This window comes from Bacteroides sp. AM54-2NS (assembly GCF_003602935.1).
Classification (GTDB): Bacteria; Bacteroidota; Bacteroidia; order Bacteroidales; family Bacteroidaceae; genus Bacteroides; species Bacteroides xylanisolvens.
The window spans coordinates 57,672-115,342 of sequence record NZ_QTMZ01000002.1 but is presented as its reverse complement, the minus strand read 5'-3'; the positions used below and the strand labels follow the sequence as shown (position 1 = coordinate 115,342).

43 protein-coding genes, 2 tRNA genes and 5 pseudogenes (2 of these 50 cut by a window edge) are annotated in these 57,671 nt (G+C 43.3%); 25 read left to right on the top strand and 25 right to left on the bottom strand.

Annotation, left to right across the window (positions count from 1 at the left end; translation table 11 throughout):
- The 4 genes from DXA05_RS01475 to DXA05_RS01460 form a co-directional block, all read left to right on the top strand.
- A protein-coding gene (locus DXA05_RS01475) for a hypothetical protein (RefSeq protein WP_128858678.1) crosses the window boundary here: on the top strand, positions 1–301 show its 3' portion. It extends 356 nt beyond the left edge of the window; the window shows 301 of its 657 coding nt (coding positions 357–657); the start codon falls outside the window, past its left edge; its stop codon occupies positions 299–301.
- Between the two features lie 144 nt (positions 302–445).
- Entirely contained in the window at positions 446–1,024 is a 579-nt protein-coding gene (locus DXA05_RS01470; protein WP_117512277.1) for a hypothetical protein, read from the top strand.
- A gap of 3 nt (positions 1,025–1,027) precedes the next feature.
- Positions 1,028–1,834: a hypothetical protein gene (locus DXA05_RS01465; protein ID WP_117512276.1), complete on the top strand. Its 807-nt coding sequence runs from the start codon at positions 1,028–1,030 to the stop codon at positions 1,832–1,834.
- 64 nt (positions 1,835–1,898) lie between these two features.
- Entirely contained in the window at positions 1,899–2,243 is a 345-nt protein-coding gene (locus DXA05_RS01460) for a hypothetical protein (RefSeq protein WP_117512275.1), read from the top strand.
- Here the strand turns inward: DXA05_RS01460 and DXA05_RS01455 are convergent.
- The gene (locus DXA05_RS01455; protein WP_117512274.1) at positions 2,240–2,422 is read right to left on the bottom strand and encodes a hypothetical protein; all 183 of its coding nucleotides are present in this window, start codon (positions 2,420–2,422) and stop codon (positions 2,240–2,242) included. The two genes, DXA05_RS01460 and DXA05_RS01455, sit on opposite strands and share 4 nt — an antisense overlap.
- A gap of 314 nt (positions 2,423–2,736) precedes the next feature.
- On the opposite strand from DXA05_RS01455, the gene DXA05_RS01450 reads away from it, so the two are divergent.
- Positions 2,737–2,949, top strand: a complete 213-nt coding sequence (locus DXA05_RS01450; protein ID WP_004314093.1) for a hypothetical protein — start codon at positions 2,737–2,739, stop codon at positions 2,947–2,949.
- A 35-nt stretch (positions 2,950–2,984) separates the two neighbouring features.
- On the opposite strand, the gene DXA05_RS01445 is transcribed toward DXA05_RS01450, so the two are convergent.
- From DXA05_RS01445 to gnd, 4 genes are all read right to left on the bottom strand, one after another.
- Entirely contained in the window at positions 2,985–3,935 is a 951-nt protein-coding gene (locus DXA05_RS01445) for a Dyp-type peroxidase (protein ID WP_087318372.1), read from the bottom strand.
- A 44-nt stretch (positions 3,936–3,979) separates the two neighbouring features.
- Positions 3,980–4,705, bottom strand: coding sequence for a 6-phosphogluconolactonase (pgl, locus tag DXA05_RS01440; protein ID WP_162613611.1), 726 nt, complete (start codon positions 4,703–4,705; stop codon positions 3,980–3,982).
- On the bottom strand, positions 4,702–6,198 hold the full coding sequence (gene zwf, locus DXA05_RS01435; protein ID WP_004314090.1) for a glucose-6-phosphate dehydrogenase: 1,497 nt from the start codon (positions 6,196–6,198) through the stop codon (positions 4,702–4,704). The genes pgl and zwf overlap by 4 nt, the downstream gene beginning before the upstream one ends.
- Positions 6,199–6,549: 351 nt before the next feature.
- Positions 6,550–8,025 (bottom strand): decarboxylating NADP(+)-dependent phosphogluconate dehydrogenase, encoded by a 1,476-nt coding sequence (gnd, locus tag DXA05_RS01430; protein ID WP_008022076.1) that lies wholly within the window; start codon positions 8,023–8,025, stop codon positions 6,550–6,552.
- A gap of 43 nt (positions 8,026–8,068) precedes the next feature.
- Here gnd and DXA05_RS01425 point away from each other — a divergent pair.
- From DXA05_RS01425 to DXA05_RS01405, 5 genes and pseudogenes are all read left to right on the top strand, one after another.
- Positions 8,069–9,241 (top strand): annotated as a pseudogene (locus DXA05_RS01425) (cation:dicarboxylase symporter family transporter).
- A gap of 155 nt (positions 9,242–9,396) precedes the next feature.
- Positions 9,397–10,467 carry a GDP-mannose 4,6-dehydratase gene (gene gmd / locus DXA05_RS01420; protein ID WP_128858677.1) on the top strand — a complete coding sequence of 357 codons (1,071 nt, stop codon included), beginning with the start codon at positions 9,397–9,399 and terminating at the stop codon, positions 10,465–10,467.
- A 101-nt stretch (positions 10,468–10,568) separates the two neighbouring features.
- Positions 10,569–11,638: pseudogene (locus tag DXA05_RS01415) on the top strand (GDP-L-fucose synthase).
- A 423-nt stretch (positions 11,639–12,061) separates the two neighbouring features.
- Entirely contained in the window at positions 12,062–13,720 is a 1,659-nt protein-coding gene (locus DXA05_RS01410; RefSeq protein WP_008022073.1) for an AMP-binding protein, read from the top strand.
- 54 nt (positions 13,721–13,774) lie between these two features.
- Positions 13,775–14,923 carry a hypothetical protein gene (locus tag DXA05_RS01405; protein ID WP_008022072.1) on the top strand — a complete coding sequence of 383 codons (1,149 nt, stop codon included), beginning with the start codon at positions 13,775–13,777 and terminating at the stop codon, positions 14,921–14,923.
- A gap of 200 nt (positions 14,924–15,123) precedes the next feature.
- On the opposite strand, the gene DXA05_RS01400 is transcribed toward DXA05_RS01405, so the two are convergent.
- The 3 genes from DXA05_RS01400 to DXA05_RS01390 all read right to left on the bottom strand — a co-directional run bounded on the left by DXA05_RS01400 (position 15,124) and on the right by DXA05_RS01390 (position 19,666).
- Positions 15,124–17,118, bottom strand: a complete 1,995-nt coding sequence (locus DXA05_RS01400; protein ID WP_008775961.1) for a fructose-bisphosphatase class III — start codon at positions 17,116–17,118, stop codon at positions 15,124–15,126.
- 65 nt (positions 17,119–17,183) lie between these two features.
- A complete protein-coding gene (locus DXA05_RS01395) occupies positions 17,184–18,848 on the bottom strand; it encodes a putative transporter (protein WP_008019318.1) in 1,665 nt (554 codons plus the stop codon).
- Positions 18,849–19,219: 371 nt separating this feature from the next.
- Positions 19,220–19,666, bottom strand: a complete 447-nt coding sequence (locus DXA05_RS01390) for a hypothetical protein (protein ID WP_008644218.1) — start codon at positions 19,664–19,666, stop codon at positions 19,220–19,222.
- Between the two features lie 213 nt (positions 19,667–19,879).
- On the opposite strand from DXA05_RS01390, the gene DXA05_RS01385 reads away from it, so the two are divergent.
- The 4 genes from DXA05_RS01385 to DXA05_RS01370 all read left to right on the top strand — a co-directional run bounded on the left by DXA05_RS01385 (position 19,880) and on the right by DXA05_RS01370 (position 23,510).
- Positions 19,880–21,454 carry an AAA family ATPase gene (locus DXA05_RS01385; RefSeq protein WP_128858676.1) on the top strand — a complete coding sequence of 525 codons (1,575 nt, stop codon included), beginning with the start codon at positions 19,880–19,882 and terminating at the stop codon, positions 21,452–21,454.
- Positions 21,429–22,856: a hypothetical protein gene (locus tag DXA05_RS01380; RefSeq protein WP_178285719.1), complete on the top strand. Its 1,428-nt coding sequence runs from the start codon at positions 21,429–21,431 to the stop codon at positions 22,854–22,856. Before DXA05_RS01385 ends, DXA05_RS01380 begins: the two co-directional genes overlap by 26 nt.
- A 428-nt stretch (positions 22,857–23,284) precedes the next feature.
- Positions 23,285–23,371, top strand: a tRNA-Ser gene (locus DXA05_RS01375).
- Positions 23,372–23,438: 67 nt separating this feature from the next.
- A tRNA-Glu gene (locus DXA05_RS01370) sits at positions 23,439–23,510 on the top strand.
- A 27-nt stretch (positions 23,511–23,537) separates the two neighbouring features.
- Here DXA05_RS01370 and DXA05_RS01365 read toward each other — a convergent pair.
- On the bottom strand, positions 23,538–24,359 hold the full coding sequence (locus DXA05_RS01365) for a DUF3845 domain-containing protein (protein WP_120068294.1): 822 nt from the start codon (positions 24,357–24,359) through the stop codon (positions 23,538–23,540).
- Between the two features lie 15 nt (positions 24,360–24,374).
- Between DXA05_RS01365 and DXA05_RS01360 the strand changes: the two genes are divergently transcribed.
- Positions 24,375–24,959: a Crp/Fnr family transcriptional regulator gene (locus DXA05_RS01360; RefSeq protein WP_004316331.1), complete on the top strand. Its 585-nt coding sequence runs from the start codon at positions 24,375–24,377 to the stop codon at positions 24,957–24,959.
- Positions 24,960–24,961: 2 nt separating this feature from the next.
- Here the strand turns inward: DXA05_RS01360 and DXA05_RS01355 are convergent, their stop codons facing one another.
- The 3 genes from DXA05_RS01355 to DXA05_RS01345 form a co-directional block, all read right to left on the bottom strand.
- Positions 24,962–25,864 (bottom strand): helix-turn-helix domain-containing protein, encoded by a 903-nt coding sequence (locus DXA05_RS01355; protein ID WP_015531278.1) that lies wholly within the window; start codon positions 25,862–25,864, stop codon positions 24,962–24,964.
- A 95-nt stretch (positions 25,865–25,959) separates the two neighbouring features.
- Positions 25,960–27,702, bottom strand: coding sequence for a bifunctional metallophosphatase/5'-nucleotidase (locus tag DXA05_RS01350; RefSeq protein WP_120068290.1), 1,743 nt, complete (start codon positions 27,700–27,702; stop codon positions 25,960–25,962).
- Positions 27,699–29,633 (bottom strand): HAMP domain-containing sensor histidine kinase, encoded by a 1,935-nt coding sequence (locus DXA05_RS01345; protein WP_128858675.1) that lies wholly within the window; start codon positions 29,631–29,633, stop codon positions 27,699–27,701. Before DXA05_RS01345 ends, DXA05_RS01350 begins: the two co-directional genes overlap by 4 nt.
- A gap of 118 nt (positions 29,634–29,751) precedes the next feature.
- Here DXA05_RS01345 and DXA05_RS01340 point away from each other — a divergent pair, with 118 nt between their 5' ends.
- The gene (locus DXA05_RS01340) at positions 29,752–31,884 is read left to right on the top strand and encodes a Tex family protein (RefSeq protein ID WP_128858674.1); all 2,133 of its coding nucleotides are present in this window, start codon (positions 29,752–29,754) and stop codon (positions 31,882–31,884) included.
- On the opposite strand, the pseudogene DXA05_RS01335 reads toward DXA05_RS01340, so the two are convergent.
- A pseudogene (locus DXA05_RS01335) lies at positions 31,856–32,751 on the bottom strand (type II CAAX endopeptidase family protein). The gene DXA05_RS01340 and the pseudogene DXA05_RS01335 overlap by 29 nt on opposite strands.
- 103 nt (positions 32,752–32,854) lie before the next feature.
- Here DXA05_RS01335 and DXA05_RS01330 point away from each other — a divergent pair.
- Positions 32,855–33,904, top strand: coding sequence for a leucine-rich repeat domain-containing protein (locus DXA05_RS01330; protein WP_008770942.1), 1,050 nt, complete (start codon positions 32,855–32,857; stop codon positions 33,902–33,904).
- 98 nt (positions 33,905–34,002) lie between these two features.
- Here the strand turns inward: DXA05_RS01330 and DXA05_RS01325 are convergent, their stop codons facing one another.
- From DXA05_RS01325 to DXA05_RS01285, 9 genes and pseudogenes are all read right to left on the bottom strand, one after another.
- On the bottom strand, positions 34,003–34,428 hold the full coding sequence (locus DXA05_RS01325) for a hypothetical protein (RefSeq protein ID WP_284515349.1): 426 nt from the start codon (positions 34,426–34,428) through the stop codon (positions 34,003–34,005).
- A gap of 557 nt (positions 34,429–34,985) precedes the next feature.
- A complete protein-coding gene (locus tag DXA05_RS01315; protein WP_074708186.1) occupies positions 34,986–35,333 on the bottom strand; it encodes a hypothetical protein in 348 nt (115 codons plus the stop codon).
- Positions 35,334–35,663: 330 nt separating this feature from the next.
- Positions 35,664–36,398, bottom strand: coding sequence for a hypothetical protein (locus DXA05_RS01310; RefSeq protein WP_074708184.1), 735 nt, complete (start codon positions 36,396–36,398; stop codon positions 35,664–35,666).
- Positions 36,395–36,583 (bottom strand): hypothetical protein, encoded by a 189-nt coding sequence (locus tag DXA05_RS01305; RefSeq protein ID WP_128858673.1) that lies wholly within the window; start codon positions 36,581–36,583, stop codon positions 36,395–36,397. Before DXA05_RS01305 ends, DXA05_RS01310 begins: the two co-directional genes overlap by 4 nt.
- Positions 36,584–36,609: 26 nt before the next feature.
- Positions 36,610–39,696, bottom strand: a complete 3,087-nt coding sequence (locus DXA05_RS01300; protein WP_128858672.1) for an RHS repeat-associated core domain-containing protein — start codon at positions 39,694–39,696, stop codon at positions 36,610–36,612.
- 13 nt (positions 39,697–39,709) lie between these two features.
- Positions 39,710–42,691, bottom strand: a complete 2,982-nt coding sequence (locus DXA05_RS01295; protein WP_128858671.1) for a hypothetical protein — start codon at positions 42,689–42,691, stop codon at positions 39,710–39,712.
- A gap of 127 nt (positions 42,692–42,818) precedes the next feature.
- Positions 42,819–42,920 carry a smalltalk protein gene (locus DXA05_RS26345; RefSeq protein ID WP_151935915.1) on the bottom strand — a complete coding sequence of 34 codons (102 nt, stop codon included), beginning with the start codon at positions 42,918–42,920 and terminating at the stop codon, positions 42,819–42,821.
- 109 nt (positions 42,921–43,029) lie between these two features.
- Positions 43,030–43,497: an N-acetylmuramoyl-L-alanine amidase gene (locus DXA05_RS01290; RefSeq protein ID WP_117610722.1), complete on the bottom strand. Its 468-nt coding sequence runs from the start codon at positions 43,495–43,497 to the stop codon at positions 43,030–43,032.
- Between the two features lie 50 nt (positions 43,498–43,547).
- A pseudogene (locus tag DXA05_RS01285) lies at positions 43,548–44,059 on the bottom strand (HU family DNA-binding protein).
- Positions 44,060–44,354: 295 nt separating this feature from the next.
- Here DXA05_RS01285 and DXA05_RS01280 point away from each other — a divergent pair.
- From DXA05_RS01280 to DXA05_RS01260, 5 genes are all read left to right on the top strand, one after another.
- Positions 44,355–44,600 (top strand): DUF4248 domain-containing protein, encoded by a 246-nt coding sequence (locus DXA05_RS01280; protein WP_004297879.1) that lies wholly within the window; start codon positions 44,355–44,357, stop codon positions 44,598–44,600.
- A gap of 629 nt (positions 44,601–45,229) precedes the next feature.
- On the top strand, positions 45,230–45,466 hold the full coding sequence (locus DXA05_RS26340; protein WP_165861459.1) for a hypothetical protein: 237 nt from the start codon (positions 45,230–45,232) through the stop codon (positions 45,464–45,466).
- A 127-nt stretch (positions 45,467–45,593) separates the two neighbouring features.
- Entirely contained in the window at positions 45,594–45,899 is a 306-nt protein-coding gene (locus DXA05_RS26830; RefSeq protein WP_284515348.1) for a hypothetical protein, read from the top strand.
- Positions 45,809–47,785, top strand: a complete 1,977-nt coding sequence (locus DXA05_RS01265) for a VapE domain-containing protein (RefSeq protein ID WP_347812578.1) — start codon at positions 45,809–45,811, stop codon at positions 47,783–47,785. Before DXA05_RS26830 ends, DXA05_RS01265 begins: the two co-directional genes overlap by 91 nt.
- A 189-nt stretch (positions 47,786–47,974) precedes the next feature.
- The gene (locus DXA05_RS01260) at positions 47,975–49,726 is read left to right on the top strand and encodes an ATP-binding protein (protein ID WP_128858668.1); all 1,752 of its coding nucleotides are present in this window, start codon (positions 47,975–47,977) and stop codon (positions 49,724–49,726) included.
- 222 nt (positions 49,727–49,948) lie between these two features.
- Here DXA05_RS01260 and DXA05_RS01255 read toward each other — a convergent pair whose 3' ends face one another.
- Positions 49,949–51,568 carry an ATP-binding cassette domain-containing protein gene (locus DXA05_RS01255; RefSeq protein WP_004315798.1) on the bottom strand — a complete coding sequence of 540 codons (1,620 nt, stop codon included), beginning with the start codon at positions 51,566–51,568 and terminating at the stop codon, positions 49,949–49,951.
- Positions 51,569–51,875: 307 nt separating this feature from the next.
- Between DXA05_RS01255 and DXA05_RS01250 the strand changes: the two genes are divergently transcribed.
- The 3 genes from DXA05_RS01250 (at position 51,876) to DXA05_RS01240 (ending at position 55,216) form a co-directional block, all read left to right on the top strand.
- Entirely contained in the window at positions 51,876–52,457 is a 582-nt protein-coding gene (locus DXA05_RS01250) for a nucleotide exchange factor GrpE (protein WP_004315797.1), read from the top strand.
- 115 nt (positions 52,458–52,572) lie between these two features.
- A complete protein-coding gene (dnaJ, locus tag DXA05_RS01245; protein WP_004315796.1) occupies positions 52,573–53,760 on the top strand; it encodes a molecular chaperone DnaJ in 1,188 nt (395 codons plus the stop codon).
- A gap of 316 nt (positions 53,761–54,076) precedes the next feature.
- The gene (locus DXA05_RS01240) at positions 54,077–55,216 is read left to right on the top strand and encodes a DNA alkylation repair protein (RefSeq protein WP_128858667.1); all 1,140 of its coding nucleotides are present in this window, start codon (positions 54,077–54,079) and stop codon (positions 55,214–55,216) included.
- A gap of 9 nt (positions 55,217–55,225) precedes the next feature.
- Here the strand turns inward: DXA05_RS01240 and DXA05_RS01235 are convergent.
- Both DXA05_RS01235 and DXA05_RS01230 read right to left on the bottom strand, forming a co-directional pair.
- A pseudogene (locus tag DXA05_RS01235) lies at positions 55,226–56,925 on the bottom strand (RagB/SusD family nutrient uptake outer membrane protein).
- Positions 56,925–57,671: the 3' end of a SusC/RagA family TonB-linked outer membrane protein gene (locus DXA05_RS01230; RefSeq protein ID WP_008022044.1), read on the bottom strand. It continues 1,998 nt past the right edge of the window; 747 of the gene's 2,745 nt are visible here — the last part of the coding sequence; its start codon lies off the right edge, out of view; it ends in the stop codon at positions 56,925–56,927. The pseudogene DXA05_RS01235 and the gene DXA05_RS01230 overlap by 1 nt, the downstream one beginning before the upstream one ends.

Genomic DNA, 57,671 nt, shown 5'->3' with positions numbered 1-57,671 from the left:
AGCCAAAGCATGTACTAATATGGTTACATTACATTCAGACAGTATAAAAGACAGAGCTAACTTTATAAAAAAAGAATTTTGTGGTTGGAAAGCAACACATAAATTTAGATGTAAAACTAAAGGAGGTAGCCCAGACATAGGAAATTATGAATATATATTTGATAAGGATTTCAAGGAAATTATTAATAAAGAAGATTTAGATGATAAAGATTACACTAAAATCAAAGAACTTATTAATGAAGTACTAGAAAGCAAAAAAGAAAGTGATGAAACTGATTCTAAAAACAATAATGAAATATAAGCTTAGAACTGTTGCAGGAGAAAAGAAATATTGGATATGCCATGAAAAGAATATATCATATTATAGTATTCAGAACAACATTTTAAGTATGCACCAAATTGAAACAGTAGAGCCTATTAGCTAACACTATAACTTAATTCAAATATGGCAAAAATAAAACAAGATAGAGAGCTTTTAAAAATTATAGACGACTATAAAACTTTCATTAATGCAGAAAAGAGAATTAATGCGCCAATCATTGTTTCTGAACCTAAAGGAAATCATGGCACATCTCTTTATACTAAAAAGCATCTTCATTCAGAGTTTCACTTTGGAAATACATTTATGACTTGTGAAGTACGAAATGGAGATAAAACAGATTGTTCTTTCCAGATAGTTTCGGATAAATTCAAAAAAGGAGTCGTTATCCGCTACGATAGTGGTGGAGGTACTCATAAAAACGAAGTTCCGTTTATACCTTTAGCCAAGCAAAGTGTTACAACTCCCCATTTTCACAAATATGATGATAATGGATATTTTTTAGCCTATAAAACAGACTTATTGAATAATCCCAAACAAGCTGAACATTTATTTGACATTGACTTTGGTTTTCCTTACTTTTGCCAAGAAAGTGTAATCTACACTAATGATGAGCATGAATTACCTGAAATACAAGTATTTCGAGAAGGCTATCTTCCTTTCGAAAGAGAAGACAAAGACCCACTTGAAGGAATAAATTTTTAAGAGATGGAAAAACTTATTGAATATATCATCAAATCCTACAATTCTTTATGGAAAATAAAGAAACATGGAAATACTTTTGAGATCATAACACCGATAGCAACAACAAGTAATATTTTTGTTTCCGTCTTTTTAACTCGAAGAGGAGATGATTTTATTGTTACTGATGGTGGTTGGATAGACAGTGGTATGTATGAATGTGATGCTCATTCTGATGATATATACTATTTCAAACTATTTCAGTACTATTTAGAAGATTATGAAATAGATATTTTAGAACATGCTGGCTATCATTACTATTACAAAAAAATAGAGAAAGCAGAGCTAGTACCAAATATAGTATACGACTTGTCCAGTTTCATTAACGCCGTAGTTAGTGCATCTTTTATCTCTTTTGAAGAGAAAAAGGAAAAAGAACAGATTGGTAGATTTAAAAGGAATGCCACAAATTTCATACATAACCTTGTAGATAAGGAACACTTAAAAACCAATTATTCTATACATGAAGGACTAGCAATTAAATTCAATGCTGTTGTTCTTCGAAATAATAGAATGACGCTTATTAATTACGTTACAGGTTCTAATGATACAAATTTCATATTAAGTTTAGGACGTTCTAATTTGAATTATGATGCAGTAGATGCACATGCCATCAATAGCCGCATCAATCATAAAATAACTCTAATAGATGATACTACAAAATCTATTCAATCTCCTAAAATTGCTCCTTACTTAAAGTCTATTGAAACCAAATCAGGACGTACGTATTTAAAATGGCATGAAAAATCCCATTTAAAAGAATTAGTGGAATAAATTACGCTTTATAAATAAAATATGATTCTTAAACAATGATACAAACTAGAAGTAAACACTATATATGGAACTTAAAGAATTCATAAAAGATACAGTTACTCAAATAGCAGATGCAGTAACAGAGTTAAATGGAGGAACATCAAAATTTAACCTCGTAGTAAACCCGATAGTCTCCATTGGAGGTATAAACAAAGGTACATTACATATTGGAAGGCAAGAATGTGTACTTACCAATATAGAATTTAATCTATCACTCACAACATCTGAAAACAAAGGAAGTGATGCTAAAGTTGGTGTATTTGCAAGCGTAATAGGAGTAGGAGCATCCTCTAATGAAAATGCACAAAACGAGATTGTGAGTAAAATAAAATTCTCGCTTCCAATATTGTTACCTACAAAAGAAGTTTAACTAATCGAACCGTCTTTAATGTATCTATATATTGCATCAGCAAGGTAAGCATTTGCAGGCTTAGAACCTTTTACAACATAATCGACACAACGTTCCCTGAGATCTTGGTCTTTTTGAAGTTCTCTACGAACCTTACGCTCTCTCATCCATTTTTGGATGCTTCTAAAAAACATTTTCATAAACGCACTATTTTAGTTTGACAATGCGCAAATATAACATTTAAAATAATATAAAACATGAAACTCAAAAATCTTGATAGTACATAAAACATCAAATGGTCGAATTATGGTCGAACCATAAAAAAAAGCAGGACTATATAATTGATATACAGAATATACAACTAGATTTCCAAAAATGTGTCTAGTTTAGTTTTTGTGTTGATAGCTCCCTCGTCGGCGGACGAACTAGGGAGCTATTTTTATATATTACAGGAATATTATTGCACAAAATATACATATTTTCCATAACTTTGCAGCGATAAAGTCTCACACAAATGGAATATAGCGTAGAAGAACTAAAAAATGCATTAATTGAGAGATGCGAAAAAGAGGGTATTCTATATGCAACGGTGGCAATGGATAGACGTACCAAAGAGATGATTCTTCCTGATACTTTAGAAGGAGCCCTGAAACATCCGGAATACTTTGTATGTACCTGCAGGAGAGTGAAAGATCAATATATAGTGGAGGAGATTACCAAAGTGTAATCCTCCCCCAATCTTTTATTCTTATTTTTCTTTTTTTATTCGCCCAATTCTCCCAGCAAATCGTAGGAAGGAGCAAAGAAAAGCGTTCCTGTTACAGCTGTGCTGAAGTCAAGCAAACGATCGGTATTCCCTACCGGATTGCCGATGAACATACTTTCCAACATCTGCCGGGTCGTACTGAACGTACTTGCATAACCGATGAAGTATGTGCCATATTCTCCCTTAGACGTATTGGCAAACGGCATGTTGGCACGTACAATTTTCAGGTCATCACCAATATTAGTGACGGCATTATGCGCATTTTGAGGTTTCTCCTCGTCAGACAGCTCGACATCGTTAAACTTACGACGACCGATCACTTTCTCCTGTTCTTCCACAGGCAGAGCGTTCCATGCAACCATATCGTGAATGTACTTCTGTACAAAAACATAACTTCCTCCTGCAAAATCAGCATCCTCCTCTCCTACCACCGCAAAATGATAAGGATTCTCATCAACTGCCGGGTTCTCTGTTCCGTCTACAAAGCCGATAATAGCCTTGCCGTCCATATATCTGAAACCGTGAGTTTCATCGACAGGTTCAACTACGCCCTGGAGCTTCTCGTCAATGATGGAAGCAAACTCAAAACACAACCCCATCTGTTTTGCACGGATATGAAACAAGATGTCGCCCGGAGTAGAGACTGCCGTGTGCTTTCCGCCTTTGATCTCTTCAAAAGTGTTCAGTTCTTTCGGCTTTCCCTTTTCCGGGAAAAGACGGCTCCAAGCATCGGCGCCAAAGCCCATCGTACAACTGAACATCAGTTCGGGGAAACGATTACGCATGCTGCGAATCATGGCCGAGAAATTAGCACATACATCTTTTACTTTATCAAGAGTTTCGGGAGTATCTTTTAGAGTATAAACAATAAAAATGACATTTTCACCTTGTTTCCCGGCTACGTCCTGCGGGATATTACCTCCAAATGAATTTTGATAAGGATTCATATTTTTCTTTTTTCTGTTAGTTTCGTCAACGAAACAATTCTAATTCATTTTTTATTACTATCGTCAATATATGCGGCAGCCGCTTTATCCACAAATAGCTCTACATTCTGCGCGTGATGAGCTATATAGGCTGCGGGACCAGTGTCTCCCGAATTACAGATTTCTTCTACTACGTCGACTTTATTTTTTCCGGTAATCAGGAAAATGACATAGCGGGCATTCTGAATGGGGTATCCCGTCATTGCGATGCGCTTCTGCCCGTTACGGGGATGGGCGCTGACTACATAAATAGAGTTTGAAGTCAGCAAATCTTCTTGTCCGGGAAAGATGGAAGACGTGTGTCCGTCGTCTCCGGCCCCCAACAGTACAATATCAAATTCGGGCCAGCCACGCTTTTGCGGCACTTGCTGCCGGACTAACTCCGAATAGCGAACCGCTTCTTTCGCAGGCTTCGCCTCTCCACGAATACGGAATACATTTTCATACAAAATAGGAGTCAAACCCAAAAGAAGGTTGCGCATCATTCCGTAATTACTGTCCGAATCATCGGGAGGCACACAACGTTCATCCACCCAATAAATCCGCATACGATCCCACGGGGTAATATCCATGTATTCATTCGCCCATAAATCGAACATCAGAGCAGGTGTGTTGCCACCGCTGACTGCGATATTGAACACTCTGTCCGGCTCTTCATTCATGATTTCCACCAAGCGGAGTATCAATGCTCGTGAAGTTTCAATAGATGAAGGAAAAACTGATAGTTTCATAATTCACAATATTGATCTGTATTCGTCAAATTCTTACAAGGATTCGTCCAGTCGGCCCCATGTTCGTGCATCATCGCTTCGCTTTCCAAAGGTCCCCACGTACCTGCGGGATAACCGTAAAGAGGTGCGTCGGGGTTGTCTTTCCAATAACGGAGTACCGGATCGAAAAATTTCCATGAGGCTTCTACTGCGTCACTTCGAGTAAATAAAGTCGGATCACCCTGGATGCAGTCGTCTATCAGACGGGCATAAGCGTCGCCACTGGGTACGCCGCCCAACTGCGCATAACTGAAATCCATCGTCACCTGACGCACTTCAAAACCTGCGCCGGGGACTTTCATTCCGATTTTGAGCACTATTCCTTCATTCGGTTGCAAACGAAGAATCAATTTATTAGCCCGCGGACAGTTGCCACCGGCACAATGAAACATCTGATGAGGTGTCTCACGGAAATGAACGACGATTTCCGTTACTTTCGTCGGCATTTGTTTACCTGTACGAATGTAGAACGGAACGCCACTCCAGCGCCAGTTGCTAATGCCCAGTTTCATGGCAATATAAGTATCCGTGCGCGAATCGGGAGCCACTCCTTTTTCTTCACGGTATCCTTTTTTATTGCCGGAGGCTGTATATTGTCCACGAACGATATGTTCGTTCAAATCCACTTCATTCAACGGGGTGAGAGATTCGTAGACCTTCACCACTTCGTTACGGAAATTGTCGGCATTGAAAACAGCGGGCGGTTCCATAGCCGTAAGGGCTACGAGCTGAATCAGGTGATTTTGCACCATATCCCGCAGTGCACCTGCCGTTTCATAGAATCCGCCACGTTGTTCGATACCCAGATTTTCTACGGCTGTGATTTCTACGTAGTCGATATAGTTACGGTTCCAGAGAGGTTCGAAGATACCGTTGGCAAAACGGAAAGCCAGTACATTCTGGGCTGTTTCCTTACCGAGAAAATGGTCGATACGGTAAATTTGATGCTCATTGAAAACAGAAGCATACGTTTTATTCAGTTCACGTGCCGATTCGAGATCATAACCGAAAGGTTTCTCGACGATGATACGTGAATGGGGGGTGTTGAGTCCCGCAGCTTTCAGGTACAAGGGCACTACTCCGTACAATGACGGCGGAGTGGCTAGGTAGAACAGCAGGTTGTCCGGGTCTACCTCACCGGTCAAGTCGACCAGACGTTGGCGGAGTTGCGGGTAACCTTCTTCTTTTGCCGGGTCCATCGGTAAATAGTAGAGATGGGAGACAAACGAAGCCATCAGAGCTGTGTCCTGTTCTTCGGACTTTACGAACTGTTGCAGTTCTTCTAAGATATAGGAACGGTAGTTATCGTCAGAGTAGACCGTACGCCCGATACCCAATATAGAATACTCTCCGGTCAACCGCTTTTCACGGTAGAGGGAGTAAAGGGCGGGCATCAGCTTACGCTTGGTCAGATCACCCGACGCACCGAAAATTATCATTGCAAATTTATCCATTTTTCAAGAGTTGTTTTAATTTCTGTTTTGAGATGGTAAATGATAATTTTGCGGAGTGCCCTGAAAGGGCTTAATTATATAGCGTAGGGCAACGCCCTACGTAAAAACGACAATCTGAATTTGCGCCCTGAAAGGGCATAATTGTATACAGTTCCGCCCTTTCAGGGCTTGTGGCTGGTGTGTTTTTTTTCGTAGGGCGTTGCCCTACGCTATGTAATTAAGCCCTTTCAGGGCACCCCAATAAATATATAATTGTAAGGCTTTCAGCCTAACTGCAAAATTCCCATTTAACCGCTAAATTCCCATTTATCATTTCAAATTCCCATTTATCATTTCAAAACTGTTTTCTATTTAAACATTATATGTACCCGATTTCGTATCTCCTCCGTGACCTGTCCAGTTCTCGTGGAAGAACTGTCCACGCAACTCGTCTTTGCGCTCGAAAGTGTGCGCACCGAAATAATCGCGTTGTGCCTGCACAAGATTGGCGGGCAGATCGGCAGATGTGAGCGAATAGAAATAGTTCAGCGCAGAAGAGAAAGCAGGAACAGGAAGTTCTTCTTTCATGGCTTCCGCCACCAAGTTCTTCCATCCGGGAAGCAATGTTTTCATTTCTTCTTTAAAATAAGGAGCCAACAACAAGTGTTTAGGCTTGTCGGTGGCTTCGAAGGCGGCAGCAATGTCGTTCAGGAATATACTGCGGATGATGCATCCTCCACGCCACATACGGGCAATGGAAGCCAGGTCGAGATGCCAGTCGAAAGCGTCGGAAGCACGTTGCAATACGGCGAATCCCTGGGCATAAGAGACGAGTTTGGAAGCATAAAGAGCAGAAAATATATTCTTTACGAGTTCCACCTTATTATATATAGGTTGTGTATGTTGACACTGATATTGTCTGGAAGCCTGATGACGCAAGTCTTTCTGCGCAGAAAGGCTTCGTTCGAATACCGCCGTGGCGATCAATCCCAACGGCATGCCGAGTTCCATAGCGTTGATAACCGACCATTTGCCGGTTCCTTTCTGTCCGGCCGCATCCAAGATTTTATCAATCAGATACCCTCCGGATTTGTCTTTATGCCGCAGGATGTTGGCGGTGATTTCGATCAGGTAGCTGCGTAGTTTGCCTTCGTTCCAACGGGCAAAGACATCAGCCATTTCCTCATTGGTCAGATCCAGCAACTTTTTCATCACCCAATAGGCTTCGGCGATCAGCTGCATATCACCGTATTCGATACCGTTATGAATCATCTTCACAAAATGACCCGATCCGGCAGGGCCTACCCATTGGCAACAGGGAGTGCCGTCCGGTGCTTTTGCCGCAATGCTTTGAAGAATCGGTTTCACTTCCGGCCATGCTTGCTCCGAACCGCCGGGCATGATAGAAGCTCCATTCAAGGCTCCTTCTTCACCGCCGGACACTCCGCTACCAACAAAGAGAAATCCTTTCGACTCCGCCAGTTTGACGCGGCGGTTGGTATCTTCGTAATTGGAGTTACCACCATCAATAAGAATGTCTCCCGGTGAAAGCAACGGGAAAAGCTGGTCCATCAGTTCGTCAACCGGACTTCCGGCACGAACCATCATCATTATCTTACGGGGAATAGCTATCGAATCTACAAATGCTTTTATATCTGTGAATCCTTCGATGTTTTTACCTTTTGCACGACCATTCATAAAGCGATCTACCACTCCTTCCTCTACTCCGGGAACTGTACGGTTATATACCGATACATGCCACCCCTTACTCTCCATGTTTAAAGCAAGATTCTCGCCCATCACAGCCAAGCCGATAAGTCCGATATCTGTTTTATTCTGATTTGCCATAACTTATATATTTTGAATATTCTTTATCTTAGTAACAGTTGAAATGCACATTTGTTCGCAATATTTTAGATTAAAATATTATTTTTGTGGTCTACAAATAAAATCAAGGATGAAGAAGATCAAAATCGGTTTGTTGGCACGCATCGTAATCGCCATTATTTTGGGTATTGCCATCGGCACTTTTTTCCCGGCTCCGCTAGTGCGAATATTCGTTACTTTCAACGGCATTTTCAGCGAGTTTCTCAATTTCTCTATCCCGCTGATTATCGTCGGACTGGTAACGGTGGCTATTGCCGACATCGGAAAAGGTGCAGGAAAAATGCTGCTCGTGACGGCTCTGATTGCTTATTTCGCCACCCTGTTTTCGGGATTCCTCTCCTACTTCACAGGAGTCACCGTGTTTCCGTCACTCATCGAACCGGGAGCGCCGCTTGAAGAAGTGAGCGAAGCACAAGGAATCCTCCCCTACTTCTCCGTCTCCATCCCACCGTTGATGAACGTCATGACGGCCTTGGTATTAGCCTTCACCTTGGGCTTGGGACTGGCGTCACTGAACAGCGACGCATTGAAAAACGTGGCACGTGATTTTCAGGAAATTATCGTACGAATGATTAGCGCAGTCATTCTGCCTTTGCTGCCGCTTTATATCTTTGGCATATTCCTCAACATGACACATTCGGGACAAGTATATTCCATCCTGATGGTGTTTATTAAAATTATCGGAGTCATCTTTGCTCTTCATATCTTCCTGTTAGTTTTTCAGTATTCCATCGCGGCACTGTTTGTACATAAAAACCCGTTTAAATTACTTAGCAAAATGTTGCCGGCTTACTTCACGGCATTGGGCACACAGTCTTCGGCAGCCACCATCCTGTAACGCTGGAACAGACCAAAAAGAACGGTGTATCTGCCGAAGTGGCCGGTTTCGTGATTCCGCTCTGCGCCACCATTCATCTGTCGGGCAGCACACTGAAAATCGTAGCCTGCGCACTGGCATTGATGATGATGCAGGGAATACCGTTCGACTTCCCCTTGTTTGCCGGATTTATCTTCATGCTGGGCATCACAATGATAGCCGCTCCGGGGGTTCCGGGCGGAGCTATCATGGCCTCTCTGGGAATTCTGCAATCCATGCTCGGCTTCGACGAATCGGCACAGGCTTTGATGATCGCGCTTTACATCGCAATGGACAGTTTCGGCACAGCCTGCAACGTGACGGGCGACGGAGCTATCGCTTTGATTATCGACAAAATAATGGGGAAAAACCGTGCTGAATGACTGTGCTGAAAAATAATTGGGTAGTAGCTTGGCTGGCTCACAAAAAATGCCGACATTTGCACCCACATTTTCAATTATATTAAATAATAGCGTATGAAAAAAGCCCTAATTTCAGGCATCACCGGGCAGGATGGTTCTTATCTTGCCGAATTTCTATTGCAAAAAGGTTACGAAGTACACGGTATACTCCGTCGTTCTTCTTCGTTCAATACAGGACGTATTGAACATTTGTATTTTGACGAGTGGGTGCGCGACATGAAACAGAAACGTACGATCAATCTGCATTATGGGGATATGACAGATTCTAGTTCGTTAATTCGTATTATTCAACAGGTGCAACCGGATGAAATCTACAATCTCGCTGCTCAAAGCCACGTGAAGGTTTCATTCGACGTTCCGGAATACACGGCCGAAGCGGATGCTATCGGTACGTTGCGTATGCTCGAAGCGGTACGCATCCTGGGACTGGAAAAGAAAACCCGCATCTATCAGGCTTCTACTTCCGAATTGTTCGGTAAGGTGCAGGAAGTTCCACAAAAAGAGACAACTCCATTCTATCCCCGTTCTCCGTATGGGGTAGCCAAACAATATGGTTTCTGGATTACTAAAAACTACCGCGAAAGCTATGATATGTTTGCCGTAAACGGAATCTTGTTCAATCACGAGAGTGAACGCCGTGGCGAGACATTCGTTACCCGTAAAATTTCGCTTGCTGCCGCACGTATCGCACAGGGCGAACAGGACAAACTGTATCTGGGTAATCTGGACGCACGTCGCGACTGGGGATATGCCAAGGATTACATCGAATGTATGTGGCTGATCCTGCAACATGACGTTCCCGAAGATTTCGTAATTGCTACCGGAGAAATGCACACAGTGCGCGAATTCGCAACGCTGGCATTCAAGGAAGCAGGCATCGAACTTCGTTGGGAAGGTGAAGGCGTGAATGAGAAAGGTATCGACGTAGCTACCGGAAAGTCGTTGGTAGAGGTTGATCCTAAATATTTCCGTCCGTCAGAGGTGGAACAACTGCTGGGTGACCCGACTAAAGCAAAAACATTGTTAGGATGGGATCCATGCAAAACATCATTCGAAGAACTGGTAAGTATCATGGTTCGCCACGATATGGAAAAAGTGAAGCGGATGATTGCTACCAAACATTAAATGAATTTCATTTCACCACAGAGGACGCAGAGGACACAGAGGATTTTATTTTTTCCTCTGTGCCCTCCGTGTCCTCTGTGGTGAAAATAATAAAAGATAGAATGGAAAAGAATGCAAAGATATATATAGCAGGACACCGCGGACTTGTGGGATCTGCTATCTGGAAGAATTTGCAGGATAAAGGATACACCAATCTGATAGGCCGCACGCACAAAGAGCTTGACCTGCTGGATGGAATGGCTGTCCGTAAATTCTTCGATGAAGAACAACCGGAATATGTATTCCTTGCCGCTGCCTTTGTGGGTGGTATCATGGCGAACAGCATCTACCGTGCCGACTTTATATACAAGAATCTGCAGATTCAACAGAACATTATCGGAGAGAGTTTCCGTCACAACGTGAAAAAGTTGCTCTTCCTCGGTAGTACGTGTATTTATCCACGCGATGCCGAACAGCCGATGAAAGAAGATGTATTGCTTACTTCACCGTTGGAATATACCAACGAGCCGTATGCAATCGCTAAAATTGCCGGACTGAAAATGTGCGAGAGCTTCAACCTGCAATATGGAACGAACTACATCGCCGTGATGCCGACAAACCTTTACGGCCCGAATGATAATTTCGATTTGGAACGCAGCCATGTATTGCCTGCCATGATTCGCAAGATTCATTTGGCACACTGTCTGAAAGAAGGAAACTGGGAAGCTGTACGCAAGGATATGAACCAGCGTCCGGTGGAAGGTGTCAATGGCGACAGCTCGAAAGAGGACATTCTGGCTATTCTGAAAAAATACGGAATCAGCGAAACAGAGGTCACTCTCTGGGGTACGGGTACTCCTCTCCGCGAATTCCTCTGGAGCGAAGAAATGGCGGATGCCAGTGTCTTCGTTATGGAGCATGTGGACTTTAAAGATACCTATAAAGAAGGTAGCAAAGATATCCGCAACTGCCATATCAACATCGGAACCGGTAAGGAAATCACCATCCGCCAACTGGCTGAACGGATCGTTGAAACAGTAGGTTATCAAGGTAAACTGACCTTCGACAGCAGCAAACCGGACGGCACAATGCGCAAGCTAACCGATCCTTCAAAACTGCATGCACTGGCTGGCACCACAAAATTGAAATCGAGGAAGGCGTACAAAGAATGTACGAATGGTACTTGAAATAAGAAATGAAGTTACTGTAAATATGCTATTAGCTGAATGTTTTTTTGCTAATAGCATATTTTTTTTAGCTATAATGATAATTAAATTAGCTATAATGATAATCAGTTTTGCTATAATGATAATCCAATTAGCTATAAGCATAATCTGTTGAGCTATGAGCATAATCTTTTTTATACTACGAGTCAATCTATTTTATTATAAGTTAATCCCTTTTGTGATAAGCCTTCATCCAACTAAGCATCATTTATTCAACCATAAGCACCATTCATTCAATTATAAGCCTCATCCATTGTATTTATAACGTATCGCCACACAAATTCCCCCACTACTCTCTCCTCCATTTCCAAAAAATCTTCACTCTTAATTCTTCATTCTTAATATAATTGCTATATTTGCACAATTTAATACCAAATGTGCAAAAAACAATGGAACAAAGTTTTATAGCCTATATTGAGAATAGTATCAAGAATAATTGGGACCTGGATGCCCTGACCGATTATAAAGGTGCAACTTTACAGTATAAAGACGTAGCTCGTAAAATCGAGAAACTCCATATCATCTTTGAAGAAAGCGGAATCCGCAAAGGAGACAAGATTGCCGTTTGTGGAAGAAACAGCTCTCACTGGGGAGTTACTTTCCTTGCCACACTGACGTATGGAGCCGTTATTGTACCTATTCTCCATGAATTTAAAGCAGATAACGTGCATAATATCGTCAACCACTCCGAAGCTAAATTACTGCTTGTAGGAGATATGGTATGGGAAAACCTGAACGAGTCGGCAATGCCGCTATTGGAAGGTATCCTGATGATGAATGACTTCACCCTATTAGTGTCACGCAGCGAACGGCTCACGTATGCACGCGAACATCTGAACGAAATGTTCGGCAAAAAATATCCGAAGAATTTCCGTAAAGAGCATGTCGCTTATCACAAAGACGAACCGGAAGAACTGGCAGTGATCAATTATACTTCGGGAACAACGAGTTATTCCAAAGGAGTAATGCTCCCCTACCGCAGTCTGTGGTCGAATACCAAATTTGCTTTTGAAGTGTTGGAACTGGAAGCCGGAGATAAAATCGTTTCCATGCTTCCTATGGCACACATGTACGGATTGGCTTTTGAATTCCTTTATGAGTTCTCCGTAGGTTGCCACATCTACTTCCTCACCCGTATGCCAAGCCCTAAGATTATCTTCCAGGCTTTTGAAGAAGTGAAACCCAGTCTGATTGTTGCCGTACCACTCATCATCGAAAAGATAATCAAGAAAAGCGTACTTCCGAAGTTGGAAACTCCGGCGATGAAGATATTGCTGAAAGTGCCTATTATCAATGACAAGATAAAGGCAACAGTGCGCGAAGAGATGATTAAGGCATTTGGCGGAAACTTCAAGGCAGTCATCGTAGGAGGTGCAGCGTTCAATCAGGAAGTGGAACAATTCTTGAAAATGATTGATTTCCCTTATACGGTTGGATATGGAATGACGGAATGTGGCCCGATTATCTGCTACGAAGATTGGAGAAAGTTCAAACCGGGGTCTTGCGGAAAGGCTGTGCCACGGATGGATGTACGGGTATTGTCATCTGATCCCGAAAATATCGTTGGTGAAATTGTATGTAAGGGCCCGAATGTGATGCTGGGCTATTACAAAAACGAAGAAGCCACTCAAGAAGTCATCGACAAGGACGGTTGGTTGCATACCGGCGACTTGGCTTTGATGGATGAAGAAGGTAATGTTACAATCAAAGGACGCAGCAAGAACCTGTTATTGAGCTCCAGCGGACAGAATATCTATCCGGAAGAAATTGAAGATAAGTTGAACAACCTGCCATACGTGGCTGAAAGCATTATCGTTCAGCAAAACGAGAAACTTGTCGGACTTGTTTATCCCGACTTTGACGATGCGTTCGCCCACGGCCTGAAGACTGAAGACATCGAACAAGTAATGGAAGAAAACCGCGTGACACTGAACACTATGTTACCGGCATACAGCCAGATATCCAAGATGAAAATCTATCCGGAAGAATTTGAAAAGACACCGAAGAAGAGCATCAAGCGTTATTTGTATCAGGAGGCAAAAGGCTGATAGATTGTCAGCTGCATAGAGAAAGATATAACTTAAACCGAAAAAGAGAAAGGAATGAAGATAAAGAAAACAATACTTACGGCAGCTATACTAATGGCTGCCGTTTCTTTACCGGCACAGAACAAGAGTGCAGGGATCAATATATCCATCTGGAAAGATATATGCACGCAACCGCATGACAGTACACAGACGACATACATAAACATCGGCCTCCTGTCTACCATGAACCGTCTGAACGGTGTGGGTATCAACGCATTGGGAAGCGTGGTTCATGGTGACATGAACGGAGTACAAATCACCGGATTAGCCAACTTGGCAGGGGGTACTATGCGAGGCGTTCAGCTGGCTGGTATCAGTAATATCAGCGGCGATAACACCGTAGGGCTTTCTGCTGCCGGATTGGTAAATATCACCGGCGACAGAGCACAGGGAGTAGTCATATCCGGGCTAACGAGCATCGGCGGAGACAACAACTCGGGGTTAATGATTAGTGGTTTCATGAATGTGACGGGCAATATGGCTTCGGGCTTACACTTTTCCGGAGTAGCAAATATCACCGGACAGAGCTTCGGTGGTCTGATGGCTTCGGGACTTTTAAATGTAGTAGGCGAACACATGAACGGTTTGCAGATAGCAGGAATTGCCAATATAACCGCATCAAAGCTGAATGGAGTGCAAGTAGCATTATGCAACTACGCAACGAAAACGCGCGGACTTCAAATTGGTCTTGTCAATTACTACAAAGAAGATATGAAAGGTTTCCAACTTGGTTTGGTAAATGCAAATCCTGATACAAAAGTGCAAATGATGGTATACGGTGGAAACGCAACGCCTGCCAATATCGGGGTACGGTTCAAGAACCAGTTGTTTTATACCATATTGGGAGTGGGTTCCATGTATCAGGGATTGAATGATAAGTTTTCGGCCAGCGCATCCTATCGTGCCGGTCTGTCTTTCCCCCTTTACAAGGGGTTATCCATCAGCGGAGACCTCGGATACCAGCATATCGAGGCTTTTGACAACAAAGATGAGGTCATCCCGAAACGCCTGTACGCACTGCAGGCACGTGCAAATCTGGAATATCAATTTACCAAGAAGTTCGGCATCTTTGCAACAGGTGGATATGGGGTAACCAGATTCTATAATAAATCGAGCAATTACGATAAGGGAGCTATTATCGAAGCGGGTATTGTTCTTTTCTAAACTTATTCACCACAGAGGACGCAGAGGACACAGAGGTTTACTATTTTTTATTCACTATAGAGTAACACAGAGTCTCATGTATTTAGAATCGTATTTATCGCTCTGTTTTACTTGTAGAAAGAAAAAAACCTCTGTGTCCTCTGCGTCCTCTGTGGTGAATAAATTCAGAAACGTGCAACTTTGAGCATACTGATTACTAATTATACCTTTTCTTTTATCAGACCGGTACGATAAGCAACGAGCAATTTCTTCAAATCCTGTATTTGAGTCACCAGTTCTTTTCCTTTATCGGTATCTTTCACCATCATCCGTTGCGAATTGAATTCCAGGACAAAGTTGGTAGATTTGATATCAAGTCCCTCTTCTATGGCTTTCTGACGAGACTGGAACGGCTCGTGCTGCACAAGCTGCATACCGTGAGAATGATAAACAAGCGTATATCCCGCAATTCCCGTTTCCGGCTGATAAGCTTTTGAGAATCCGCCATCAATAACGAAAAGCTTGCCATTGGCTTTCATTGGCTGTTCTCCCTGAATCGTTTTCACAGGCACATGCCCGTTGATGATATGCGAGTGAGGACCGGAAGCTCCAAACTCTGCCAAAATCTGATCGCAGACATCTTCCCGGTTACGCAATGTATAATAATAACCTTTCTTCTCTTTATGCAATTCTTTATCTTCTACGAAATAACGCTCAAAAGTTGCCATCTTATCCTTATCGAACAAGGGAGCTTCCGGACCACACCACATATACCAAATGTAATCCATAGCAAATTCCTTATCCTCCTCCCCTTCTTCATCGAAGTACGCAGTACGAATCAGTTGATCGGCTTTATCCAGCAATTTACGCCCCCAATACTCCTTACCACGTATTTTGACATGCTTAAAGCTACCATCCTCATTCAGAGGGACAGAAGCGTGATAAAGAAGATTCGAATTTGAGACCAGATACATTCCGCCATAGGTAAACAGGCAACGCATGTGTTTCTTCAGCTTTTCACTATTCATAAATGAATAATGAATCTTTTCTACCAATTCGCGTTCTTCTTCCGTCAACCGGTAAGGATCGGCAGGATCTACGGTCGGGAAGTTGGTATCGCGCAAAGCATATTCTTTTCCTTCGTATACAAAGACGCCACGCTCAAAATCAATCTTTTCCAGCAGTTTACGGTTGGTCATCCCAAACTCCGGACGACGGTCGATAATTTCGGCTTCCAGCTTAAACTGGATAATGGTAATGGCTTTATGCATTTGAGTTATCAAGCGCAGAGTCTTCTCATTATAATGAGCGTCGGCAAAATTCATCTTCGGCATGAAGATGGTGCAAGGATCATCGGCATACGTATCCATTGCAAAAGTAGCCAATGGAAGCAGATTGATTCCGTATCCGTCTTCAAGCGTGCCCAGGTTGCCGTAGCGCATGGACATACGTATCACGTTGGCAATACAGCTGTCGTTACCGGAAGCTGCCCCCATCCAGAGAATATCATGATTTCCCCATTGAATATCGAAGTTATGGTAATTGCACAACGTATCCATGATGATATGCGCGCCAGGACCACGGTCGTAAATATCGCCTACGATATGAAGAGAGTCAATAGTCAGACGCTGAATCAGATTGCACATAGCGATAATGAAATCGTCGGCACGCTTGGTAGTGATAATCGTGCTGATAATTACATTGATATAAGCATGCTTGTTCGGCTCGATGGAAGATTCGTGCAATAATTCCTGAATAATATAAGAGAACTCGGCAGGCAGCGATTTACGAACCTTCGAACGGGTATATTTGGAAGATACATTCTGACAGACCTTCACCAGTTGGTTCAGGGTAATCAGATACCAATCATCCAGGTCCTTTTCACGGGCTTTCACTAATTGAAGTTTCTCTTCGGGATAGTAAATCAACGTGCAGATTTCTTTCTTTTCAGCCTCGCGGAGAGTGTTGCCGAATATTTCATTTACTTTACGTTTTACCGCACCTGAAGCATTTTTCAGTACATGCTGAAAAGCCTCGTATTCTCCATGAATGTCAGTCAGGAAATGCTCTGTCCCTTTAGGTAGATTTAAGATAGCCTCCAGATTGATTATTTCCGTACTAGCATCGGCAATCGTAGGAAAACTTCGGGAAAGCAGTTGCAGGTAACGGAGATCGCCCACAATGCTTTCAGGAGTTATGTTACTTTGAGCAGTCATTTTATTTACTATTTTACTATTTACAATTTACTAGTTACTAATTACGATTCAGCAATGTACCATTCTCAATTTAACAAGAACATCAACAACACTTGGGCGATAATTACCCGCAAGAACATACATAGCGGATAAACAGTCGCATAGGCTACGGATGGGTTGTCGCCGGGGATTGTATCGTTTACATAGTTCAGTGCCATCGGATTTGCCATACTTCCGCACAACATACCGGATACAGAACCGAAATCGATCTTCATCATCTTGAAGGCCACGAATCCAACCAACACTGTTGGAATGATAGTCAATCCGGCTCCCAAACCAATCCATAATAAGCCTTCCGGACGGAATACGGTATCGAAAAAGTGAGCTCCCGCATCCAGTCCCAGACAGGCAAGGTACATGGAAAGTCCCAAGGCACGCAACATCAGGTTCGCGCTACGGGTGGTATAGGTAATCATGTGTATCCGTGGTCCAAAAGTACCCAGAAGGATACCGACAATGATCGGTCCGCCCGCTAATCCCAACTTCACAGGAGTACTGACACCCGGAAAAGAGAAAGGAATAGCCCCCAGTGCCAAACCAAGCACGATACCGATAAATATAACAACCAGATTGGGTTCTTTCAGGCTTTTCACGGCATTTCCCAATACTTTCTCCACATTCTGGATAGCAGCAGCCTCGCCCACCACTGTCAGGCGGTCGCCCAACTGAAGTATCAATCCCGGAGTAGCAAGCAGTTGCACCCCCGACCGGTAAACACGGCTGATGTTAATACCGTAATGGTTTCTCAACCGGAGTGCACCGAGTTTCTTACCATTCAGTTCGGGACGGGTGACAACGATACGCTGCGAGATCAATTCGCTGTCAATCGCATTCCAGTCAATGTCCTCTTTATTCCAATCCGTATTTTCCTGTTCACCAAAAAGCACTGTCAGGGCCAAAGCGTCTTTTTCCGCAGTTACCACCAGCAGACGGTCGCCTTCTTTCAGAATCTTGTCTGAAGTCGGAATACTGACATGTCCGTCACGCCACAAACGGGATATGACAAACTTTGGGTAACTCATACGAGCTATATCCTTGATACTTTTATTGAAAATAGCAGGATTGTGTACTTGAAACGCTGCAATATAAGTTTTGTTCGCATCGTCTTTCTCTTTTATCTCCAAGTCTTCTTTGCGGACCAATACTTTACGGATTAATAAAACGGCAAGAATTACGCCGACTACTCCCATCGGATAGGCCACCGCACATCCTAAAGCAGGCGTACTGCTGTTTATTCCCATCTGTTTCAGAGTTTGTTGCGCAGCTCCCAATGCCGGAGTGTTTGTCGTTGCTCCACAAAGGATGCCCACCATATCAGGAAGAGAGACACCCGTTGCATAACTAGCCACCACCGTCAACAACGTTCCCAGTAGAACTACTCCCAACGCCAACATATTCAGCGTTACCCCTCCTTTACGGAAAGAGCTAAAAAAACCGGGACCGACTTGTAGCCCGAGGGAATAAACGAAAATGACCAGTCCGAAACTTTCTGCGTAGTTTAACATCTGCGGATCGACCGAAAGCCCGAGATGGCCGGCCAGGATACCCGCAAAAAAAACAAAAGTGACTCCCAGGGAAACTCCCCAGAAATGCACTCTTCCCAAGCCCAAACCAATGGCAGAAATCAGTGAAAGTACCACAACAGCCTGTAAGGCAGAATGTTCGATGAATAGACTATATAACCACTCCATGTATATAAAAACTAATAGGGCGCAAAGATAAAAACTATTTAGTCCGGTTCAAAACTTTTAAGCTTTCATTTCGCGCCCCAATTATACCCTGATTCATATATCCTGAAATCTTATTGATTACCCTTTTACACTGTTACCTGTTATTTTGTTCTTAATATCTGTTATATTTCTATCTTAACAATCTTATCCTTTCTCTTTTTACCCGCATCTTGTTATCCTTCCAACGATGCTTTTTTACCTGTTTCTTCCTTTACGCTTACCTATTTCTTTATCTTTTTCTAATTTCTTTATCTCTCCTAATTTCTTAACCTTTTCTTATTTCTTCCTGCTTCACGTTTCTTCCTGCTTTACGCTTCATCTTGCTTTACGTCTCATCTTTTCCCTTGAAACTCCACAAAGTTATTTCGTCCGTCCAGATAACCGCTCAATCTGTTTCCACCGATATATACATCATCCAGGTATGAAACATCATTCGGTCCGTATGACATACGAATGGAAGTCTGTGCATAATTTTCCCAACTCCAACGGAAATTATATTCATATTGATCGACTGTTCCATTAGGATATTCCACCCGTATATAGTCGATTCCGGTACGGTCTAAAAAGAAATCCAGTTCCTGACGGCAATAGTTACCGTCCATGTCGCGGTAGAAACTAACCCAGGTACGGCTACATAAATCAGCCGAACGGTTATAGTACCCTGCACCATTATTATCATCATCATAGAAACTATCTATTTCCACTTCGCAAGAGGTAAAACTTACCATCAATATAGCCATCAACGCCAAACCGAAGTATTTAAATGTGCTCGTTTTCATATTCCTTTATTTTTAATGGTTCTCTAATTATTATATATCATTTATCTTTCGATAGAACAAAAGTAGAGAATGAATTTTCCCCATGAAACTGAAAACTCCTACTTATCAGGAGGAAATTGCCTAAATCTAGGAGTAAATCCCTCCGGCGAAGTCTATTTCAAAGAATTCTTGTATCTTTGCCTCTTGCTAACAACACATGAAATTATCCGTCACATGAAGTCTATCAAATCACATATCACCCAGTTATTGAAGTCCCTCAATGAGGGAGTATTCGAAAAAGAGCATACCATCGCACTGTCTCTACTATCCGCCATGGCAGGGGAAAGTATCTTTCTGCTGGGCCCTCCGGGAGTAGCCAAGAGTTTGGTAGCACGCAGGCTAAAACTGGCATTTAAAGGCGCAGATGCTTTTGAGTATCTGATGTCCCGCTTCAGTACACCGGACGAAATATTCGGTCCCGTCTCCATCTCAAAATTGAAGGATGAAGATACGTACGAACGCATTACAAAAGGATACCTGCCGACAGCATCAATCGTCTTTCTGGATGAAATATGGAAAGCCGGCCCTGCTATCCAAAATTCCCTTTTGACGGTAATCAATGAAAAGATATACCGCAACGGACAATTTACGGTGCGTGTACCCCTGAAAGCATTAATTGCCGCTTCCAACGAACTGCCGGCAAAAGGTGAAGGACTGGAAGCCTTATACGACCGTTTCCTGATCCGTCAGTTTGTCGGATGTATCGAACAGGAATATGCGTTCGATCAGATGATTTCTTCTACGCGGGAAATAGAACCTGAAATCCCTGAAAAGCTCCAGGTGAACGATGAATTATACAATCAAATACAAGCTGAAAGCGAAAAAGTAGGTATTCACTATACCATCTTCGAGCTGATTCACAATATCAAACGAGAAATTGAACAATATAATACAGGACGGGATGAAAACACCCCTCCCATCTATGTATCCGACCGCCGCTGGAAGAAAATAGTAGGTCTGCTCCGCACATCAGCCTATCTGAATGAATCTCCGGGAATTCATTTCTCCGACTGCCTGTTGATGAGCGCCTGCCTATGGGATGAAATTTCGCAGCTCCCCATTATCGAAGAGATTGTAGAACAGTCGATAGCACGAGGCATCAATACCTATCTGTTAGGAGAAAAACGGCTGGAACAAAAACTGGACACACTGAAAGAAAACATGAAGTCCGAACACAGCCTGCGTGAACTTAGCGATCCGGGAATCCAGGTCGTAGACACCTTCTATCATCGCATAGAAGGTTATCACATTACCGGAAATCTACTCATTTTTGCTTCCGATTACCAGTCTTTGAAGAAAGACAGCAACCGGCTGTTTTATATCCAGCAGGATAAATTCCGTCCGGTCAACAAAATCCTGAAAGCCTACGATTTTGTAAAAAACAGAAATATCGCGCAAAAGAATATCTATTCCCTCCGAAAAGGAAGACGGTCTGTTTTCGTCAACAATCAGGAATATCCGTTACTATGTTATGACAATTGCGACCCTTTGCCCGCACAACAGGATGGCAGCACTCCGTTCGAATTTACATTGCAGGAAGTGATCGACTTGCTCCATCAAATGGAGGTGGAATATAAAACAATCTCCGAACGGGAAACAGCATATACAAAAGAGCATCTCTTCTTAAGCTCATCGCAAAAAAGCAAGATCAAACGAATTTTAGGAGAGACTGCACATATCATAGAGAATTACCGGAACGAACTCCGCATCATCGCTCATGCCCATGAACAAGAGAACAGAGAGTATTAGGCTCAAACACCTGCAAGACATTTATTATGAGAAATTGCAGGGAATAGCCTACGATGTGTACGACGAACAACTGCACAACCTGATTATCCGTCCCGAAGAACTGGATGCGGATATTCACCGGTATTTTCGTCACACGCAACCCTCCCTGCAAGATTTCTACTCCCACTACGCGTCGCAATGGGAATACTTTCATGAAATGAATGAAGCATCCGACACCAAGTTTCTCCATTTCCTGAAAAACAGCGCCTACACGTTCTCAATGAAATATCACCTGGTAGACCTCAACGTAAAATACTACCTCCAGCGTTTTGACGCAATCAGCCCGCGCTCTAAAGAATGGAAAGCGTTGCGGACTCTCTTCTTCGACAAATGGCACACACTGCTCTCGAACAACGAGTTCAACTATCAGATGGAACATATCGAGCGGCTTTGTGATGATTTCTACCGTCTTCAGCTATCACTTGCCAAAAACCTTCCGGTGCGTGGCGGCTCACGCCTCGTCTGGTTACTCCGCAACCATAAACAGATAGCAGAACAGATTTTAGAATACGAAGAAACGATCAAACGAAATCCCGTTATCCGTGAACTGGTAGAAATCTTGGGCAAGAAACACCAAAGCAGCCGGAAACGTTTCAAAATGACTGCCGGTATTCATCGGGAACAAATTATATCTCATGCCACCCGAAGCGATATTACAGGTATTTGCGAAGGAAACGACTTAAACAGCCTTCTTCCCTTGGAATATTGTTATCTGGCCGAAAAAAGTCTGCAACCCATTTTCTTTGAGCGTTTCATTGAGAAGAGATTGCAAGTCATCGACTATCAATCACACGAAAAGCAAACCATCAACGACAAGAAAACAATAGGGAACGAAGTTTCCGAAGAAGCCGAAGGCCCTTTCATTGTTTGTCTGGACACTTCCGGTTCCATGGCAGGCGAACGGGAAAGAATCGCGAAATCCACCCTACTTGCCATTGCCGAACTGACGGAAGTGCAACATCGGAAATGTTACGTCATCCTGTTTTCCGATGATATCGAGTGCATTGAAATCACAGATTTAGGCAGCAGTTTCGATCGCCTGGTCGATTTCTTATGCCAATCCTTTCATGGCGGAACCGATATGGAACCTGTTATCACACATGCTTTGCGAAAGATCAGCGAAGAAGGATATATGGAAGCGGACATTATCACCGTATCGGACTTTGAGATGCGTCCTGTCGATCAACTACTATCCCGGACCATCGAACACGCAAAAGCGAAACAGACAAAGATGTACGCTATTTCTTTAGGTGGCAAGAGTGCCGAGACCAGCTATCTGAAATTATGTGATAAATATTGGGAATATAGCATTCAAAACGCCGAAAGTCTTAATAAAAATAGAATCGAGGAATCAAATATTTAATCAATGTTATAAAACATCTCTTTTTTCTTGTTTTATTTGCAAAGTTGACAGAAGTCCGTATATTTGTACTGTGTTTTTCATAGTATTAGATTTAAGGTTAACAAAAAGATTGGCTGTCTGGGATAGATAGCCTTTTTTTATGTCCTTTTCTTACGTCAAATATACCGTCACTATCCCATCCGGATGTTTACCCTATCCCATGAAGATACCGTCACTATAATAAGCGGATAGCGTCAATATGTTTCAGTTCCCATTCCATCGATAAAAATTAAAAGCTTTCGAAAAAAAATTCTTCCGTTTAACATTTGAAACATAGCAGGTTATCTCATTTTACAAAAAATAGGTAAAAAAAATCTTGCTAAAAGATTTGCGTAGTCCAAAAGTTCCCCCTATATTTGCACCGCATTTGAGAGAGAATGCGGGTTCAAGGAAGTTTGGGTGAGTGGCTGAAACCACCAGTTTGCTAAACTGACGTACTCGTAAGGGTACCGGGGGTTCGAATCCCCCAGCTTCCGCAAAAAATCTCAATATAAAAAAGAGCTAAGTTTTAAAGACTTGGCTCTTTTTAATCTATCAAACTCCGGTGGGTTCGTCTAACGGTTAGGACACATGCCTCTCACGCATGTAATACGAGTTCGATTCTCGTACCCACTACAAAGAAAAAGAGGAAATGCAGTTAAACTACATTTCCTCTTTTTCTTTATAGATCTCAAAGTAAGATTCTTTATCCATTCTCAACCGGACTCTTTCTTCCCTCTTCTGCCCGGCCAGGTTTACGAACAAGTTGAAATACAGTTGGCTGAAAGAAAGGTTGGAACGATCATAGGTTATATCAAACGTCCAGGTTCTACGGAAAGAATCGAAAGTAGCGAATGGTTGCTCACCTCCTTTACACATAAACACTTCCGGGAAAGACGTAGGCGGATAAGGCTGGAATAAGCCCGCTAATTGGGCATACACATAGTCAATCATCCATTCGTCTCCCGTCAAGGTCAATTCCCCTTTCAAGCGGAGTTTGATTGCATAACTGGCAGTCACGTCAGACGAGGTATAAACAGGGACTTGGCTTTCTGCCGAATAGTTACCGTCTTTATATCCAAGACTCATCGTTAGTTTAGACCGGCCGACGCCATTAAATCCATCTACTTCCCGATCCGCCGACTGATTTTTCAGGTTAATCATAAATGTCAGTTTACCGAGAGTCGGGTCACCCGGATATTGCGCAAGCGTGTCCAACACATAATCTTCGGTATTATAACTTCGGGCTATCAAATCTCCCTTTCCTGCTTCCAAAGCCGGACCGCCTCTTTCCACATCCACGTTGCCAACCGGATAATAAATAGCATCATTATCCCTAACGCAACCACTCAAACAAAACAGCAACACTGCCAAGCCTATTATCTTATTCATAATCACCTTACTTCTTGATTTTGCGGACAAAGATACATCTTTTTTATACCACCCTTGATTTATGTCAACCGTTTTTAGTATTTTTGCACACATCAAGACAGAAAAGACATGGATACACTATTAAGAGAGACTGTAAATGCTGTTGTCAATTCCCGCTTTCCGGAGATGAGTATAGAAGGAAGACGGCAGATAGAAAGCATACTGATTCGTGAAGAATTTCCCAAAGGAGCCATAGCGCTCAACGAAGGAGAAGTAGCCCACGAACTTGTTTTTGTAGGAAAAGGCATGCTTAGGCAGTACTATTACAAAAACGGGAAAGACGTGACCGAACATTTCTCATACGAAGGATGTATCGTGATGTGCATTGAAAGTTTTCTGAAACAAGTACCCACCCGGCTAATCGTAGAAACTCTTGAACCTTCCATTATTTACTTATTCCCCCGCGACATGATACAAAAATTAGCGAGGGAGAACTGGGAAATCAACATGTTCTATCAAAAGATATTGGAATACTCTTTAATTGTATCACAGGTTAAAGCAGACTCCTGGCGTTTCGAATCCGCTCGCGAACGTTATAACCTCCTGCTCGAAACACATCCGGAAATCATCAAACGCGCGCCTCTGGCACACATCGCTTCCTATCTTCTGATGACACCGGAGACACTAAGCCGTGTACGCTCCGGTGTTCTATGATTTTAGCGGCTTTTCCGGTATTCTTTTGGAGACATACCGGTGTAATGCTTGAAATATTTCCCAAAGAAAGACTGGTTTGCAAAATTCAGCCGGTCGGCAATCTCCTGTATGTTCATACTTGAAGAATTCAGGAGGGCTTTCGCTTCCAGAATCACCAACTCGTCAATCCACTCCCCTACCGTTTTTCCGCTGACTTCTTTCACTACTCCCGAAAGATGCTTCGGCGTCAGACACAGTTGGTCGGCATAGTATTTTACGCTGCGTTCAGACTGGTAAGACTCCACCAGAGACTCATAAAAGCGTTCGAAGATATACTCTTTCCGGCTTTTATTCTTCATCGTAGTAGCGTTTGCAGGTGCATGATTAGTAAAAATAGTGCAAAGCTCGAAAAAGAACCCCTGCATCAGTCCCATTACCACTTCCCTACGATATAAAGCTTCCTTATTCCTCAACCGTTTCCTGATAAACGCGTGATACTCCTTCACCACCTCCTGCTCGTGCGGAGTGAGGTCGAAACACGGATAATCTTTCAGATAGAAAAACAAAGAAAGCACATTTCCGATCTTAGGCAACGTTTCCAGCAAGTTCTTCGACACAGCAAAGAAAATGCCTTTAAAATCGGGACTGAAATACCGCTGCTCGATAATCTGATTAGGCAGTGCTATCACCATCAATCCAGGACACAATTGAAATTCACGCAGACTAATCTTAAAAGTACCGGTACCCTCCAGACAAAGCCCCACCGTCAACACTTCCAGTTTGGTAGGCCCGTTATACAACGATATAACGCTCTCCGTATCGAAAAGCGCTATATCATTATCAACAACATCAATGTTGTCGGCATCTATATGTTTAGAATGAACTACCGAAGAAATACCTACTTTCGGAACACTTTGAATATCCATACTCTCTCTTTTTTTGGCGACAAATATACCAGCATTTAATCAGATATACAAGCCAATCGGGAGCATTATCGGACATAATGAACACTTTTAGATACTTATCGAACAGACCGGAACAGATATTCATAATCACGTTTGGCAGCCGGCACCGTCCACTTTTCCGGGACAAACTTCCACTGATTGAGCGCTTTCGGGTCCATCGTTCCTTTCTCCTCAATATAATTCATCAGATAGAAACGGAGATCCTTATCCGTAGAGAAAATAATGCGGTCTTTCAATTTCTCCTGCGGGATGCCCGACCCTTTCGTCAGCAATTCTCCGCCACCATTGCCACGGTAAGAATTCAAGGCCACCTTATATATCTTATCCATGCGGAAAGGAGAACCATCGGCCATGCTTGTGATCGTTATCTTCTCGCCCTGCGGTTTAGTGACATCCACCGTATAAATAATGCCCGAAGCCGAGTCAAAATTAAAACTATAATTCTGGAAAGACGCTCTATCCTCCGCACCTTCACGACGTTTCTCCTTGAACCAGAGCAGATGATCTTCCGGCGATTTCATCCGGTTCGTCCACATATAATAAGACATCTCCAAGAAATCCTTAATCTCCTTTCCGGACAGAGTCATCACATACAGCATGTTCTCATACTTATATAAATTGAACATATCACTCACAAATACATCCCCCTTCTTTATTTCCGAGTCAAACGAAAGCGGAGCGGCAAACGAGATGTCGGCACCGGTGATGTCGAGCTGCAAGGTATGTATCAGGTCGATAAAGGCAGAAGGGCCGAAGAAAGCAGGATGAGTGGAGATACTTTCGGTAAAAGTGCCGATCTTCTTCGAAACGAACTTCTGCACCGTTTCATATTGCGGGGCAAAACGCTTCATAAAGTCCTCGCTGATTCCGTAAGCCTCCGTTTCCGTCAAGACACCCTTAATATCCTTGCTCTGCACCTTTCCATCTTTCAGTTTCAAGGTCACATCTACATTAGACATAACAATCCCATTGCTAGCCGGATCGATAATCAACACCGAGTCTCCGGCAACATTCATCACCTTCTTACATTCGCGGGAATGATCGTGCCCCATCAATACGATATCGAATCCCGGCACATTCTTCGCTACGTTGAGAGAAGCGTTCTCGTTGTACTTGCCCGACATTTTGAAAGCCTCCTGTCCGGCATGGAACAAGCCGATCACCAAATCCGGGTTCTCTTTTTCACGGATAACCTTCATCCATTTGCGTGCCGTCTCTTCCATATCGTCGAAACGCAATCCTTTCCACAGGTTTTCGGAGAGCCATGCAGGGATGGCTGGGGTAATCATTCCCAATACCACGATCTTCACGCCCTCACGTTCCAACACTTTATAAGGAGCCAGATGGGGCTGTCCCGTAGATGTATCTATGATGTTGGCACCCAACACAGGGAAATCACAAGTGGCAATCCAACGGTCGAAAACGGCACGTCCCGTTTCCACGTCATGGTTACCCATGTTGCCGGCATCATACTTCATGTAATTCATCATTTCCGAGCAAAGATGGGGAGACACCGTATCTATATAATTATAGTAATAGGCAGTGGGCTGTCCCTGCAAAATATCGCCGTTATCCAGCAATATCAGATTCTCCTTATATTGCTCGCGCTCTTTCTGCACGAAAGAATAAACCCGTGCGAGACTCCCCTTCCACTCGTGGCGGGTTATAAAATTATAAGGATAATAATTGCCGTGTACGTCACTTGTTTCTACAATCTTCAGTTTCACCACCTTCTCCTGCGCCGCAACAGACAGAGCGAGGCAGAGAAGCAAGCCATAAATTAATACGATTCGTTTCATTCTTTTTCTATATTTAGATTTAACGGATGAGAGAATACAAACCGCGCCCCACCGGTATAGTCAGGATCGATCCATATACTTCCTTTCCATTTGTGCACAATCAATTTACAGATAGACAATCCCAGTCCGGTACCCTGGGCATATTCATTCAGTTTCTCAAAACGCTCGAACACAAGTCCCTGTTTTTCTTTCGGGATGCCGCATCCGGTGTCCGTCACCGAGAAGACAGCCATTTGCGTTTCCTCGTTCACAGAAAAGTCCAATGTGATCTTACCGCGTTTCGTAAACTTGTTGGCGTTGGACAGCAGGTTAATCATCACTTGCTGCATACGCTGCACATCCGTCACCATCCGGAAAGATTCGAAAGAAGTGGTAAACAAGAACTGGTTTTCCGACGACTGCCGCGAAAAACTAACAGACGCCACCACCTGGCTGCACAACTGCACCACGTCACATTCCTCCCAAGTCAGCGTCACCCGGTTGGCCTCCAGACGTGAAAGGTCGAGAATATCGTTAATCAGTCGAAGCAACAAATCCGAATTGGTTTTGATAATCTGATAATAAGACTGCTGTTCCTCCTCCGTGCTACCGCCAACGGCCAATACATCCGAGAATCCTACAATCGAATTCAACGGTGTGCGTATCTCATGGCTCATATTAGCAAGGAAAGCACTCTTCAGACGATTAGACTCTTCCGCCCTGTCTTTTGCTACGCGCAAGTCCTTCTCCGATTTCAGCAGCTCATCTTTCAGGCGTTTCGTACGGAAATAATAGAAGAGAGAGATGCACAAGCCGAGCACCAGTATCACAAACAAAGCACAGGCAGACCATATCTGATAAGTATATTGCTGATAGAACGAAACCGGCTGGTTGACAAGCTGCACTTTAAAAGGCAATACCGCCGGGTCCAGCCCCCATTCCTTCACCTTCCGGCTATCCAATACCGCTTTGCAGCCGATTACCGAAAGATGTTTCGCCGTATCCTGCGGGTGCGTATCCATCCGTACAGACTCCATAGCCATCTCTCCACCCACTTTCCGGTAGTCGGGCAACACCCCTCCTATCGCCCAATGACCGAGACTCACCGATGAAGGGGTAAAAGTCGGAATGGTAGGGGTAACTTCCATCATGGCATACGTGGCATTTCTCATGAAATACCCCTCGTTCATATCCACCCGCCATGTTCCCACCAGGATCACCGTGTTTTCGGGCAGTTGCCTCAACTCCTCAACGATGGTATAAATAGAATGTTTCCGTCCATCCATCAGAATCAAATCCAGATCGGGGAATTTCTTCATTTCTTTTCGCACCAATGCTTGCATGGTCACTCCGCCATACGTGTTGTCCGAAATAAAGGCAATGTGTTTCGTTTTCGGATAGAAGGCTTGAATCATCCGGAGGTTACCTTCTATATCATATTGGTTGATAAATCCCGATTTGAGTTCGGGGATATTCAGATGGTCATCGAAGAGATCGACTGATTCGGGCATCCAGCTATCCAGGCTTCCCACGGTATCTTCCGGCAATATCACCACGTTGCTACTCGCCAGACTGCACATCACGGGCACTTTCACCTGCATTTCATCCCGCTGCGACAAATAAGCGGCCCATGCTTCCTGACCTAACAAGATAATCTGCGCCGGATGCTTTTCCCCTTGGTATTTAGCAAGAATCTGTGTCATCATTTTGCTCCATAGCGGAGCTTCCGAGAAGCTTTTACAGTTCATATTCTCGATGATGATGTCGCGCTGTCCTCCCAACTTACTATATTCATCCATATAATCGGAAATAGTGACCGATGTTTGGTGCGCTGCCGGATTATAAGAACAGATAATCAGAATAGGTTTCTTATCGTTAGAGACAGCCAAGACCTTCGATGACTGCAGGAGCCAAAGAAAACAGATAAAAAAATATCCAAGACGTCCCAGCATAATAATGCAGTTTTGATGTGTTAATTCATTAATTGAGTTGCAAATATAGTAAAACTTGTCGGGTTTAACAGATTTATATGTATTTTTGTCGCTCATTTACTGTCAAAAAATACAAATTATGGAATTATTTCACAAGATGATTTCCGGATTTCTGGGCATACCGGAAAGACAAATAAGCAGCACGCTCCATCTTTTGGGCGAAGGTGCTACGATTCCTTTCATCAGCCGATACCGCAAAGAAGCCACTGGCGGGCTGGATGAGGTGCAAATAGAGCAGATCAAAGAGCAACACGATAAGTTGTGCGACATAGCCAAACGGAAAGAAACGATTCTCGGCACCATCACCGAACAGGGCAAACTGACTGCCGAACTGGAGAAACGCATCAACGACACCTGGAACCCGACGGAACTGGAAGATATATACCTCCCTTACAAACCCAAGCGGAAGACACGTGCCGAAGTGGCCCGCCAGAAAGGACTGGAGCCGCTTGCCACCATCCTGCTGTTGCAACGGGAAAACAACCTTAGCGCCAAAGCCGCTTCCTTTGTGAAAGGTGAAGTGAAAGATGTGGACGACGCACTGAAAGGTGCGCGTGACATTATCGCGGAGCAGGTGAACGAAGACGAGCGTGCCCGTAACGCGGTACGTAACCAGTTCGGGCGCCAGGCAGAGATTACGGCCAAACTAGTCAAAGGAAAAGAGGAAGAAGCAGCGAAATACCGCGATTATTTCGATTTCTCCGAGCCACTGAAACGTTGCACGTCCCACCGTCTGCTCGCCATCCGCCGGGCAGAGTCGGAAGGGTTGCTGAAAGTGTCTATCAATCCCGACGACGAGGCTTGCATCGAACGTTTGGAACGCCAATTCGTACGTGGCAACAACGAATGTAGCCGGCAAGTGGGCGAAGCCACGACAGATGCTTACAAACGGTTGCTCAAGCCTTCCATTGAGACAGAATTTGCCGCCCAATCCAAAGAGAAAGCCGACGATGAAGCGATTCGCGTATTCACCGAAAACCTCCGCCAACTTCTTCTCGCTCCGCCATTGGGACAAAAACGGGTGCTCGCCATCGACCCCGGATTCCGTACCGGATGTAAGGTGGTTTGTCTCGACGCACAAGGCAATCTGTTGCATAATGAGAATATCTATCCGCATCCTCCGATCAACAAGACCGGCGAGGCTGCTTCGAAGCTTCGTAAGATGATTGAGGCCTATCAGATAGAAGCCATCTCCATCGGAAACGGAACGGCAAGCAGGGAGACAGAAGATTTCATTAACAGTCAGGGTTTTGACCGTCAGATACCTGTGTTTGTAGTCAGCGAACAGGGGGCTTCCATTTATTCGGCTTCCAAAACCGCTCGTGACGAGTTTCCCGATTACGACGTAACGGTGCGTGGAGCAGTCTCCATCGGCCGCCGTTTGATGGACCCGTTGGCAGAGTTGGTGAAGATAGATGCCAAGTCCATCGGCGTAGGTCAATACCAGCACGATGTAGACCAGACGAAACTGAAGAAAGCACTCGATCAGACGGTAGAGAATTGCGTGAATCTAGTCGGGGTAAATCTGAATACGGCAAGCAGTCATCTGCTTACCTATATTTCCGGTTTGGGCCCTCAACTGGCACAGAATATCGTCAATTACCGGGCAGAGAACGGAGCTTTCGGTTCGCGGAAAGAACTGATGAAAGTGCCGCGCATGGGTGCCAAAGCCTTCGAGCAATGCGCAGGATTTCTTCGCATCCCCGGAGCTAAAAATCCGTTGGATCATACCGCTGTGCATCCGGAAAGTTATCATATCGTAGAGCAAATGGCCAAAGACCTGAAATGCACCATCGACGAATTGATAGCCGACAAGGAACTCCGCCGGAAGATTAATATTTCCGACTACATCACTCCTACTGTCGGTCTGCCTACTTTACAGGATATTCTACAAGAGCTCGACAAGCCGGGACGTGACCCGCGCAAGGCTATCAAAGTCTTCGAGTTCGACAAGAATGTACGTACCATAGCTGATTTGCGCGAAGGGATGATTCTTCCGGGCATCGTAGGCAATATCACCAATTTCGGGGCGTTTGTCGATATAGGAATTAAGGAGAACGGTCTTGTCCATCTCTCTCAATTAGCGGAACGGTTCATTTCCGATCCGACAGAAGTGGTGTCCATCCATCAGCACGTCATGGTGAGGGTGATGAATGTAGATTATGACCGGAAACGGATTCAACTTAGCATGATCGGGGTACCGCAAGACTGATTGCTTCTCTTTTCTCTCCCCACCACACGATCAGAATCGTAAATACAATCATAAGTACTGTGCAAATGAGCGAGCCTTCAAAACCGAGGCTCCGCCATTCAGTACGTTTTCTTCGGGCATACGCAAAGTCAGCAGACTGGTGGTGAAGTTGTTTCCGCTTACCTGATAACCGAGGATGGGGCCTTGAATCCAATTCCAGAAAAGATGAAGCGAGATAGGGAAACACAGGTTCCGCGTATATAGATAGGAAGCTCCCAGCAGCATACCTGCCAGCAACAGGTTGAGCATAGGCAGGAAAGCGATTTCGGGATTGAAGATGTGCATAAAGGCGAATAACGCTGCCGAGACGAAAAGTGCCAGGAATTTATTCATGGTGGTATGCAATAGGCGTCCGAGGATATAGCCGCGCATCAGTATTTCTTCGAACAAGGCGACCAGCAGGAAAAACACCCACGAGCCCAGCAGATCCAACGGCTTGAACTGGAAACCGGTGACTTCTATCTCTCCCAAGACGAACGAAATTCCGAAACCGAACAGATAGAGCAGGATTGCCATCAGGAAGCCATACCACAGTCCCTTGACGTGTCCTTTTAAGGAGAGCCCCAAATCAGAAAACGGACGGCGTTCGAAGCGGAGCATAGGAATGGCGGCGGTCAGAACGGCGAGCAGCATACTGGCTTCGAGGATATTGTATCCCATCACTCCCGGATGGCGGGCTTCCACACCCAGAACCAACGACAAACATCCGCGGGCCAGCGTACCATACAATCCAAGAAGAATGAAAAGTATCACAATAAACAGCGGGATACAAGCCCACACAGGAAGTCTTTTGGGTTCTTTGCCCCCAGCAATGTTGTCTGCCTCCATTTTTACAATTTGTTAATCCGGCTACAAAATTAGATATAAAACATAAAAAAACATCATGTATTCTCTATTTTTCCTATATTTGTCAGAACAAATCTACAAAATTATGAAAATAAAACTACTATTGATAAGTTTCTTATTGGCCGCTAATGCGTTAGGAGCAGCCGCCCAAGTGAGTAAAACGTATTATGTGAGTAAGCCCGGTACGCTGATTTCCATGATGACTGAAGAGGAAGCCAACAGTGTCACCCATCTCACACTGACCGGAAAACTGAACGCGGAGGACTTCCGCCATCTCCGTGACGAATTTGATAATCTGAAAGTATTGGATATTTCGAACGCTGAAATCAAGATGTACAGCGGAAAAGCGGGCACTTATCCCAACGGGAAATTCTATATTTATATGCCGAACTTCATTCCTGCATACGCATTCTCGAATGTGGTGGACGGAGTGACTAAAGGCAAAGCCACGCTGGAGAAAGTGATTCTTTCGGAGAAAACAAAGAATATCGAAGATGCCGCCTTCAAAGGTTGCGAGAACCTGAAAATCTGCCAGATCCGCAAGAAGACAGCTCCCAACCTGTTGCCGGAAGCGTTGGCAGACAGCGTTACTGCTATCTTCGTCCCCCTGGGCAGCAGCGACTCTTACCGCTACAAGGACAGATGGCAGAACTTTGCGTTTATCGAGGGGGAACCGGTAGAAACTACCCTGCAAGTGGGCGCCATGGGCAAACTGGAAGAAGAGATTCTGAAAGCGGGACTGCAACCCAGAGACATCAACTTCCTGACCGTTGAGGGCAAGCTGGATAACGCCGACTTCAAACTGATCCGCGATTATATGCCGAATCTCGTCTCTGTCGATATTTCCAGAACGAACGCAACGGCTATCCCCGACTTTACTTTCGCACAGAAGAAGTATCTGTTGAATATGAAATTACCTCATAATCTGAAATCTATCGGACAGCGTGTATTTAGCAACTGCGGTCGCCTTTGCGGTACGTTGGAGCTGCCGGCCAGTGTGACAGCTATTGAGTTCGGTGCTTTTATGGGATGCGATAATCTCCGCTATGTGTTGGCTACCGGAAATAAGATTACGACGCTGGGTGATAATTTATTCGGGGAGGGAGTTCCGAGTAAGTTGGTTTATAAAAAATAACCCTGACACTCCCTTGGAGTGATCCTTTCAAAAAGTAGTATGGGTAAAACATTAACAATATCGTAAAAGAGTTCGGCATTGCGCCGGACTCTTTTCTTTTACCCTTTATTTAATTCTTTCTTTTGTTTGCGCTCTTGCTTCTTCCTATTCACCTCTTCCAGAGTATATCTGTTTGCTTTCATTGTTATCTTATATCCCCAAAACAGTCCTATAAAAAATAACATTAGTAAATTGTATAATATTGACTTATATTCCAAATTGAAAGTTATATATAAAACTAAAAACCAGCAATATAATTGCACTATTATTTTATCTGAATTGAGATACAACGTCCGAATAATCCCCTTTTCCTTTAATGGCCGTCGAGGAATCTCTATATAAGAAAATAGATAACTCATCATTCCCCCTATCGCTATAATTGCAAATGCAGTTGCAAGTATTATCCTGATAATAAAGATTAGAGAAGGATATTCTTCTAAAAAGAAGAGAAAACGCAATAAGGAATCATCATAATACTGAACCACACTACCGCCTTTTTATATATTGCTATCAATAAATATCTCATATAATTAAATTAGTCGATAGAAAATATTTGTTACTATTTAATTTATCACTTCAAGACAAGAACCTTATTTTTTCTGTCTTTTACGTGCCTGATCCAATAAATATCGATTAGCATTTATTGCTATTCGATTTCCAATATACAATCCAAACATTAACAATATCAAATAAGCATATCCGATTTGCTTATGATGGAAAAGCACATATAGTGCCCAAAATACAGAATACATAAGTTCTATATTTTCGCAGAATTGAAAATAAGCACCTCTAAACATACTATTTGTTTTTAATTTCTTGTCCTCCAGATACTTGTTCTTAAATATAAAGTTTAATGTCTTACCTATCAGCCATATTATCCACGAAACCAATAACAATAACACAACGATAAGCATTAAGTCAAATTCTCCAAATTTAGGATGAAAGAAACAATAGATAATCATTAGAATACTATTGAGAAGAGTAATTCTCTTGAATAGAGTTATAAAAAAATTCCCCATGTCTTTTTATTTTGATATTAGATTTAAAAACGACCTAAATCTGTAGATATTTCTTTCAATGAGCTAAAATCTGTTTTCCACATATCAAGTTCATACATATTCCCTTCTCTATCCAGATATAAAGATGCTATTACTGTCACCCCATCCGTATCTTTAAATTGGCAATCACTTATTTGAGAGCCCAAAAATCGTTCTTTGCCAGTAACTCCAGGTGGATATAAAGACAAACTCCCCATTCCACCATCAGGTAAATCGGACACCAATAACTCTTCTTTCCAATTAAACGAAAGATTGATATTTGACTTGGCAATAAGCTCTTCTAAGATACTTTCCTCCAGTTTTGTTAACTGTCTTTTTTTAATCAGCTCCATGTGTTTTCCCAATATTATATTTGCTATAACTTTTAATATTTATACCAGACCACGATTAACTCTTTTCTTTACTATCCTTCAGTTTATCCTCAAGGTCTATCTTGCCCAGTAAATTTAAACAATTATATTGAATATCAGCAATCTTTTTATTCAAATCTTTCAATAAATTGCTCTTGCATCATAATAGCACTACACACTATTTATTCCTTCTTTACTCCCTAAACGGGGCTAAGTAAGTAAAGTTGTCACCAATAAAAGAAATTGCCCTGATATAAATTGATGATTAGTCAACTTATGTCAGGGTAAAACAAGATAAATATTCTATATCAACTATTCTTTAGAAAAATAATCTTCTGGCAAATTTGTTACAAATTGGATCATTTGAATATCTCTATTTAGAAGAAAAGTATCTAAAGCACAACCTAGTTTATTCAGATAGATACTTTGTTTTATTCTGCTTTTTGATGGAGAATATAGCTGATATCCTCTGTCTCTATCATATCTTAAAAGGCATGGTTGGAATTTACTCCGCTGCATAGTATCTGTTACATATTTATCACGTATTTCTTTTCTTATGATATAAAATTCTTCTTCGTAATCAAAATCTTTACTGCAATAACCCGAAGAATTATAAAAATAAGTAAAAAGAGAACTTTTCTTTTTTATCATTTCACATAAATCAAATTTAAACTTCATCCATTTTTTACCTTTCCAAAAAACATCCATTGATTTATTCTTTATTTCAAATGAAAGATCATCCTTATGCATGGATAAATATTGCAACAAATCTTCACGTCCTGTTCTTTTTTTATTAATAGACTTTTCAAAATCACTAAATGATGAAAATGTGTTATCATTAGCATTATCTATTATTTTCCAACAAAAATTCTTCAATTCCTCGACAGATGGATATTTCAAGTTAGCGCGATAATACCATTTTACATGACTATATAAGTCAAACTTAAAGTCATAGTCAATAGAATTACCACTTTCTGAAGGCAGACTTTTGCAGCTATATATAACTAGAAAAAGTCCTGTAATTGCATAAACTAAAAATCTTTTCATTTTTCTCTATTAAAAAACAATCGGTTATATTTATCAACTAATGTATTGGCTGCAGACTTAGAATATTTTAGATGAAGTATATCAACCCCTTTTTTATTCATAAATCTAATATGGTAAGCTTTTTGCCCATTCTGCCAACCTCCAATATCTTTCGGCATATCTCTGTCTCCAACCCAATTTTCCATATACCCTTTCATTGCTCCTTTACCACCTAAGACATTATACAACCTGTAACCCCAAAAATCATACCTACCATTGTTTTCTTTCCTCCATCTTTAGGATCTCTTTTCGGAGCCGGATCACCATTAGGCATCATCCCCGATACGTTAATATCAATACTTTCCACCACATTCGCCTGATTCCGGTCCAAATCTTCTTTATTCCTCCTGTCTCTTTTTCTTTGATGCTCATATTCAGGACTAATCGCATTCTTTGCCTGATAATATAAAAGAGTCCCAAAGGTATAAGACATTTTAGGAGTATTATTTATGATCTGCCCTAACTCCGCGAATTTCCCTGATGTATGTCTCATTATCTGTTGATCTGAAGGCAATCTATAAGATTGCGTGTTCGTCAAAGGATAATAGAATGGCAGAGGAAGAGGAGATGGAACGGGGATGACTTGCTTGCCGTCAGGATCAATATGCTTCACCGGATTATTTAAACAATACCCGTAAGGAGTAATTGAATAATTCTTTTCACTCATTGGATCCGCCACATGCCATCTTCCCAATACCGGATCATACATCCGCGCCCCGTAATCATACCAATCCAATCCACCTTTTCTGTCCAGTTCTTTTCCGTTGTACTTGTAGGGCTGAACAGAGGAAGTTGAAGCCAAGATTCCTCCGAACGGATAGTAATGGTTCACCTCTTCCGCTTCACGATCTTCATTGTATACGACACGAACATTGCCCAAGTAATCTTTCAAGAAGAAATGGTAACTATAGGAAACATCGTCCGCGAAAGAAACAAACCCTTCACCATCGAGAAGAATCTTGTCGAGACTTCCGTTTTCATAGATCGCTTTACCACAATAATCAGTGGTGGTGACAGAGTCTCCCATCGCATGGATTGCCTCCAGTTTCGTTCCGTCGGCACTATAAAGATAGCTAATTGTACGTCCGTCGGTAAACTCTATCGCACTCGGCAAATTTAAGCAATTATACCGGATTCTTGCAATTCCTTTGTTTAAATCTTGAATTAAATTGCCATTTAAATCATAAGCATATTCTGCTGACGATCGGATGCCGTCTCTAAAGTTTGTGCTACTTCCATACACATCATTCTTCGCGTAGTCTGTCACATTAAGCAAATGATTGCCCTGATATGACAGATACAAGCTGTCAATTACTCCGAAATTTTCCGGGCCGATAGCTCCACAACGACGCAAGCCGAGAATATTGCCATTTTTATCAAATGAAGTGACCTGTTCGTCATAACGGTTCAGGTTGCCGGTCAGATTCTCTCCCTCACCATAGCGGGCGTCAGTCATCCTGTTCATGCTGTCATAGGCAAAACGATAACCTTTACTGATGCCGTCCGTATCATCTTCCTCACTCCGCCATGCTATGCTACTGATATTGCCATTGTAACAGGGAACGCCCTGACTTGCATTATAAGAAATTTCTTCAGAGAGAAAAAAACGGCACATCGTTTTTGTCACCTGGTCACGGACGTCATACGTATATATCGTATAGGCGCCCAATCCTCCCACATCTTTCAAAAATACCCGACGGGCATTGTCATACGTGTAGTAAAGCAAATGATTGGCTCTATACGCATTATCGACGCGGTGATATACATCCCTAAGTTCTCCATCTGCCAGATATTCATAGGTATATTCTTCCATGTGCCGCTTTCCGTTCCCAATCTGATAGGTATGTAATCTGGCAAATAACTTTCCAGTATATGTATATGAATAAAAGTCTGTGTCATACCCGCCCAAATGATTTTGGCAACGTCCCTGTATTATTCTGCCTTTATAGTCATAATATAAGGCACTTGTCAGATATTGCTCTTTATCCAATACTTTTATTTTAGTCCCGGTCAGTCTCCCTTGTGCGGAGATAAGGGAGGCTTCGTGATTGATATATAAAGAATCATACTGCACTTTACCTATCTTCTCCAACCCGAAAGCGAGTTGGGTGTCCGTTGTAAAGTTGTAATCATCATAATAATTCACTTGCAAAAGAGAAGATAGCGTATAAGGAAAATGCTCTACTTCATACCCGGAATGAAGCACTCCGTCTTTCTCCGCAGTCGTTCGATAAGCCCTTACTATGGAATTATCCAATGAAGGAGGATCATTGAATGAACAAAGTCCTGTTAATGAAAGCCTTCCCTGATTATCATAGAAAGTGAACGTCCATTCTTTTTTCTGTGACTGATTTCCATTCTGTGACAATATAACCCTGTCGGCTTTGTCATAAACATAGCGTATTGCAGCACAGCTAGGTAGTTTCTTCGAAATACAGCGTCCGAAACTATCATACAAGTATTGATATGCGTACAAATCGAGATTTCCAGCCGATATTTCATCATTAATCATGGGTGGGAGAACATAGCGTATTCTTCCGAAGCGGTCGAATACAAAATAGGTGTCCGCTTGTTGATTTCCTCTACCTATCCGGGTCAGTAGCGTACGTCCCTGCTTGTCAACAAAGGTGTAAGTCGGTCTACCGTCTTCATCCGTGGCCTTTGTCACCTGCAATTCTCCCGACCGATAATCTCCTCTGCGAATCAATGCATCGTTATCGTCTATCAAATAGAGCGAACAACGCAATGAATCAGCCGGGATATTCGTCAGATATTCCATGCGGGCGGGATGATTCCCCCAAGCATCTCCCACTCCATATTGCTCTGTAATACGATTTAGAGGGGACGATTCATAGTTAGTTTGCAAATAACTTCTTTTACCTGCATCATGATAATCCCACAGGATACCATTCTTCAAATCTTCAGGAGCCATATAGGAAAAACTAGTAGGCGCCGTTATCCATTGCTTCTCTTTCCGTCCCAAACTATCATATTCTATCAGGTGATGGTCGGCTATAAAAATAGCAGTACGATTGGCTCCATAACTTTGCGCGAAATCGAGTTCACGCCCAAGCCCGTCATAGAATGTTATTTCATCATAGTTTTTTTCTTCATTCTCCTCAAGCGGTGTCCGTACATAAATATAATTATGTTCTCCCGGTATGGAAGGCAATGTATCTTTTACAGCAGTAAAAGCACTTGCACTAACAGGTCCTGAAAGCAGAGTTAGGACCCATATAAATGATATACTTTTTTTCATATTTCTTGTTCTTTTAAAAGGAATTTACAGAATACCGGTAATCATAAGCCTTTATTGTCCGCCCATAATTATCTTTTTGTCTATTGAGCCGCTGTAAAAGGTCATATTCATAATAACTGACCACTCCGCACGGATCCGTTATAGAGGTAACTCCGGCCATCGGCTGATACGTATAGGACGTTATTTGCGCTTGTGGCAAAGAAGCTCTTAGACGCACCAGTTTCACACGATCCGGAGTGTCGGCTTGCATGAACGACACGATGTCTCCTCCCATAGCTGTCCGGACTTCACTAATGGTAGCCCCCTTTATTTCCGCTGCCAGATGCAAATAGTTATAACTCCAAAGATAAACCGTCTTACCCTCGTTTCTGACAACATATAAAGGATGTCCCAAAGCATCATAATCAATGCAATTGTACACTTCCTTCAAAGCCCCCTCACCTATCCTTTCCCAGACAGAATAGCAAGGAAAAAAATGATCGGATACTCCTTTTATAGGAACATATTCATATTTCACCTGTTTCAGTTGACAGCTGGTTCCATCTTCGGAAATAAAGTATTCCTTTTTTTCGACAATCGGAGACAGTATATGCTTTTGCACCATTTGAGTATATATATCCGAACTTGACTCACGGATCCTTTTATAGGTTTGTTTTCTTATTCCTCCATTGGCACTTTCTGAAATTACTTTTATCAAGCCGTCGGGATCATATTCATAATCCGTCTGCGTACTTATCGGAAAAGAGGGATTGTCGTATAAAGTATCCTTCTCGCTTTTCAGTCTGTAATCATACAAATAGACCTTGTATGAGCAACCATCGGCATAAGTTATAAATGAGGTCGGGCAAATATAATCAAGAGATGTCTTCATTGATCTTACATAAAGGTCGGAAGAGCGTTCATAAGTCAGATGCTTACTCGATTGTAAAATACCGCCTGCCGAATACAGTTCTTCACAAAGAAGTTTTCCCCGTTCTACCGATCTGGAAGCATAAGGTCCATAAGGCGTTCGGTTCGGGAATATGATTGCCTCCGGGGCTTCGTCCATATGTCCATTATCGAAGTTAGTATATTTAGAACGGATAAAAGATCCGTCCGGTCTTTTTTCAATCACTTCACTATAACCGATATGATTTCCGGAGGAATTGATACATGCCGGTAGCACAGACTGGCTGCTGAATCTTCTTATTATACGTTTTACGTCTTTATTCGCCCCGGTGCCTTCTACCTGATAATCATCAAAATAGTACTTTATCTGTCCTCCCAGGAAACCGCTTGAGATTCTTGCCTTTTCTTTATTAACTAAATAATCATCCACATAAAAGTACTCATTTTCTACTTTTTCACCACTTTCCAATCCTGTATCACTATTTATTATCTTCTTTATTCTTAGTCCTCCCGCTATTTTCGGTTGGAATGTATCCTCGTACCCTTCCCATCGATTCATTTTCACTTGTTTACAATACTCGTGAGGCTCGAAAACGAAACGTGTATATCCTCCCGTGGGATAGCGTAGCCTTTTCAAAACGCCAAATGTCAAAACATTCGCATTAGGTTCGCGAGAATCGTAATGAGTGGCATAATTATCGGTCATCAAACGATTGTTGTAAAATCCCCAGTGATCTACTTTTCCGGACAGATAAGGAGGCAATTGCTCCGGAAAGTCATACTCCATATTAAAATTTCGTCCGTTTGCTCCCCATACAAATTCAGAAACAGATTGTAGCATCAGGCGCTGGGAGGTGTTGTCGTTGTACGAAAAATGGTAATTCCGGATCCACTTTCCTTTCTTATCTTTTATTTCCAGATTGCTCAACTTATACCATTTCAACTTGTCCAAACAATTCGGATAATTATCATCTAAAGGATTATCTGCAAGAAAATTCAGAAAACGATATTTGGGATTTTTACGCCATAACATATATTGAAAAGCATAAATATCCTGCGAATATCTCAATTCCGTAGTCACTTCACGCGCAAAAGTTATTTCACATTCGGGAAAAGAAATACGGTTGAGATAAACCGGAGATATGAGACTTCCCTGATAACTGTCTTCAATAGCCACATGGCTTGAAGACGAGCACTCCGGAGTCAAGATTCCACCACCAAATGTAAAAGACCCCAAATCATCATACAGCGAAATAAACATTTGATTGATAAAATCGCCACGCTCGTATGTGTAAGTTATTTCCTGACCGTTAGTCAGGATAATTTTTGTCAGATACCAAGCTGTAGCTGTCCAAAAATCCGTAGCTTGCTGAAAAAATCCGATAGAATATTCAATGGCATTCCGTTCTTTGCCAAAGATATATTGAGTGCCATCTTCAGTAGTCAAAGTAAAACCATCAAAAGAAGGCGAATATCCGGAATATTGAAATGCCGTATTTGCTTTTTCAAACGGAACATCCATCCAATTACCACTAAAATTTACCTTTACAGGCCTGTCACATTGCACAATCCATGTTTTGTCACTATTCAACATAAATTTCCCATGGTAATCCAAAAAGTTGAAATCGAACTCGTCCGGCTCAAAATCTGCTCCACCATGACTTTGAGCTGTTGCTTTGAGATAGTCCTGTGTATTCCATTGAGGAGTATTCAATGTTTCGGAGTGAAAATAATATCCCATATTCATCAAATAGGTATGATTTTTCACATTGCAATCATCAGGCTTGCCCTTCACCGTTCTGGATACAACACCTCCGGTATTTAAATTCCACCCCATTCCTACCCATCCCGGGTGTTGGTCAGGACGTATCCCGGCGGCATGATAATTGAGAGAAAACGGCAATTTTAAATCTCCGACAGGAACTTCATATAAAGGAACGGATATATCCGGCATACCTGTAAATTTCGAAACCGGAATCTCACCATAAAGTCCTAAAGCCGCTACATTAGGACTAGGTAATGATTGTGAGGAAGCAGGGATCTGCGCATACATAATATTGTTACCTAGTAACCCCACTAAAAAAATAAAGATATATAATCTTTTCATATACAACTCATTATTAATTATTTCATTCTAAATAGAAAAAAACACAGCCACACATAAACGATTATCAAATTAACAACCTGCAAAAGGAGCTAACCAAACAACTATTTCGTGCGACCCGTGATCACTTTTACAAATTCATCGCATTACCGCCCACAACGCCCAGCACTGCCGAAGCCACTGCGATGACTACTTTCAGGATCATATCCCAAAGAGATCTCTTGACTACCATAACTTTACACACCTCCTTTCCATGCGCTCTTTAAATGATTAATTACTTTCAATAATTGGTCACTTCCTGAAAACTCTCTTACCTTATTACTTTGTTATCCTACTGAAGACTAATCTTCTACGCGGCCGGAAGTTCCAAATTCCGCTTTCACCTCAAAGCACGGACACGCCTTGATCCATTCTTCCGGCTCAATCTCCCCGTTTCCGTTGCGGTCGGGACTTAAATCCCGATGACCGCACACCCGGCTACCGGGAAAAGTCTCAAGCAATTGATGTACCAGCAGTTTGAGTGCCGCCCGTTGTTCCGGTGTCCGCGTGTCTGCCGGACAACCGTGGGCATCCAAACCGCCTTCGTAGCAGATACCGACACTGTTCGAATTGAATCCTTTCACGTGCGCACCGATACGTTCAATCGGTCGGGTGAGGTGCACTGTTCCATCCTTGCGGATGTAGTAGTGATAACCTGTTCCGTTAAATCCACGCCGACGGTGTTGCATCTCCAAGTCATCCGGCGTGAGAGAACGGTCGGCACGGGTGGCGGAACAGTGGATCACGATCAAATCAATCTTTCTCATCATAGTGCCACTATTTTTCTTATCAGTTGTAAACATTATCTGCACTCTACGAATTAAGCTGCCGGATCCGGAGCTTCACCGCTACCGCCTCCACTACCTCCACCGGAGTCTCCGCCACCTTCATCACCGGAATCTTCACCATCGGTTTTCTTTTTCTTGGGCGCGTCGAGATCCAGAAACTCGATTTTCTCACCAGCACGGGTAGACGTCAAATTAGGACGGACACTGCTCGAAGGACGAAAATTGATGTTCACCGTCTTGATGTTCTTCATCGTACACTCATCTTTCGTGTCCACTCCCCGCGTGGTAGCGGAAAGGCTGAATACACCAAAATCATGGATATTGACGGATTTACCGTCGAACAGCGCCGTACGCATCGCTTCTACGAGATTAGTCAGCACACTCTGAATGTCACCCAACGACAGGGAACTTTTCTCTTTCATCGTGTAAGCAAGTTTATCCAGGTCTACACTCTGTCCCTGCGTCACAAGTTGCGGATGATACTTCACCACCCCATCAACCTTTCTCGGTCTTTACGACCCATTCTTTTAAATGGTATTGCCATGATAAATTAAAAATTGAGAATTAATAATTGAAAAATAAATATTACAGATTGCGGTTGCCGCAATCAATATCGGAAGAGAGGAACGAGCTCTGTTTCTTTTTCTTTCGATACCTCAAAGGTAGTGTATTATAAGGGGATGAAATGACGTACTTTGTCTTACTTTGACCTAGTTTGTCTTACTTTCATTCAGAATGTATTTACTTTTATTCAGAGTGATTTTATTTTACTTATATACTTGGACAAGCGGGAGATTTTCCGTATATTTGGAATACGATAAAATTAATTTTCCGAAGATATGAAAGCAGAAAAAGAAGAGATAGCAGAGGAGCCGTTTGTCATACGTCCGTATTTGAAATCGGAGCTGGCACATTTATATAATCCGTATGTACCGTTGGTGTATGCCATGCGAAAAATGAGGGAGTGGATCAGAAATAACAAGGAATTATATGACGCAATGTATAGCGGCGGCGAAGGAAAAAACGACCACGCTTATAGTGCAAGGCAGGTGCGGCTCATCGTGAGGTATCTTGATGAGCCATGAATCTCTTTAGGGCAAGTGCTGATTAGCTATAACGAAAATAAAATTAGCTATAATGAAATCGAAATTAGCTATAATGAAATCAGAATTAGCTATAATGAAATCAAGATTAGCTATAATGAAAACAAAAGCGGTTATGGGGGTATTCTGTCCAATATCTGTTTTATAATGCCAGCCCTGCAACTGTGCCCTGTCGACATTATGATAGGACTCCGTATAATACATGGTATCTTGAGGACAAACAGGCTGTGTGTTTTCTTATTGAATGCTGTTAGTTTTCTTATTTAATAATGTACACGTGCGCAGGCGCGGGAGAATATTCTTTTTATATAGAAAAAGCGTGTAATTGAGGTGGAGGGGTTCCACCTCAATTACACGCTTTTTCCATCAAATAAAATATATAAAGAGAATAAAAAGTATAAGTAAACGATAGAAACAAAATAAAACGTACCTTTGCGTCTTTTTAGACCAACATTTTTTAACACTAATCAAATAACACTTAAAATCATGAGAAAAAAGACATTTTTTCCGAAGGCTTCGTTTACCAGAACAAACAGGCTGTAACACTCGAAAAGGGAGAATTTCCCCAAGTATCCCAGTTTATCACGCAAATGCTTGGCACTGTCAACAATTTGTATACCAACAGAATAGAGGTAAGTCCAGGCGACCGCAAGAAGTTTCTCCTCCCCTTTGTCCATCTCTGTTATGACCATGACTCTGTTTTTAACATTAAAAGCCCCAAATACTTTGCAGAGTTGTTGTTTATGGCTGTTGATTTCAAGAAATCGGATGATTCGGACGAATCATTAAGCGTGGAAGAGATTGATTATGAGATACAAAGAATGAAAAGAACGCTTCTTGAGGATTAACACGAAAGAACCGACTGTTAAAAAACTGCTTTTTGAGTACCAAAAGCAGTTTTTTTATTCTATATGAAAAGCCGTCCTTTGCAGTGTGTTAATATTGACACGACTTACATTCATATCAATAATTAAAATGGAAAATATCTCAATAACGACATACAGGGGATTATCACTCGTATCAGGAAGTATCAGTATCCGGCAAATGTTCGAATTTATCCGGGGAGATATCTATCGCGACAGAATCCGGAGACTCCGGGAAGCAATGGATGCAGGAGAAACGGTGAAAGCAGACCACATGAAGAAGCAACTGCCCTACTGCACCATCACGCTACTTACGCCAAGGAAAGGCTGGCTTACAGTCTGGACAAGTATCAGGACATCATCACGCTCGACTGTGACGATATGCCGGCAGAAAAGATCCCGGAATTCCGCCAACTAGTGAACGATTGCCCCGACACGCTAGGCAGCTTCGTCAGCCCCCGGATGCACGGGCTGAAGATCTTCGTCTACCCCACCAGCAATGAAGCGGAAGCCTTACGCACCGAACTGAACGCATTGGGAACCGTAGACTTCCTCACCCTCGAACGCTACCACCACCGCATGTACGCCCTGGCAAGCAGCCAATATGAAAAGCTGCTCAATACCAAAGTAGACACCAGCGGAAGCGACCCGGGACGCGGATTCTTCGTGTCGCACGATCCGGACGCTTTCCTCTCTACCGAACGACTGGAAAACGTGAAGCCGCTGACCGTAAAAGTGACACTGCCCACTGAAGAAGAATGTAAAAACAAGAAGCACAAGAATCCGGGAAAACGATCCCCGCTCCTCCCCGTGCAGGAGAATGCGTCGCCCATCGACCTGCAAGTGCAACTCGACTTCCGCAAGGCGCTGGAGTACACCAAACGCAAAGAACGTCTCGAGATAGGCAACCGGGACAATTTCTTCTATTGTCTCGGCAATCAGTGTTACCACCGCCATATCACGGAAGAGGAATCCGTCAGTCTGGCACACAGTCATTTCGGCGACCTACCCGATTTCGACCTCACACTCCCCCTGCACAATGCCTACCAATACACCTCAAAGACCGACCAGGCAGAAGAAGAAAGCCAACAACCGAGAATATGCCAGGTCATCAAATTTATGGACGAACACTACGAAATCAGGAGAAACGTGGTGAAAGAGCAAATCGAGTTCCGGAAAATAATACCTGATCTCCCTAAAACAGAGCAGCCGCCTTTCAGCACACTGCGCACAAAGGATATCAACACATTCTATATCAACGCACAGATGAAGAAGATATACAGTTCGCAAGCTAATTTGAAAGCACTGGTAGACTCGGACTATGCAAAGCCGTTCAACCCGTTTGTCCATTATTTCACCTCACTCCAGACATGGGACGGGAAAACAGACCACATCGGCCAACTGACAAAAACAGTGAAAGCGGCAGACCAGGCTTTTTTTGAAGACAGCTTCCGCCGCTGGCTGGTGGGAATGGTGGCATGTGCCATCGACGACGAAGCGCAAAACCACCAGTTGATGCTGCTCCACGGCGCACAGGGAAAAGGCAAAAGTACTTTTGTCCGCCATCTCCTCCCACCGGAGCTGAAGGATTATTATCGCAACGGCATGATTAGTCCCGACAACAAAGACCATCTCCTGCAAATGTCGTCCTGCCTGCTCATCAATCTGGATGAGTTTGATACGCTCTCTCCCGCACGCATGCAGGAGTTGAAAAGTCTCATCACGCAAGATGTAATGAACGAACGGAAGGTTTACGACATCCAAAATTATACGTTCATCCGCCGCGCATCATTCATCGCCAGCACCAACAACCCGCACTGTCTGCCGGACATCGGCGAGAACAGGCGCATCCTGTTCAATACGTTGCTGGAAATAGATTATCACACGCCTGTCAACCATCAGGGGATATATGCACAAGCATACGCACTCTACCGGCAGGGGTTTCAATATTGGTATGAGAACCAGGAGATTACGTTTCTCAACAACCGCAATGAGGCGTTCCGCCAAAAAGATCCGTTAGAGGAGAATCTTTTCTTCTATTTCCGGCCAGCCAGACCAAACGATATACAAGCAAAATGGTATCCTGCCTCCCAGCTGCTGTCAATATTGAGCATGAACGGGCGCACACAAGCCAACGCACAGATGAAACAAATGCTGGTCACGGTATTGGAAAACAACCATTTCCACTCACGGAAGACCTCCAACAACATCACGGAATATTGGGTGGTGGAGTATTCGGCCGAAGAGCGCAAAGAAAATTCAATACGCCCGCAACTCCCGGTGCAGACGGGGTTGGAGTTGTAGTTTTCCCGCGAAATGGCAGTTTTCCCACGGATAGTCGTTTTTCCACAAAATAGCTTTTTTGCTCCGGATAGTCGTTTTTGCACGAAATAACAGATAAACGGATAAATTAGTGGCATTAAACGTGTCACATTCATCCGTTTTCCGTATATTTGCTCGATATGAATGATGAATAAAGAAAGGAATCGCAATATGATGAAGCAAATACCATACGGATTGACGGATTTCGGTCGCATCCAAAAAGAAAACTATTATTATGTAGATAAGACGATGTTTATCGAAAAGATAGAAATGCAACCGTCTTATCTGTTCCTGATCCGTCCCCGGCGCTTCGGGAAAAGTCTGACGCTGGCAATGCTGGAGGCTTATTATGACGTTCGGTATGCCGACCAGTTCGACGAATTGTTCGGCCATCTGTATATCGGGCAGCATCCTACGCCGATACATAACCAGTTTCTCATCATGAGATTCAATTTCTCGGAGGTGAGCTCGAATATCAATGAGGTGGAGGAATCTTTCCGGTTGCATTGTTGCGGGAAACTAAGACATTTTCTGCAAAAGTACGAACATATTTTGGGAAAGGAAATCTGGAACGTGCTGAACGAAGAAACGCTCGAAGAACCGGGAGCACTGCTATCCGCCATCAATTCGTATGCCACCCTCAAGGGAGACATCAAAATCTACCTCCTGATTGATGAATACGATAATTTCACGAATACCATTCTTTCTACTTACGGCACGGACTTATATCGAAAAGCGACGCATGGTGAAGGGTATATCCGCAGGTTTTTCAATGTAATCAAAGCCGCCACGACGGGAATGGGTTCTGCCGTCAACCGTTTGTTCATCACGGGAGTAAGCCCGGTGACGATGGACGACGTGACAAGCGGATTCAACATCGGAACGAATATCACCACCGACCCGTGGTTTAACGACCTTGTAGGTTTCAGCGAGAAGGAATTGCGCGAGATGCTGACGTATTATAAGGAACAAGGCGCTCTCCCGATGTCGGTAGACGATGCGGTGACAATGATGAAGCCTAACTATGACAATTATTGCTTCAGTAAAAATAAATTAGCAGATTGTATGTTCAACTCGGACATGGTGCTCTACTGCATGAAGTCATTGATATTGCACGGAGTAAAACCGGACGAGATTGTAGATCCCAATATCCGTACGGACTTTAACAAGCTTGCCTACCTTGTCCGTCTCGACCATGGACTGGGCGAAAACTTCTCCGTCATCAAGGAGATTGCAGAGCAAGGCGAGATAGTGACTGAAATAGTCACCCATTTCTCCGCACTGGAAATGACGGACGTGGGCAACTTCAAATCTCTGCTGTTCTATTTCGGACTGCTTTCTATCAAGGGGGTGGATATGATGGGGCGTCCCATCCTGCACATTCCCAATCTGGTGGTTCGCGAACAGCTATTCAATTTCCTGATTCAGGGATATGCCCGTCATGACATCTTCAAGCTCGACGTAAACCGCTTGCGCACTCTGTTTGAGAATATGTCCTTCAAAGGAGACTGGAAACCGTTGTTCGAATTTCTAGCAGAGGCCATTCGGGAACAGAGCCGGATAAGGGAGTACATAGAAGGGGAAGCTCATATCAAAGGATTCCTCCTCGCCTATCTAAGTATGTTCCGCTATTATCAACTATATCCGGAATATGAGATGAATAAGGGTTTTGCCGATTTCTTCTTTAAGCCCAGTCCGGCGGCACCCGTATCTCCACCGTACACGTATCTATTGGAGGTGAAGTATGCGAAAGCAGGAGCGTCGGAGAAAGAGATACGCGCACTTGCCGATGATGCACGGGAACAGTTGATTCGCTATAGCAAGGATGAATGTGTGGCAGAAGCTCGTGAGAAAGGGGGATTGAAACTGGCAACGATCGTATGGCGCAGTTGGGAATTGGCGCTGATGGAAGAGGTATCATAAAGTACTTGTCACATCACAAACACCGATTTAGGTATGCACTCACCTCCACATCTGATATTGGGCTAAATAAATAATCTCATCAGAAAAGGTGAATGGAATCCTATCTATAAAAATCAGGCGCGGATTACACGAATTGCACGATTTCTTTAAAATCAGAAACGTGTTATCCGTGTAATTCGCGCCTAAGTTTTATACGATGGCTACGACGTCCAAGACGGGGAATTACTTGTCCCCGTACATCTTCGCTCTCAATTCCTTGATGTGATCGGACGTGATATATTCGTCATACTCCATCATCTTGTCGATGATACCGTTCGGTGTCAGTTCGATAATGCGGTTGGCAACCGTCTGGATAAACTCGTGGTCATGAGAAGAGAAAAGGATGTTTCCCCTGTACGTCTTCAGGTTGTTGTTGAATGCCTGGATAGATTCCAAATCCAAGTGGTTGGTCGGAGTGTCCAGAATCAGACAGTTCGCATTGCGGAGCTGCATACGGGCAATCATACAACGCATCTTCTCACCTCCGGAGAGTACGCTTACTTTCTTCAACACCTCTTCGCCGGAGAAAAGCATACGGCCGAGGAAACCTTTCATATACACTTCGTTTCCTTCGCCAAACTGGCTCAACCAGTCCACCAGGTTGAGGTCGGTATTGAAGAAATCGGTATTATCCAGCGGCAGGTAAGCAGTGGTGATGGTTACCCCCCAGTTGAAGGTACCGGCATCCGGCTTCATGTTTCCGTTGATGATTTCGAAGAACGCAGTCATCGCACGCGGGTTGCGCGACAGGAATACCACTTTGTCACCTTTCTCTACGTTGAAATTGACGTCGTTGAAAAGCACTACGCCTTCCTCCGTCTTCTTGCTCAATCCGGAAACTTCCAGAATCTGGTTGCCCGGCTCGCGTTCGGGAGTGAAGATGATGCCCGGATACTTACGTGAAGAAGGTTTGATTTCTTCTACGTTCAGTTTCTCCAACATCTTCTTACGGCTCGTGGTCTGCTTGCTCTTCGCTACGTTGGCGCTGAAACGGCGGATAAATTCTTCCAACTCTTTCTTCTTCTCTTCAGCCTTCGCCTTCTGGTTCTGCTGCTGACGAAGAGCCAACTGGCTGGATTCGTACCAGAAACTATAGTTACCGGCAAACATATTGATTTTTCCGTAGTCGATGTCTACGGTGTGCGTACATACAGAATCGAGGAAGTGACGGTCGTGACTCACTACCAATACGGTATGCTCGAAGTTGGAGAGATACTCTTCCAACCAAGTCACTGTCTCCATATCCAAGTCATTGGTAGGCTCATCGAGCAAGAGGTTGTCCGGATTTCCGTACAATGCCTGCGCCAGCATGACACGCACTTTTTCCTTACCGCTCAACTCACCCATCAATACATAATGCTTATCTTCTTTCACGCCCAGTCCGCTCAACAGCATGGCTGCGTCGCTTTCCGCATTCCATCCGTCCAACTCGGCAAATTTCTCTTCCAACTCGGATACTTTCAGTCCGTCTTCATCTGTGAAATCTTCTTTCGCATACAATTCTTCGCGTTGCTTCATGATGTCCCACAACACAGTATGCCCCATCATCACAGTATCCATAACGGTATAAGAGTCCCACTTAAAGTGGTCCTGGCTCAACACCGAAAGGCGTTCGCCCGGTCCGAGCGCAATGGTACCGGTTGTCGGGTCCAAATCTCCGTAAATCGTACGAAGGAAGGTAGATTTTCCCGCACCGTTAGCACCAATAATACCATAACAATTACCACTCGTAAACTTCAAGTTTACGTCATTAAACAACACTCTTTTACCAAACTGTACCGAAACGTTCGAAACTGTAATCATCTTCTTTATTTACTATTTTACTAGTTACTATTTACTATTTTGCTAGCTACTATATTAGTATTAACTATTTTAGCGTGCAAAGTTAGACATTTAAAATGAATTATGAGCTATCTGATATGTGCCAATCTGACATAAAAGTGTTACCTTTGCTGCGTTTTTTGGCAAAACAGCCAACTTGGCAAAGTTTTTGCAGACAAAATCAATGACATCCGGTCAGCCCGGTATGTTTATTGGCGTTATTTTACCAAGTTAAGATAACGTGTGTGTTAAATAGTAAATAGTAACTAGTAAAATAGTAAATACCAAGATGGATCCGAAAGAAAAAAAAGTGAAGGAAGAAGAACTGAACGTTGAGGAAACTCAAAACCATGCGGAAGAACAACCGCAAAACGAACAAGCGGAGGACGCCACTCCCCTGACTCATGAAGAAGAGTTGGAAAAAGAACTGGAAAAGGCCCAAGAGGAGATTGAAGAGCAGAAGGATAAATACCTGCGCTTGTCTGCCGAATTTGACAACTACCGGAAACGCACCATGAAGGAAAAGGCCGAACTGATTCTGAACGGTGGCGAAAAGAGCCTTAGCAGCATTCTTCCGGTGGTGGACGACTTCGAACGTGCCATCAAAACAATGGAAACGGCAACAGATGTCAATGCCGTAAAAGAAGGAGTAGAACTGATTTACAATAAATTTATGGCTGTCCTGGCACAAAACGGTGTGAAAGTCATCGAAACAAAAGACCAACCACTGGACACTGATTACCATGAAGCCATCGCGGTAATCCCCGCACCGTCGGAAGCACAGAAAGGTAAGATTCTGGACTGTGTGCAAACGGGATATACACTGAACGACAAAGTGCTCCGCCACGCTAAAGTGGTAGTAGGAGAATGAGGAGATTTATGAATTATGATTTATGATTTATGGCTGCGCTATTGGTCTGCAGAGTAAATCATAAATCAGAATTCATAAATCATAAATCTTTTCAATCATAAATCAATAAATGGGCATGGCAGAAAAAAGAGACTATTACGAAATATTGGAGGTGACGAAGACAGCCACAGTAGAAGAAATAAAGAAAGCATACCGTAAGAAAGCAATTCAGTATCACCCCGACAAGAATCCGGGCGACAAGGAGGCTGAAGAGAAATTTAAGGAGGCGGCCGAGGCATACGACGTGTTGAGCAATCCGGAGAAGCGTTCGCGTTACGATCAGTTCGGTCATGCGGGAGTGAGCGGTGCGGCAGGCAATGGCGGTCCGTTCGGTGGTTTCGGTGGCGAGGGAATGTCGATGGATGACATCTTCTCTATGTTTGGCGACATCTTCGGTGGCCGCGGCGGCGGTTTCGGGGGAGGCTTCGGAGGATTCAGCGGATTTGGCGGCGGTGGCGGTTCACAGCAACGCCGGTATCGCGGCAGTGACCTCCGTGTGAAAGTGAAGCTGACGTTAAAGGAAATCTCTACCGGAGTAGAAAAGAAATTTAAACTCAAAAAATATGTGCCGTGTGACCAGTGTCATGGCACGGGTGCCGAGGGTGACGGCGGATCGGAGACTTGTCCTACTTGTAAGGGTAGCGGCTCGGTGATCCGTAACCAGCAGACCATTCTGGGCACGATGCAGACTCGCGTCACTTGTTCTACGTGTGGCGGCGAGGGAAAGATTATCAAGAATAAATGTAAGAAGTGTGGTGGCGACGGAATCGTTTACGGCGAGGAAGTGGTATCGGTGAATATCCCTGCCGGAGTGGCAGAGGGGATGCAGCTCTCTATGGGCGGCAAAGGAAATGCCGGCAAGCACAACGGTGTGGCAGGCGACTTATTGATCCTCGTTGAGGAAGAACCGCATCAGGACTTGATTCGCGACGAAAATGATTTGATTTATAATCTGTTGCTTAGTTTCCCGACGGCTGCACTGGGCGGTGCTGTGGAAATTCCGACAATCGACGGCAAAGTGAAAGTGAAGATTGATTCGGGTACTCAACCGGGTAAAGTGCTTCGCTTGCGTGGCAAGGGGTTGCCGAATGTAAACGGGTATGGTACGGGAGATTTGCTGGTCAATATCAGTATCTATGTGCCGGAAGCTCTCAACAAGGAGGAAAAGAACACGCTCGAAAAGATGGAAGCTTCAGACAATTTCAAACCTAACACGTCAGTAAAAGAGAAGATTTTCAAGAAATTCAAGAGTTTCTTCGATTAATCTTTTTACTATCATATTATCATATATAAGGTATAAGTGGGCTGCAATCTTTTTTTGTGGCTCACTTTTTTATATGGTATTCTCTAAATAGACTCCCTCTCGCACAATCTTTTCATATAGTTTACCTAAATAAGGCGCGATATAGGGCTATCCTAAAAAAAATGGCATATATTTGTATAACAAACAAATAGATCGGCATAAAATAATTATCAACACTTTAAAATTCAAATTATAAAAAACGAATTTATCAAAGAAACATTATTTAGTCGCTCCATAAAAAAACAATAACTGTTTAACTAAACTATATATTTAAAGAATGGCAGAACCTTTTAAAAACATGTTTAACGAGCAATTTTTCGATCTGTTTACGAAAGATTTGAAACTTGTTATCGACGATTTTGATGCTTGCGAGTTTGTATCTCAAGTGATGGACGATGAATGGGAAGGCAGGGAACTTAAACAACGCTGCATGCACATCACAACGGTGCTAAGAAAGTTTTTACCGGCAGATTACAAAGAGGCGATTGCTAAGATACTTGAATTGTTGGATCATATAAAAAAGACACGGCCTGATTTCTCGGTGATAGACGACACGAAGTTTGGTTTGACTTTAGAGTATGGGGGGATTCTGGATAATTATGTCGAACAATATGGACTGGACGATTACGAAACTTCTGTCAAGGCGATAGAGAAAATCACGCAGTTCACAAGTTGCGAGTTTGTGGCTCATTCTTTTATTATCAAATATCCGGATCAGATGATGAAACAGATGTTGGTTTGGTCGAAACACGAACATTGGGGAGTCAGGCGGCTTGCGTCAGAAGGCTGTCGTCCGCGTCTTCCCTGGGCGATGGCGTTGCCGAACCTGAAAGAGAATCCTGCGCCTATCATTCCTATTCTGGAAAATCTAAAAAATGATCCGGCAAGATTTGTGCGATTGAGCGTTGCCAATAATTTGAATGATATTGCGAAAGATAATCCCGAAATCGTTATTGATTTAGTGAAGAAATGGAAGGGAGAATCGAAAGAGGTGGATTGGATTATTAAACACGGTTGCCGGACGCTCTTAAAACAAGGCAATCCGGAAGTGATGGAGTTGTTTGGCTTCAACTCTACTATCAGCAATATCTGTGTGGAGGATTTCCAAATTTCAAGCCCGGAAGTGAAAGTCGGGGATTCGTTGGAGGTTAGTTTTAAACTGTTGAACAAGAACGATCAAACGACCAAGATACGACTCGAATATGGAATCTATTACCAAAAAGCAAATGGAACGTTGACGAAAAAGGTGCATAAAATCAGCGAGAAAGAATATGCCGGGAACTCGACCACGCGAATCACCCGAAAACATTCTTTCCGGGTGGTTACAACGAGGAAGCTCCATCTCGGACTTCACCAAATTGCTATGATTATCAACGGGAATGAATTTGAAAAATATAGTTTTGAGTTGATTGAATAATAACTGCTGTTAATACCCCGGATTCTGCTTCAACTTTGTATTCATCACCCGTATTTTCTCCGGTATAGGGAACACGGTAGTATATCCGTTTCCCTCATCCGGCAATTGTGGACGGCTACTGTAAGCTCTTGTAAACTTCCCGAAGCGAACCAAATCTTGACGTCTCCAACCTTCCCAAGCCAGTTCCAGTTGACGTTCGGCAAGGATATTCTCTAAAGTGGCAGGACGGGAGGAGGCATTGACGCGGCTACGGACTTCATTCAGTTCTTCATCTCCACTGGCTCCATTGCGCACTTTCGCTTCACTCTTCATCAACAGAGCATCCGCGTAGCGGAACAATACAATGTCATTCTCCATCAACTTACCGTCTTTCGTGGCAGTCGGGTCGACTTCGTACTTCTTCATACGGGCTCCTGCTGTTTGTTCATACGGGGTATCTGTAATATCCAGAGCTACTTTCCAAGGCAGATACTCCAATACGGTGCCATCATCCAGCTTGATGATGTTTCCTTTCAGGTCGCGCACCACTCCCGCAAAATAGCAAATATCAAAGCGGGGATCTTGTTCGGCTGTTTCATAACCGAAGGTTCGAGGGCTTCAATGGTTGCGCTGGGGCCGTTCTCACCGCTTAGGCCGTACGCCTTGGCATGATTGTAGTGGCGGGAACGGAATAGATATTGCATTTGATTGGTGTACAAGGTTTTATTCATCGGAACGGTAAAAATATTCTCTATCGATGATTCATTAAAAATGGAGAAATTGGTTTCGTATTTTGGTTCCAATTCGTTGTAGCCCAGCGTCTTTAGCTGGTCACAGTAGTAGATGACTGTTTCCCACGCATTGAGTTCGTTGCCGTTCACTGTAAACTTTATGTTTTTTCCGTCCGGACGTTGTCCGTCTGTCCAATCATTGTCCGTATAGACTTCGGAATTCAGAGCCAGTTTAGCCAATAGGAAAGTGACTACCGGACGGGTGATACGGCCATAATAAGGACCGGACTGGTTGCTGTGCGCATCGCTCAACAGAGGAGCCGCTTCCTGCAATTCCTTGAATACAAACTCAAAAACCGTTTTCCGTTCACTCTGGAGAACATCTTTCATTGCCACTGAAGAGGATTGAACCAACGGGATGCGTCCGAACAAATCCATCAGATAATAATAATACATGGCTCGCATGGCCTGCACTTCCGCCCGGTATGCCGGAAGTACAGCATCGGAATGGGTTTCGGCAAACTTGTCTATCCGTTCGAGCGATTTGTTGCTTAGCATGACGACTTTGTAAAGATATTCCCATGTAGCTTGGATAGCGTCATTCTCTACTCCCCAATCGTGCAGGTAAAGTCCTTGCCAAAAGCCGCCATCGTACCAGTCGCCTCCACGGGTGGGGATGATGGCTTCGTCGGAAGTGAAAGTGTTCAGGTCGTAGACTCCCCTACCCGTTCCCTGCAATCCCTGACTGTCGCTATAACCGCCTATGTAAGTATAAAGTGAAGCTACCGCATTGAGATATACTTCCGAGATCGTATTGTAGACATCCTCTTCCGGTAGTTTGTCTTTCGGATTTTCCTGTAAGAACTTATCACAGGAAAATAAGGTCAGACTCGTCACCAGAAAAAATAATAATATTCTTGAAGGGTAGATTATTTGCTTTGAGATCTGCAAAAACTGATTTCTATTTTTCATATATCGTTTCATCCTCTCCTCCTCCATTAAAAGTTAATACTCAATCCTAAGGTGTACGTCCGTGCCAACGGATACCCCCGTTTATCGTCCACGCCCAACGTCGAGTTCACCGTGGAACTGTTAATCATGGGCGAAAGTCCCGAATAACCGGAGATGGTTGCCAGATTGTTGACAGTAAATGCTAAGCGCAGGGAACGGACGTATTTCTTTAGTTTCTGCACCTTCTCAATCGGCACGTTCCAGCCCAGCGTCACATAGTCGAAGTTGACGTAATCTCCCTTTTCCAGCCAATAGTCGGTGGCAGTCTGATCCTTGATGTTCTGTTGCGGAGCTTTCTTCATTACATTGTAGTCGGGGAAGATATTCATGTTCATATAGGTCAGGGAAGTTCCGTTGTAGATTTTATGTCCGAAAGCTCCGTTGATTTGCAAAGACAGGTCGAAACGCTTGTAACGGAAACTGATGTTAGATCCCAGAATCGTTTTGGGTACGGCTTGTCCTGCCACGTAGCGGTCTTCACCATCTTCCAGACTGACGCCTCCGCCATTCAGGTCGGCAATGCCATAGGTATATCCACCGTTTCCGTCGGACTCCAGTCCGGTGCTGTGAGGGAGATAGAACACGCCCAACGGTTGCCCCACCATCTGATAAACGATGTGGTTGTAGCCGCCGTGGAAGCCGGCTCCATCAAGGCTGGCAAGACTTTTATATTCGGAAGCGGAAAGCATTTCGCCGTTATACATACCGCTCAATGAAAGCAGTTTGTTGCGCTG

Bases quoted from the DNA above. Each gene is read 5' to 3' on its own strand.
- DXA05_RS26830 (WP_284515348.1), top strand. From the start codon at position 45,594: ATGGAAAATATCTCAATAACGACATACAGGGGATTATCACTCGTATCA.
- DXA05_RS01400 (WP_008775961.1), bottom strand. From the start codon at position 17,118: ATGACTGCTCAAAGTAACATAACTCCTGAAAGCATTGTGGGCGATCTC.
- DXA05_RS01345 (WP_128858675.1), bottom strand. From the start codon at position 29,633: ATGCTGGGACGTCTTGGATATTTTTTTATCTGTTTTCTTTGGCTCCTG.
- DXA05_RS01250 (WP_004315797.1), top strand. From the start codon at position 51,876: ATGGATCCGAAAGAAAAAAAAGTGAAGGAAGAAGAACTGAACGTTGAG.
- DXA05_RS01455 (WP_117512274.1), bottom strand. From the start codon at position 2,422: ATGAAAATGTTTTTTAGAAGCATCCAAAAATGGATGAGAGAGCGTAAG.
- DXA05_RS01355 (WP_015531278.1), bottom strand. From the start codon at position 25,864: ATGGATATTCAAAGTGTTCCGAAAGTAGGTATTTCTTCGGTAGTTCAT.
- DXA05_RS01450 (WP_004314093.1), top strand. From the start codon at position 2,737: ATGGAATATAGCGTAGAAGAACTAAAAAATGCATTAATTGAGAGATGC.
- pgl (WP_162613611.1), bottom strand. From the start codon at position 4,705: ATGAAACTATCAGTTTTTCCTTCATCTATTGAAACTTCACGAGCATTG.
- DXA05_RS01340 (WP_128858674.1), top strand. From the start codon at position 29,752: ATGGAATTATTTCACAAGATGATTTCCGGATTTCTGGGCATACCGGAA.
- DXA05_RS01445 (WP_087318372.1), bottom strand. From the start codon at position 3,935: ATGAATCCTTATCAAAATTCATTTGGAGGTAATATCCCGCAGGACGTA.
- DXA05_RS01405 (WP_008022072.1), top strand. From the start codon at position 13,775: ATGAAGATAAAGAAAACAATACTTACGGCAGCTATACTAATGGCTGCC.
- DXA05_RS01280 (WP_004297879.1), top strand. From the start codon at position 44,355: ATGAAAGCAGAAAAAGAAGAGATAGCAGAGGAGCCGTTTGTCATACGT.
- DXA05_RS01305 (WP_128858673.1), bottom strand. From the start codon at position 36,583: ATGGAAAATTGGGTTGGAGACAGAGATATGCCGAAAGATATTGGAGGT.
- DXA05_RS01350 (WP_120068290.1), bottom strand. From the start codon at position 27,702: ATGAAACGAATCGTATTAATTTATGGCTTGCTTCTCTGCCTCGCTCTG.
- DXA05_RS01465 (WP_117512276.1), top strand. From the start codon at position 1,028: ATGGAAAAACTTATTGAATATATCATCAAATCCTACAATTCTTTATGG.
- DXA05_RS01255 (WP_004315798.1), bottom strand. From the start codon at position 51,568: ATGATTACAGTTTCGAACGTTTCGGTACAGTTTGGTAAAAGAGTGTTG.
- DXA05_RS01310 (WP_074708184.1), bottom strand. From the start codon at position 36,398: ATGAAAAGATTTTTAGTTTATGCAATTACAGGACTTTTTCTAGTTATA.
- DXA05_RS01390 (WP_008644218.1), bottom strand. From the start codon at position 19,666: ATGAAAACGAGCACATTTAAATACTTCGGTTTGGCGTTGATGGCTATA.
- DXA05_RS01470 (WP_117512277.1), top strand. From the start codon at position 446: ATGGCAAAAATAAAACAAGATAGAGAGCTTTTAAAAATTATAGACGAC.
- DXA05_RS01395 (WP_008019318.1), bottom strand. From the start codon at position 18,848: ATGGAGTGGTTATATAGTCTATTCATCGAACATTCTGCCTTACAGGCT.
- DXA05_RS01410 (WP_008022073.1), top strand. From the start codon at position 12,062: ATGGAACAAAGTTTTATAGCCTATATTGAGAATAGTATCAAGAATAAT.
- zwf (WP_004314090.1), bottom strand. From the start codon at position 6,198: ATGGATAAATTTGCAATGATAATTTTCGGTGCGTCGGGTGATCTGACC.
- DXA05_RS01360 (WP_004316331.1), top strand. From the start codon at position 24,375: ATGGATACACTATTAAGAGAGACTGTAAATGCTGTTGTCAATTCCCGC.
- DXA05_RS01260 (WP_128858668.1), top strand. From the start codon at position 47,975: ATGATGAAGCAAATACCATACGGATTGACGGATTTCGGTCGCATCCAA.
- DXA05_RS01365 (WP_120068294.1), bottom strand. From the start codon at position 24,359: ATGTGTGCAAAAATACTAAAAACGGTTGACATAAATCAAGGGTGGTAT.
- DXA05_RS01290 (WP_117610722.1), bottom strand. From the start codon at position 43,497: ATGATGAGAAAGATTGATTTGATCGTGATCCACTGTTCCGCCACCCGT.
- DXA05_RS26345 (WP_151935915.1), bottom strand. From the start codon at position 42,920: ATGGTAGTCAAGAGATCTCTTTGGGATATGATCCTGAAAGTAGTCATC.
- DXA05_RS01385 (WP_128858676.1), top strand. From the start codon at position 19,880: ATGAAGTCTATCAAATCACATATCACCCAGTTATTGAAGTCCCTCAAT.
- gmd (WP_128858677.1), top strand. From the start codon at position 9,397: ATGAAAAAAGCCCTAATTTCAGGCATCACCGGGCAGGATGGTTCTTAT.
- DXA05_RS01380 (WP_178285719.1), top strand. From the start codon at position 21,429: ATGAACAAGAGAACAGAGAGTATTAGGCTCAAACACCTGCAAGACATT.
- DXA05_RS01330 (WP_008770942.1), top strand. From the start codon at position 32,855: ATGAAAATAAAACTACTATTGATAAGTTTCTTATTGGCCGCTAATGCG.
- DXA05_RS01240 (WP_128858667.1), top strand. From the start codon at position 54,077: ATGGCAGAACCTTTTAAAAACATGTTTAACGAGCAATTTTTCGATCTG.
- gnd (WP_008022076.1), bottom strand. From the start codon at position 8,025: ATGGCAAATCAGAATAAAACAGATATCGGACTTATCGGCTTGGCTGTG.
- DXA05_RS01460 (WP_117512275.1), top strand. From the start codon at position 1,899: ATGGAACTTAAAGAATTCATAAAAGATACAGTTACTCAAATAGCAGAT.
- DXA05_RS01295 (WP_128858671.1), bottom strand. From the start codon at position 42,691: ATGAAAAGATTATATATCTTTATTTTTTTAGTGGGGTTACTAGGTAAC.
- dnaJ (WP_004315796.1), top strand. From the start codon at position 52,573: ATGGCAGAAAAAAGAGACTATTACGAAATATTGGAGGTGACGAAGACA.
- DXA05_RS01315 (WP_074708186.1), bottom strand. From the start codon at position 35,333: ATGGAGCTGATTAAAAAAAGACAGTTAACAAAACTGGAGGAAAGTATC.
- DXA05_RS01300 (WP_128858672.1), bottom strand. From the start codon at position 39,696: ATGAAAAAAAGTATATCATTTATATGGGTCCTAACTCTGCTTTCAGGA.